The organism is Actinoplanes sp. NPDC048796 (genome assembly GCF_040650035.1).
Classification (GTDB): domain Bacteria; phylum Actinomycetota; class Actinomycetes; order Mycobacteriales; family Micromonosporaceae; genus Actinoplanes.
The window spans coordinates 56,894-113,925 of sequence record NZ_JBEZGO010000011.1 but is presented as its reverse complement, the minus strand read 5'-3'; the positions used below and the strand labels follow the sequence as shown (position 1 = coordinate 113,925).

Genomic DNA, 57,032 nt, shown 5'->3' with positions numbered 1-57,032 from the left:
GAACGCCCTGGCCGGGCTCAACAACGACCTCGGGCGGATCGTGGGTGGCCCGCTCGGCGGCGTGCTGCTCGCCGTCGCCGGGCTCGGCGGTGTCGTCCTGGCCGACGTCGCGACCTACCTGGTCGCCGCCGTGCTGGTCGCCACCCTGCCGCGAGGATCCGTGTCGCGGACGGCCGGGACGCCCGGCCCGGCCCGCGGCGGCCTGCTCGGTGTGCTGGCCGACCCGGCGAGCCGCGCGCCGATCGTGGTGGCGTTCGCCGCCGCCGTCGCCCAGGGCCTGTTCGTCCTGCTGTTCGTCTTCTTCGTGACCGACGTTCTCGGCGGGGCGGCGGCGGACGTCGGCGTCCTGCGCGGTGTGCAGGCCATCGGGGCGATCGCCGCCGGCGTCGTGCTCGGCGTGCTCGGTGCGCGCCTCGACATCTTCCGGCTCACGATCACCGGCAGCGTCGTCTTCGCCCTGCTCACCGCGCTGACATGGAACCTGTCGTTCCTGACGCACACCATCGCGGTCTACGCCGTGCTCTTCGCCGTCGTCGGCGCGCCCGGCGTCCTCATGGGCGCGGGCCTGACCAGCCTGCTGCAACGGGCTTCCCGCGACGACCGCCGGGGCAGCGCCTTCGCGGCGTTCGGCCTGACCCAGGCCACCGGCCAGGCGCTCGGCCTGCTCGCCGGCGGCCTGCTGCAAGGCGCCGTCGGCACGCTGCCGTTGCTCGAGGTCCAGGCCGCCTCGTACGCCGTGGCCGCGACGCTCGCGCTGATCCTGCTCCGCAAGACCGGCCGCCCAGCGGCGAACCCGGCGTCAGCGCGCGGCGGGGTAGCCGGGGATCTGCCGGCGCTGCGTCGCGCTGGCCGCCCAGTGCCCGAGGTCGAGGATTCCCGCCACCACGACCCAGAACCACTCCCAGCCGGTGAGGCCGATGCCCGGCGTGTACAGGACGACGTAGATCAGGGTGGCGAACGGCAGGAAGACGATGCCGAGCAGCGGGAAGATCCACGTGTCGAAGGCCGCGTTGACGAACGCCGGCCGGGCGACCCAGATGATGAACAGGCCGAGCCGGGGAAAGACCCCGGCGAACAGCGCGAACAGACAGCCCATGGTCGTCCTCCTGTCGACAGCCGCACTTGATGGTCGCGGCCGCGCCGCCGGCGGGCCTCACCCGGGCCGGATGAGGACGCCGGGACCGGCGGGCCGCACGCTGTGGTGCGGCGGCCGTCATGCGGGAGGGCTGGGTGATGCGACCACGGCGATACGCGGTTCCGCTGGCTCTGCTTCTCGCGGCCTCGGTCGCGCCGACCCCGGCGGTCGCGTTCGGCACCGTCGACAGTGGTGGTCAGCACCGCGAACACGAGCGCATCACCCGCGCGGCCCTCTCCTGCACGGCTCGGGAACCGGCCTGCTTCGAGCCGGCGACGATGGACTACCTGGCCGGTCACGACCGCGAGTTCGGCGCCGTCGGCGCACCCGACAGCGATGAGATGACCAGCCCGGCCGCGCACTGCGACAACGCCGACTACCTGGCCGGCGGCTATCCACGCAGCCAGGACGTCGCCGTCGCCTCGCTGACGGACTGTGTCGAGCACCTGCGCGCGAGTTTCCAGGAGGGGCTGGACAGCGCGAAGGACCTGGTGGACGACGAGGGTGAAGTGGTCGCCGAGGAGGTCGCGGTCAGCCCGGAATGCGACCCGAGGGAAAGGACGGAGAGCCGCGCCAAGTGCACGACGTTGGAGATGGTCGGGCGGGTGCTGCACGGGGTGCAGGACTTCTACTCGCACAGCAACTGGGCCGACCGCGCCGATCCGGGCCGGCCGATCGGCGACGACAACCCGCCCGGCCTGCACCGGCCCGGCCCGAGCCCGCTGCTCGACCTGCTGGCGGCGACCGCCGCCGAGCCGCCCGGCGACTTCACCACCGGCTGCTACGTCCTGCAGGACCGGGTGCCCGGGGCCGGCGTGTGCCAGTCGCGGGTCACCCACGCCGCGCTCAACAAGGACAAGGGCCTGATCGACCCGGTCAGCGGCCGGGCCACCGAGCCGGGCACGCCCCGCGGCCAGGTGGGTGACAACTTCGCGGCCGCGGTGGCCGGGGCGATCGCCGAGAGCCGCCGCCAGTGGCAGGACTTCCGGACCGCGCTGTCGGCCCGGTACGGCGCCGACCGGTCGGCTCGCATGGTCTGCGCTCTCGTCCACGACGATCCGGTGAACCACTGCCGCGACTCACACCCGTACCTGAAGCTGATCCTCATCCCGGTCCTCGTGCTCGTCACCGGCGCGGTTCTCGCCTGGTTCCTGCGGCGCAGGATGCGGCCGTTCAGGTCTTGAACGCGACTGCCCGTGCGTGTGAGACTGCGCCCCGGTGATAAGTCAGCAGCGTCATGTGGCCCTGCTGGTCGCTCTCTGCCTCGCGGCCGGCATACCGATCTTCTTGCTGTCGGGGACGGTGGCCGCGCCGTACACGCAATTGGGCAGTAGCCTTCTGGCCTGTCTCGGGACCGTTCCCTGTCTGACCGCCGCCCGTAAGGTCGGTGGGAGCGCCCGTCTCGGCTGGCGGCTGCTCGCCGCCGGGAGCCTGAGCTGGGGTCTGGGCAACTTCTACTGGTCGTGGAACGAGCTCGTGGCCCACGCCGAGGTGCTGTTCCCCTCGCTGGCCGACATCGGCTACCTGCTCTTCCCCCTGCTGGCCACGGCCGGGCTGTGGCTGATCGCGGGCTGGACGTCGATCGGGACCCGCCTCACCGTGCTGCTCGACGGGCTGATCGTCGGATGTGCCCTGTTCGTGATCGGCTGGTCGCTGACGGTCCGCGACGTCTGGGAGGCCGGCGCCGACTCGGCGCTCGCGTTCGTCGTGTCGATGGCCTACCCGGTGTGCGACATCGTGCTGGCCACGGTCGCGGTGCTGCTGGCCGCCCGGACCCGCCGGGGCAGCCGCGGCATCGGCCTGCTGCTGCTCCTGGGCCTGGCCGGGATGACCGTCAGCGACGTGCTGTTCGCCCTGGACACCTCGGCCGGCACCTACGCCACCGGGCAGAACTCGGACGCCGGCTGGTTCGTCGCGTTCTCCGCCTGCGGGGCGGCCGGGCTGCTGGCCACGCGGTGGCCGATGACGTTCGACCACACCGGGATGACGGCCCGCTGGCAGACCACCTTGCCGTACGCCCCGTTCGGGCTGGCCGCGCTCGTGGTCGCCGTGCAGACGCTGACCGGGGTCGGGGTCGACGCGCCCGAGGCGGTCCCGCTGATGATCGGGTTCCTGCTGATCCTGCTGCGCCAACTGTCCACCTTGCTGCACAACTCGACGCTCACCCGGACCCTGCGCCATCAGGCCTATCACGATCCGCTGACCGGGCTGGGCAACCGCGCGCTGTTCCTGGAGCGGCTCGAGGGCGCGCTGGGCGCCGGCCGGCCGGTCGCGGTCCTGTACCTCGACCTGGACGACTTCAAGATGATCAACGACTCGCTCGGGCACGACGCCGGCGACGTCGTGCTGCGCGTGGTCGGCGAACGGCTGCGGGCGTGCTTCGGCGAGCCGGACACCATCGCCCGGTTCGGCGGTGACGAGTTCGCCGTCCTCACCGGCCGCGTCCACGACCTGACCGGGCAGGCGCAGTGGCTGCTCGGGCTGCTGCACGAGCCGATCGAGGTGGGCGCCCGCACGGTCCGGCTGGGCGCCAGCGTGGGCCTCGCGGTCTCGGACGGCTCGACCAGTTCGGAAGACCTGCGCAAGAACGTCGACCTGGCCATGTACGCGGCCAAGGCGCAGGGCAAGAACGCGTACGCGATGTTCGCGCCGTCGATGCGGCAGGGCTTCGACCAGGAGGTGCGGTGGCGGGCCGAACTCCGGCAGGCCCTGGCCGAGAACGCCCTGCACATCGCCTTCCAGCCGATCGTCGCGCTGGGCGACCGCCGGGTGGCCGGGGTCGAGGCGCTGGCCCGCTGGCACCATCCCGAGCTCGGCGCGGTGACGCCGGACGTGTTCATCCCGGTGGCCGAGCGGGCCGGCCTGATCGGTGAGCTCGGCCTGCTGGTGCTGCGCCGGGCCTGCGTCGAGTTCGCCTCCTGGCCGGGTTCGCAGACGGCGTACCTGTCGGTCAACGTCTCGCCGTCGCAGATGATCGACGCCTCGTTCCCGTCCAAGGTCGCCGCGACGCTGTACGAGGCCGGCCTGCGACCCGGGCAGCTGGTGCTCGAGGTGACCGAGCAGGCGCTGGCCGACGAGTCCGAGGTGATCGGCACGCTGCGCCGGCTGCGCGAGTTCGGCATCCGGATCGCCATCGACGACTTCGGCACCGGGTACGCCTCGCTGCGCTATCTGCACCGGTTCCCGGCCGACATCGTCAAGATCGACCGCACGTACGTCCAGGACATCGCCCGCGACCCGGCCGCCGTCCACATTCTCGGCACGCTGTGGCAGCTGTTCGGCGCGATCGGGCTCACCGCCGTCGCCGAGGGCATCGAGGACCAGGCGCAGGCGGCGATGCTGGCCGAGCTGGGCTGTCAGGTCGGGCAGGGTTTCCTGTACGGGCGCCCGGGCCCCCTCGGCGCGATCAGCACCGAGCCGGTCACCGCCGGCTGAGAGCGTCGCGCGCGGCGGTCACGATGACGCCGGCCACGGTGTCGGCCTGAGTCATGAACAGGGCGTGGCCGCCCGGCACGTCGGTGATCTCGGCGCCGATGCGCTTGGCCATGCGCTGCAACATGGCCTGGTCGAACGCCTTGTCCTCGGTGGCGATGACCGCCCAGCTCGGCTTGTCGCGCCAGGCGGCGTTCTCCACCGGCGTCGCGAACACCGCCATGTTGACCGGCACCTGCGAGTCACGCAGGACGGCGGCGTCGGCGTCGCTGGTGTCGGCCGCGAAGCCGGCCTTGAACTTGTCGCCGTTGAGGAAGCCGTAGCCGTCCTCGCCGACGTCGATGACGAAGTCGGGTGTCGGCGCGAACCCCTCGTACTGCTGGGCGGTGGTCGTGCAAGGACGAACAATGTGTGCATATGTTGCATGCCGATTCCCGCCGACAGCCCCGCCGTAGACCGGTCGCCTCGGTGCGGACGACCTCGAGCGCATGCGCGAGGCGAACCGCCGGTTCGCCGAGGCGGTGAGCGTGGGCGACATCGGCGCGGCCCTGGACGCCGACGACCAGATCCACCGGATCCCGGTCGCCGTGCTCGGCAATCGGGCCCTGGCCGCCGTGCTCGACCAGTTCGATCCCCTCGTCCGCCGCGCCGAGCGGCTGCGCTTCACCGTGGACGGTCACGCCTCGGTCGAACTGCACACGCGGCTGATCGACCTGATGGCCGCCGGCGACACCGCCGGCGCGGCGTCAGTGGCGTTCGACATCTGGCACACCCTGCCCGAGGACGGCCCGATCAGCGCAGAGTGACGGCGACGCGCAGGCCGCCGTCGTCCAGCGCGGTCGCGGTGATCGCGCCGTCGTGCGCCCGCACGATCGACCGGGCGATGGCCAGGCCGAGACCGCTGCCGCCGCTGTGGTCGATCCGCCCGGTGGCGAGCCGGGTGAAGGGTTCGAACAGCCGGGCCACCTCCTCGGCCGGGACCACCGGGCCGGTGTTCTCCACGGTCAGGGCGGCCCCGCCCACGCCGACCGTGACGGCGACCGTGCCGCCGGGCCGGTTGTACTTGATCGCGTTGTGGACGAGGTTGCGGACGAGCCGTTCCAGAAGCACGGCATCGCCTTCCACCGCGTACGGGGAAACCTCGCTCGTGATTTTGACGTCGGCGTCGGCGGCAGTCCGGGCGTGCGCCTCGACGACAGCGGCGGCGATCCGGTCGAGGCTCTGCGGCGCGCGCGTCTTGAGACCCTGATCGGCCTGGCTGAGCACCAGCAGGCCCTCGATCAACCGCTCGTTGCGGGTGTTGGTCTCCAGCAGCTGCGTCGCCAGCAGGGCCGACTGCTCCGACGTCAGCGGCTCGGCCAGCCCCACCTCGATCAGCGTGCGCTGCAGGGCGAGCGGGGTGCGCAACTCGTGCGAGGCGTTCGCCGCGAAACTGCGCTGCCCCTCGTATCCGGCGGCGATGCCGTCCATCATCGCGTCCAGGGCCCGGCCCAGCCGCTTGATCTCGTCGCGGCCCCGGCCCGGGCGGATCCGGTGGCCGAGGTTCTGCGGGCCCACTTGCGCGATGACGGGCAGCATCCGGCGTACGGGCGCGAGGACCCACCACACCAGCAACGGCACGATCAGCAGCGTCGCGGCCAGGACGATCCCGTACTCCGGAAGGTTCTCGATCGGGATCTTCCGGGTGATCCGGCAGGCCATGCCGTCGACCTCGTCGTAGCAGGGTGCGTAGTACGGCATACGCCAGGGCAGCTGCGGATAGACGAACATGGCCACGAAGACGAAAGTCACCGTGGCGACCACCGCGGCGGCCAACCGCGTACGCAATCCCATCAGGTCAGTCCCACGCGGTAACCGGCCCGCGGCACCGTCTGCACGACCTGCGGCTCGCCGAGCTTGCGGCGCAGCGTGGACACGGTCACCCGGACCACGTTGCTGAACGGGTCGGCGTGCTCGTCCCACACCTGCTCCAGCAGGTCCTCGGTGGTGACGGCCTGTCCCTGCGCCCGCATCAGCGAGTGCAGGACACCGAACTCCTTGTGGGTCAGCGCCAGCGGGCGGCCGTCGCGGCTCGCGGTGCGGGTCGCCACGTCCAGCTCGACGCCGTCACGCTCGAGGACCGGGGGCAGGGCCGGAGCCGTACGCCGGGCCAGCGCCTGCACCCGCGCGACCAGCTCGGCGAAGGCGAACGGCTTGGTCAGGTAGTCGTCGGCACCCATCCCGAGCCCCTCGACCCGGTCGTAGATGCCGCAGGCGGCCGTCAACAGCAGCACCCGGGTGCTCAGCCGCCGCTCGGCGATCCAGCGGCAGACGTCGTCACCGGTAGCGCCCGGCATGTCCCGGTCGAGCACCGCCACGTCGTAGCGGTTGACCTGGATCTTCTCCATCGCCTCCTCGCCGTCGTAGGCGATGTCGACAGCCATGGCCGCCCGCCGCAGGCCCACGGCGATCGTCTCGGCCAGCAACCGTTCGTCGTCCGCCACCAGAACTCGCACGGCGGCCATGCTGCCAGGACCGATATAAGATCGGCATAAACTCACGCCACCAGGAACGTCCCGGCCATGAAGATCACCAGGAACACCGCCTGCAGGGCCGCGCCGACCACCAGCACAGCACGGTCGACGACCTGGTGGGCGCCCATCCGGGCCAGCACCAGGAAGATCGCCACCGCCTCCATCGCGTAACGCGCCGCCGACTGCATCGAGCGGCCGCCGACCTCGGTCGACATCAGCAGGACGAGGGTGACCCCGCCCTGCACGACCAGATAGAGCTGGTCGCGCCGGAACTTGAACGGCCCCTTCAGGCACAGGATCAGCAGCACCACCGCGATCAGGATCGTGCCGGCGTCCAGAACGGCGCCGAGAGTGGCCTTGTCCAGCGGCGCGCCGATCTGCCGGATCGAGATGAGCCACGCCTCCCCCGGGAAGGTGTACCGCCGCCCCCACTCGTCCTGGGCGATGCTGAACTGCACCGGGCTGCCCAGTTCGATCCAGCAGTAGATGCTGTAGCCGACCACGCCCAACGGCACCAGGGCCAACCCGAGAACGTCGGTACGGATACGCCACCTGGTCTGGCGCAGATACTCGACGGCCATCGGAACGAGCAGCAGAACCCCGAACAGCCGGGTGGCCGACGAGAAAGCGCCGAGCGTGCCGGCCAGCCACCAGTGCCCGCGGCGCGCGGCATACAGCGCCCCGACGACCAGCAGCAGGAAAAGCGACTCGTTGTAGCCGATGAACAGGAAGAACCCGGTCGGGAAGACGGCGAGATACCAGGCGGCGCGCTGAGCCACCCGGGGCCCGAACTCGTAGTCGGCCAGGCGGTAGAGCAGAACCAGGGCACCGTACGCGGCGGCGTTGGCCACGAAGAGCGCGGCCGCCGGTCCGCCACCGAACAGGTGGATCAGCATCGGGTACAGCGGGAAGAACGCCGGGAAGCCGGGGCCCAGGTGGTAGCCGCTCTCGGCGATCCGCACGTAGTGGCCGGCGTCCCAGCCGTTCCAGGCGAGAACGACCGACCACAGATCGGGGGTGGGCCCGTTGCCCTTGTAGGCCAGCCAGGCGACGGCACCCACCAGAAGATGCACGACCACCGAGACCGACCACACGGCGAGCGCACCCAACAGCGCCGCCCGCCACGGCCGCCGAACCGGCGCGACCAGCCCCGGCTCGACGAGAATGCCGGGATCGGCCTCTGTCCGCACATCGATGCTCATGGCACACAGGTTGATCGACAACGGATAAAGCCCAGTTAAAGCCCGGGCTCAGCCCGCCAGTTGCCTCTCGATGGCCCGGGTGTCGAGGAGGTACCACATGTGCTCGAAGCGGCCGTCGCGGAAGTGGTAGAAGGCGTACTCGGTGAAACTGACCTCGCGGCCGGTCGGCCTCAGCCCCAACCACTCCGTCACCGGGGTGCCGGTGACGGTGAGCCGAGCCGCGACCCGGTCGCCCTCGACGACCAGATCGTCGAGGCGCCAGACGTAGTCCCGCACCGACTCCACGGCCTGCCGCATGGCGGCCACGTAGTCGTCGCGGGAGACGGATTCGCCGTTGAAGACGACGGTGTCGTGGGCGAACTCGCCCATGCGATCGAACGCGCGCGCGTTGGCCGCCTCCAGGTAGGCGAGGTAGACCTTCCGCAAGTCGGTGGTGGTCATCCGTTTCCCTCAGTCGTAGTACGAGTCCAGAGAGTCCTCGGGCGAGGTCTTGTTGCCCTCCGGGTACGGTATGCCCAGCTCCTGGAAGAAGACGTGGGCCAGCAGTTCGGTGTGGTGGAAGTAGACGAGCGCCGACCGCAGCGAGGCGAAGGTGGCCGGGCGGTTCTCCAGGTTCTCCAGCGCCTGGCGCGGGTAGCGCAGCAGCCGGATGTACTGCTCGGGATACCGTTCGGCCAGTTTGGCCCGGTCATGGTCGACGTTGTTCATGGCGGCAAGCACGCGAGCGGCGAGCTCCTGCGCGTACCGCTCGACGAGGCGTTTCGGGTTCACGGACGGCGTCGTGCCGCCCGAGGTCTCGAGACTCTCGGCGGCATCGTTGACCCCGGTGACCGTGCCGTCACGCTCGATCTGGAAAAGGGCCACGCCGATCTCGTCGGCCGCGGCCAGGGCGGCGCCCGTGTATCCGGACGTCGAATAGAAAAGATGGTGGGGCAGGAGCGGGCGCGTTCCGCGCAATTGCTGTACGGGCGGAGCACCGACCGGCAGCGCCAGCATCTTCACCTGGGCGATCGCGTTCTCAGCGACGACATCGAGGCCACCGTCGCGTCCGCCGCCGGTCTTTTCGGCGTCGAGGAAACCAAGGGTACGCATGTGGGCGCAGGCGATGTCCTCCGCCACGCGCCAGTCGGTGGGCAGATGGGCCACCGGCGCGGACGGTCCGGCGTTTCCCACGCCGGCGATCAGGGCCGCGGCGTCCGGCAGGGGCGGCACGGCGCCGGACTCGGGGAGGCGGCGGATGTGGTCGCCGGCACCCTGCTCGAAAACGGTGGCGTCGACGCCCTGCGGCTCGTCGAGGAAGAGCTTGATGGTGAGCGGGACGCCGTCGGCCGTCTTGAGTTGCGTGGCCCGGCCGATGTGCGGCCAGGGCAGAGCCGGACCGCTGGGCGCGGACATGCCACCGTCCGCCCGGCCCGGCACGACGGTGACACCGGCGCCGTCGCGGTGCAGCAGAATCCAGACCCGCAGGGTCCGCACGGCGACGATCGGGCAGACGTCCGGCCGCTCCCACTTGGCGGCGTCGAGAAGCCTGTCACCGCGCCCGGCCACCGCGTCGAGAATCAGCTCGACATGGTCACCCGGCTCGATGGCGGAGAGCAGCCGCTCCCCCATCGCGGCGTCGATACCGGCGGGTTGCCGCTGCCCGACATAGCGGCGGTAGGCCCAGGCGGTACGCGCGTCACTCCGCAGAAATTCCGCGGCCACCGCAACCGCGGCCGCACCTTCGGCGACCGACGCCCCACCCGTGGGCGGCTCGCTCCTGGACGGCTCAATCCTGGACGGCTCACTCGCCAGCGGCTCAGCCATCGGCAACACGGCCGCGACCATCGGCGGTGGCCCCGCCTGCGCCGGGACAAAAGCCGGCGGTCCCAGAGGTTCCACGACAGCCGAGGGCGTGCGGACCGGTTGTTCCGCGGCTGCCGGCGAGGAACTGGGCGCCGACGACGCGGGCACCGGAGATGCCGGGGCAAAACAGACGGAAGGAGTGGCCGAGGAAGAAGAGGGTGGCACAGGAGGCACCGGGGTGAACGGCGCGGACGCCGCGGGAGTCGGAGTGAACGGCGTGGGTGTCGGAGAAACCGGCGTGGAAGGGGCGGGTGTCAACGGTGCGGCGGGTGCGGAGCGCTTGGCGGGCTTTGGTGGTGGGAGCTTGCCGCGGGCGAAGTCGCGGGCCAGGCCGACACTGATGGCCAGCAGGAGGGTGCCGATGAGGCCGGCGCCGATGATCAGGCCCCAGTGGCCGGCGAAGCTGCCCGCCCACAGGCTGTCGAGTGTCGTGTCGACGGCCGCGAAGGCGCAGAACGTTCCGATGAACGCCGGGAGCAGCGCTACGCCGGGCGGCCCGGGCAGTTTCCCGCCCGAGCCGGAGCGCAGCACGACGCGGCGCCGGTGCCACCAGCGGATCAGCGTGAGGCCGCCGCCGCCGAACACCACCACCTCCAGGCCGTACGAGATGGGGTTGGCTATCTTCCCGATCGTCAGGTGCGACACCATCAGGATCAGGAAGAAGATTCCTGCCACGAGGCGTAGTCCGTTGGCGTCGGTGGTGTTCGGCGATGGCGAGGGTGACGTGGTCAAGGCGGCCTTCCCGGTCGAGCGCTCCCGTGGATCTTGATCATGCGAGGAGTTCTTCCGGTCTCGGGGTATGCCGCTGTGACCTGCGTCTACCGCAGCGGTCCTACGTGGTGAACTGCCACCAGTTCAGGTTCAGCAGGTAGCCGGTGCCGCCGGTGAAGCGCAGGTACAGGTCGTGTGTGCCGGTGGCGCCGCTGACCGGGCAGGTCACCGACGTCCAGGTCTGCCAGCCGCCGGTGCCGGGGGCCGTGCAGGTGCCGGCCAGGGCGCCGGTCGGGCTGTCGAGGCGCAACTCCACCCTTCCGCCGCTCGTGGCCGAGGCGGTTCGGGCGGTGAAGGACCGGGCGCCGTTGCCGAACGCGACGCCCTTCACCTTTAGGTAGTCACCGTTCTCGATGAAGCCGACGTTCATGCCGCCCTCGGAGGCGCGTTCCGTCTCGACGCCGGAGGCCCAGGCCACGGTTTCGGCCTCCTGCCGGATGTACGGGTCGAGGGTGCCGACCTGGGGCACTCCGGCCGTCGTCATGGTGATCGTCGGGATGGTGCCGTCGGCGCGGTAGGCGAACCTCTCGACCGCCACCGAGCGGGTGAAACCGCCGCCGCCGGGCAGCGCGCCGTTGTGATAGAAGAAGTACGACGCGCCGTTGAAGTCGACGACTCCGGCGTGGTTGGTGAAGCTGCTCCCCTGCGTCGGCATGATCGTGCCGCGGTAGGTCCACGGTCCGGTCGGCCCGGGCGCGGTGGAGTAGGCGATGAACTCCGAGCAGCATTTCGCGGCGAAGACCAGGTAGTACAGGCCGTTGCGCTTGTAGACCCACGGGCCTTCCTCGAACAGCGTGGGCCGGGTGGCGTCGCCGGTCCGCGTGCCGAAGCCGGCCGTGGTCAGCGGAATCTTCGTGGGGCTTCCCGCGTACGAGGTCATGTCCGCGTTGAGCTTGACGTACCAGAGGTCGGGGTTGCCCCAGTACAGGTACGCCTGCCCGTCGTCGTCCACGAACACCGTGGGGTCGATCTGGCCGTTGCTGACCAGCGGGCGCCCGATGGCGTCGGTGAACGGGCCGGTGGGGCTGGACGAGACGGCCACGCCGATGCCCATCTGCCCGGTGGCGCGCACGGTCATCGGCACGTACCAGTAGAACTTGCCGTTGCGGTAGATGGTCTGCCCGGCCCACGCGTTGGCGCTGGCCCAGCTGAAACTGGCCAGGTTCAGCGGCGAGCCGTGGTCGGTCCAGTTGACCATGTCGGCGGTCGAGTAGACTCGCCACTCCTTCATCGTGAACCACGTCGAGTTGTCCTCGTCGTGGCCGGTGTAGAGGTAGACGCGGCCGTTGTGCACCAGCGGGGCCGGGTCGGCGGTGTAGATGGTCTGCACGATCGGGTTGTCGGCCCGGGCCGTCCCCGGCACGAGGCCGAGGACGGTCAGCGCCGTCAGGAGCGCGGCGAGCAGGCGGCGTCTCATGCCGGCTCGCAGGTGGTCGTGGGCACGGTGTTGGCGCCGTTGGCGGTGCCGAGGAAGCCGAAGGTGGCCGACGCGCCCGCGGCGAGGGTGCCGTTCCAGGTCTCGTTGGTGACGGTCTGCGCGCTGCCGCTCGACGTGACGCGGCCGCCCCAGCTCTGGGTGATGGTCTGGCCGTCGGCGAAGGTCCAGCGGACCCGCCATCCGGTCAGCGCGGTGGCGCCGGCCGTCACGGCGACCTCGGCCTGGAAGCCGCCCTGCCATTGACCGGTGATGCGATAGGTGGCGGTGCACGCGCCGGGAAGCGGCGGAGCGGGCGTGGTCGGGGTCGGCGTGGTCGGGGTGGGGGTGGCCGGGGAGCTGGGCGTGGTGCTGGTCAACTGCGAGAAGAACCGCCAGACCTCGCCGCCCACCCACGTCAGGGCGCCGCTCGTCGAGGTGCTTCCGTCGACGGGTTCCGGGGTGTGGTCGCCGTCGAACGCGGCCCACCGGACCGGATAGCCGGCGCGACAGCCGGCGTACGTGGTCGTGATGTGGGTCAGGCTGCCCCGGGCCGGTTCCGGCGGATTCTGCGCCGTGCAGCCGTTGTTGCGGACGAAGGTGTCGCGGATGGACCGGCCGAGCGAGATGTTCAGCACGCTGTCGTGGGTGCCGTGGATGCCGAAGTAGGCGACCGGCTGGGTGCCCGGGGAGCAGCCGCTCAGGTTGGCTCCGGACAGGACCGCGACCGCCCGGAAGACGGCCGGCCGGGCGCAGGCGACGGCGTAGCTCATCGAGCCGCCGTAACTCCAGCCCAGCGCGAAGAGCTGGGTGGTGTCGACGCACAGGTCACCCTGGATCAGCGAGACCAGGTTGTCGACCAGGGTGAGGTCGCGGTTACCGGTGTTGGCCCAGCCGTTGTCGATGCCCTGCGGGGCGACCAGGATCGCCGAGTTGTTCGACTGACCCTGCAGACCGTAGTAGCCACCGCCGGCCACGTTGCCCGCGGTTCCGTTCAGCCAGTGAAAGGCGAAGATCAGTTTGTACGGCTTGTTGCGGTCGTAGTTGTCCGGCACACGCAGGATGTACGAGCGGTTCTGGCCGCCGCTGGAGATGGTGCGGGTGCCGCTGGTCAGGGTGGGCGCCTTCCCGCAGCCGGCGGTGACGGCGGCGCCGGCCGGGGCCGCCGTCACGACCGCCAGCGTCGCGGCCGTGGCCAGCAGGGCGGCCAGCACCCCACCGGCGAGTTTTCTCATCGACATCGCGGTTCCTCTTTTCGGGGGACGGCTCTCCGGCCGAGGGGAGCCCGGCCGGAGAGCACGGAGAGGACAGCCGGCTAGCCGGCCGCGCAGGTGGGAGTGGCGGTGGGACCGGTGCCGGTTCCCTGGAAACCGAACTCGGTGGCGCCGCCGGCCGGGACCTGACCGTTGTAGGCGACGTTGCGGAAGCTCACGGCGCCGGCGCTGCCGGTGTTGGTGGCGCTCCAGACGCCGGTGATCGCGCTGCCGGACGGCAGGGACAGGCTGACCGTCCAGCTCGAGATCGCCGCCGCCCCGGCGGTGACCCGCACCGTGGCCACGTAGCCGCCGTTCCAGGAGTTCAGCGACACCGTGGCGGCGCAGGCGCCGGTGGGCGGCGAGGTCGGGGGCGAGGTGGGCGGGGAGGTCGGCGGGGAGGTCGGCGGGTTGGTGGTGCCGCCGGCGTTGAGGGCGTTCAGGACCGAGGTGTACGCCGCCTTCTTGTTGCCGGAGTTGTCGAACAGCAGCGGGTTCTCGCCGGTGCGCCACGAGTCGCTGTCCCGGATGCCCCAGACCGTGATGCCCGTGCACCGGGACACGGCCATGCAGGCGCGGGTGACCCCGGCGTACACATTGGCCTGATTGCCGCCCTGGGCCACGTCGAGCTCGGTGATCTGCACGTCGACGCCGAGGTCGGCGAAACGCTGGAGGTTGGACTGGTAGTCGCCCGGCAGGCCGGTGCCCAGGTGGGACTGGAAGCCGACGCAGTCGATGGGCACGCCGCGGGCCTTGAAGTCGCGGACCATGTTGTAGACGCCGGTGCTCTTCGCGTTGACGCCGTCGGTGTTGTAGTCGTTGTAGCAGAGCTTGGCGGCCGGGTCGGCCGCGCGGGCGGCCCGGAAGGCGGCCTCGATCCAGTCGTTGCCGGTGCGCTGCAGGTTGGAGTCGCGCCGGGCGCCGCTGCCACCGTCGGCGAAGGCCTCGTTCACCACGTCCCAGGCGTAGATCTTGCCCTTGTAGTGGGTGGCGACCTGGGTGACGTGGTTGATGGCGGCGTTGCGCAGCGCCGAGCCGGACAGCGACTGCGCCCACCCCGGCTGCTGCTGGTGCCAGAGCAGGGCGTGGCCGCGAACCTTGGCGCCCATCGCGATGCCCTGGTTGAGGATGCGGTCGCCGTTGGTGTAAGTGAACCGGCCCTGTGACGGTTCGGTGGCGTCCCACTTCATCTCGTTCTCGGGCGTGACCGAGTTGAATTCGGTGGTCAGGATCCGGGTGTACGTGGCGTCGCCGAGCCGGCCGGCCGCGATGGCCGCGCCGTAGTAGCGGCCGCTCTGCGCGGCCGAGGCGCCCAGCGTGGAGGCCGCGTCAGCGGTGCCGATGACGGCGACGCTCGCCGCGAGGACGACGCCCGTAGCCGCGGCTGCGAGCAGCGCCGACCGGCCATGTCGGGGGAGGGACATGAGCACGGATACCTTTCTGTGGGGGATGTTCCGGGGATGGAAAAACGGTACGGGAGCGCTCCCATACATTCAAGTTGGTCTTTGTCAGCCTGATTCATAACAGTTTTTCGCCAACGATTTCTGGCGCATTCTGAAAGGCGCTCACCTCACGAGCGCGACCACCGCTGGTTGGCCGCCGCGGTGCAGGTCCACAGCAGCGTGAGCGTGCCGTTGGCGGTGAGGTTGTGGTCGACGTCGAGGCAGAGCCCGGACTGGTTGCCGCGGATCGTGCCGTCGGCGTTGAAGGTCCACTGCTGGTTGGCGCCGCCGTTGCAGTCCCACAACTGGACCTTGGCCCCGGCCGTGGCCCCGGCCGGGGCGTCCAGGCACTTGCCGAGCGCGCGCAGGGACGAGCCGGACACGGTCCACTGCTGGTTCGCGTTCCGGTTGCAGTCCCAGATGACCGGCTGGGTCCCGTTGGCGGTGTTGCTGTTCGGCACGTCCAGGCAGCGGCCGGAGGACGCGCTGACCAGGGCGGTCGCCGTCGGCACGGGCGGGTTGCCGGTGGTGCCGCCGCTCACCCGGTAGACGGCGGTGCCGTGCGCGGGCACGCTGGCGCTGATCGTGCCGCCGGTGGTCGTCGTGGCGCCGGTCCAGGCGTCGGTGAGGGTGAACGACGATCCGGTCTTGCCGATCGCGGCGGCCGTGGTGGTGATCGTCCGGGTCGAGCCCGACTGGTTGAACAGGGCCACCGCGATGTCGTCGCCGGCCAGCCGCTTGGCCAGCACCCGCTGGTTGGCGTCGCCCGCGACCTGCACCCCCTGGCGGCCGAGGGTGTCCTGGTTGATGGCGATGAGCCGGGGGTTCTTCAGGATCGTCTGGGTCGCGCCGGACATGGACCGGAGGTCGTTGCCGGCGATCAGCGGAGCGGCCATCACCGCCCACATGGCGAAGTGGGAGCGCTGCTCGGTGTCGGTCAGCGTGCCCCGGCCGACCTCCATCATGTCGGGGTCGTTGAAGCCGCCCGGCTCGGCGTAGCCGGCCAGTGGCACGTTGACGTCGATGATGTTCTGCACGCCCATCGGGTAACCGTTCAGCTGGTCGGTCTTCCACACCAGCTGGATGTCCTCGGTGGTGCGCCAGATGTTCGCCACGTCGCCCCAGTCGCGCTGCGGCCCGGTCTTGGAGTGGATGCTGTTGGAGTTGATGCTGTACAGGATCGGCCGGCCGGTGGCGGCCAGCGCGTCGCGCATCCTGGCGAACGTGGTGACCTGCTGGTCGATGGTGCCGGTGGGCGAGCACCAGTCGTACTTCAGATAATCCACGCCCCAGGCGGCGAACTGGCGGGCGTCCTGGGTCTCGTGACCCTGGCTGCCGGTGGCGCCCGGGTAGGAGCCGAAGTACTGCGCGCACGTCTTGTCCAGCGGGGCCTGATAGATGCCGAACTTCAGGCCCTTGCCGTGGATGTAGTCGCCGAGCGCCTTCATGCCGCTGGGGAAGCGGCCCGGATCGGCCTGCAGGTTGCCGCTCGAGTCGCGGTTCGGGTTCATCCAGCAGTCGTCGACCACCACGTACTGGTAGCCGGCGTCGCGCATGCCGGTGCTGACCATGCTGTCGGCCATGCCGCGGATCAGCGACTCGCTGATCGAGCAGCCGAACGTGTTCCAGCTGTTCCAGCCCATCGGCGGGGTGCGGCCCACACCGTTGTCGTGCGCCTGGGCGGCCGACGACGGGACGGCCGCCAGGGCCCCGATCAGCAATCCGGTCACCAGCGCGGCCCGCAGACGTTTCATGGCTGTCGCCCTTCGTGATGAGAACGTTAACAGCAGAGGCTGCCACGCGCTATCTGGCGAAACAAGCGGCAATAAGTGTTATGCGCGTCCTCCCCCTTTAGTCGCCGTTGCGAAGCTGCGTAACGCCGTAGCAACATCGATGAAATCGAATGCCAGGCCCCATGCGCGTACACGATGTTAACGTTCACTTGCCCTGGAGGATCCATGCGGCTCACCCTGCGGTGGCTGATCGCCGCGGCCCTGCTGGCCGGACTCGTGCTGGCCGCACCGGCCGCGTCGGCCGCCACCATCGACACGAACACCTGGTACGTGCTGGTCAACCGCAACAGCGGTAAGGCCCTGGACGTCTACAACCTGGCCACCAACGACGGCGCCCGGATCACCCAGTGGACGCGTAACGACGGCAACCAGCAGCAGTGGCAGTTCACCGACTCCGGCAACGGCTACTACCGCCTCAAATCGCGGCTGTCCGGCAAGGTCCTGGACGTCAGCGGCGGCTCCACCGCGGACGGCGCCGCGGTCGTGCAGTGGACCGACAACAACGCGGCCAACCAGCAGTTCAGCGTCCAGGACATCGACGGGTACATCCAGCTGATCAACCGCAACAGCGGCAAGGCCCTCGAGGTGCAGGGCGCCTCCACCGCCGACGGCGGCAACATCGTCCAGTACGCCGACTGGAACGGTACCAACCAGCAGTGGCAGCTCGTCCCCATCGGCACGACGCCGCCCCCGGCGACCGGCACCTTCACCAACCCGGTGGTCTGGCAGGACTTCGCCGACGGGGACATCATCCGGGTCGGCGACGCGTACTACTACTCCGCCTCGACCATGCACTACTCGCCGGGCGCGCCCATCCTGCGCTCCTACGACCTGGTCAACTGGGAGTACGCGGGTCACTCGGTACCCCGGCTCGACTTCGACTCGGCCGCCTACGACCTGAACGGCTCACGGGCGTACGTCAAAGGGATCTGGGCCTCCGCCTTCAACTACCGGCCGAGCGACTCGACCTATTACTGGCTGGGGTGCACCGAGTTCAACCGCACCTACGTCTACACCTCGGCGACGATCGGCAGCGGCTGGAACAAGCGGGCCCGGATCAACAAGTGCTACTACGACGCCGGCCTGCTGTTCGACGGCGCGACCCCGTACGTCGCCTACGGCAACGGCACCATCAGCGTCGCCCAGCTCTCGGCCGACCTGAGCTCCGAGGTGCGGTCGCAGACCGTCTACCAGACGCCGTCGAGCATCGGCACGCTCGAGGGCTCCCGGATGTACAAGCGGGGCAACTACTACTACATCTGGCTGACCCGCCCGGCCAACGGGCAGTACGTGCTGCGCTCGACCAGCCCGTGGGGTCCGTACGAGCAACGCCAGGTCCTTCTGAACCTGCCCGGCCCGATCTCCGGTGGCGGTGTCCCGCACCAGGGCGGCCTCGTGCAGACCCAGAACGGCGACTGGTGGTACATGGCGTTCACCGACGCCTACCCGGGCGGCCGGATGCCGACGCTGGCCCCGATCAGCTGGAGTGGTGACGGCTGGCCGGTGCTGCAGACCGTCAACGGCCGCTGGGGCGCCACGTACCCGAAGCCGGCCATCAGCACGACCAAGACCGTACAGTCGATGATCGGGCCGGACACGTTCACCGATGCGGCGCTGTCGCACCGCTGGGAGTGGAACCACAACCCCGACACGTCGAAGTTCGCCGTCGGCAACGGGCTGCGCCTGTCCACCGCGACCGTCACGAACGACCTCTACAACGCCCGGAACACGCTGACCCACCGGATCCAGGGCCCCACCTCGACGGCCACGATCCAGCTGAACTACGCGTCGATGGCCGACGGCGACCGGGCCGGGCTGGCCATGCTGCGCGACCAGTCGGCGTGGATCGGCGTCCGCAAGGACAACGGCGTCACCCGGGTCTCGATGACCAACGGCCTGAGCATGTCCACCAGCGGATGGACCACGACCGGCACCGGCACGGAAGCCGCCGGCGCCACCGTCTCCGGCGGCACGATCTGGCTGCGGGCCACCGCGAACATCCAGCCCGGATCCGGCCGTACGGCGACGTTCTCGTACAGCACGAACGGCAGCACCTTCACCCCGCTCGGGCCGGCGTTCGTGATGAACAACGACTGGCAGTTCTTCATGGGCTACCGGTTCGGCCTGTTCAACTACGCCACGAGAGCCCTCGGCGGCGCCGTCACCGTGAACCGGTTCGACCTGACGGCACCGTGAGTCCCCGTTTCCCCACCCCCTAAGGAATCCACGTGAGAAAATCCCGATGGCTGGCCGTGTGCACAGCCGCCATGACCGCGCTCGCCGGTGGCCTGCTGGCCGTGGTGAACGCCGCACCCGCCTCGGCGGCGACGATCGACACCACCGCCTGGTACGTGCTGGTCAACCGCAACAGCGGTAAGGCCCTGGACGTCTACAACCTGGCCACCAACGACGGCGCCCGGATCACCCAGTGGACGCGCAACGACGGCAACCAGCAGCAGTGGCAGTTCGTCGACTCGGGCGGTGGCAACTACCGGCTCAAGTCGCGGCTGTCGGGCAAGGTGCTCGACGTCTACAACTTCTCCACCGCCGACGGCGGCTCGATCGTCCAGTGGACCGACAACAACACCACCAACCAGCAGTTCAGCGTCCAGGACATCGACGGGTACATCCAGCTGATCAACCGCAACAGCGGCAAGGCCCTCGAGGTGCAGGGCGCCTCCACCGCCGACGGCGGCAACATCGTCCAGTACGCCGACTGGAACGGCACCAACCAGCAGTGGCAGCTGGCCCGGGTCGGCGCCTCGAACCCGACCACCCCGCCGCCGACCGGATCGTGCACGCTGCCCTCGTCGTACCGCTGGACCTCGACCGGCGCGCTGGCCCAGCCGCGGTCGGGCTGGGTGTCGCTGAAGGACTTCACCACCGTCCCCTACAACGGACGGCAGCTGGTGTACGCGACCACGCACGACACGGGATCGTCGTGGGGCTCGATGAACTTCGGGCTCTTCACCAACTGGTCCGACATGGGCTCGGCGTCGCAGAACGCGATGTCGTCGGCCACCGTGGCGCCCACGCTGTTCTACTTCGCCCCGAAGAGCATCTGGGTCCTCGCCTACCAGTGGGGTGGCAGCGCCTTCTCGTACCGCACGTCCAGTGACCCCACCAACCCCAACGGCTGGTCGGCGGCGCAGACCCTGTTCACCGGCAGCATCACCGGCTCCGGCACCGGCCCGATCGACCAGACCCTGATCGCCGACGGCCAGAACATGTACCTCTTCTTCGCCGGCGACAACGGCAAGATCTACCGGGCGTCGATGCCGATCGGGAACTTCCCCGGCAACTTCGGCTCCTCGTACACCACGATCATGAGCGACTCGACGAACAACCTGTTCGAGGCCCCGCAGGTCTACAAGGTCCAGGGCCAGAACCAGTACCTCATGATCGTCGAGGCGATCGGCGCGAACGGCCGCTACTTCCGCTCGTTCACCGCCACCAGCCTGAACGGCTCGTGGACGCCGAACGCCGCGACCGAGAGCAACCCGTTCGCGGGCAAGGCCAACAGCGGCGCCACCTGGACCAACGACATCAGCCACGGTGAGCTGGTGCGGGTCAGCGCCGACCAGACGATGACCGTCGACCCGTGCAACCTGCAACTGCTCTACCAGGGCCGCTCCCCCAGCTCGGGCGGCGACTACGGCCTGCTTCCGTACCGGCCGGGCCTGCTGACCCGCCAGCGCTGACCGTTTCCCGTCCCGCCCTGGCCGCCGTCATCCGGTGGCCAGGGCGGGACGCACGAAGAACGAGCTTGCGGTACGGAATTCGGCGGTGTCCTTGAGGTACCCGATGCCGAACACCGAGCCCGTCCACCGCAGGCGGAATTCGCGATAATTGAACGATTGCAGAGCCACCGAGCCCGCGACCGGGCCGGGCAGGGGGCAGTACGTGGCGTCCTCGCGGAAGATCTGGCTGTCGTCGAGCGGGGCGACGTACCCGCGCAGCTCGTAGTGCCGCAGGTAGCGGCCGTCACCGGCGCGGAACGAGAAGCAGCGTGGATCGGCCAGGCCGGTGACGGCGGTGAAGGTGGCGCGGCGGCGGTTCTCGGCGCCGCTACCGCGGTCGACGGCCGCGACGGCCACCGCGTCGGTGTTCACGCCCAGGCTGAGATAGCCGCCGCCGGCCCATTCGAGGGAGAGCGCGCCCAAGGGCACGGCCGTGGGCGGCGCCGACGGGCGCTGGGTGGTACGGCTGGGTGTGGGGGCCGGGGTGCTGAAGCGCGCCGGCGAGGTGGTGGGTGCCGGCGCGGCGATCACCCCCGGGCCGCCCGGTCCGGGCGCGGGATCGTCGGGCCGAACCAGCGGAACGGTGACGGCCACGGCGGCGACACCGGCGACGATTCCGGCGATCACCTTCCCCGCGACCGCCGACGCCCCCGCCGTCCCGGTCACCGACGCCGTCACCGCTCCGGCAGCCGTAGCCCCAGCAGCCGTAGCCCCAGCAGCCGCCGCTCCGGTGGCCGCTGCTCCGGTGGCCGCTGCTCCGGCGCCGGCGCTGATCGGGCCCAGGACGGCGTGCGCCAGGCCGGCCGGTACCACGAGGGCCGGCAGGTTCTCCAGCAACTTGTCGGCCGGCAACAGGCCCTCGGTGGCCGCCGTGCAGGTGCGGCAGCCGCGGACGTGCCGGGCGATGCGCTTGCGCCAGAGCGGGCTCGGCCGCCCGTCCCAGTCGGCCGTCTCCGCGGCCAGGCGGGAGCAGAGCGGCCGCGCCGCGAGCGCCGCCACGACGGCCCGCGCCAGGTCGAGCTGTTCCCGGGTGCGCTGCACGCGGACGCCCGCGTGGGCGACGGTGATCCCGGCCGCCTCGGCGAGCTCGGCCCGGGTCAGCCGGCCGGCGACCTCCTGCCACCACAGCGACAGCAGCCGCTGATCGTCGGGGTCCAGCCATCGCGTCGCCTCGGCGACCTGGCGCCGCTGTCCACTGAGGCGGCTGCGCAGCGCGGTCACCTCTTCGAGCTCCGCCTGCGGGTCCGCCTGCCCGGCGGCCTCCTCGAGCGGCCGGATCCGGCGGCCGGCGGCCAGCCGCTGCTGCCGATGGGTGCCGACCTGACGGACCGCGATCACCGCCAGCCAGGCCCGGAAACTTCCCGGGGTGCGCAGCCCCGGCAGCTCGCGCACGGCCCGCAGCATCGTGTCCTGCACGACGTCGTCGACCTCCGCCGGGTCCTCCATCGCCGCGCTGACGAGGTTGTAGACCAGCGGCAGATGATCGGCGATCAGCCGTTGCAGAGCCCGGCTGTCACCGTTGCGGGCGGCGGTGACGAGCTCGGCCACATTCGCACTCGTCAGATCCATAGCGACGACACCCTATGCCGCTCGGCCCGGGAAAGAAACCGAGCGGAAAGGTGTTATCCGATCTCCTCTTCATTGGTCGCAGCATCCGAAACTTTCGGGCCTCACCATGCCGCCAAGAGCCACTGTCGGCACCGGTCGGCAGAATAATGGCGCATACGCCCAGGTAGAACGTTTCAAGCTGCGAATCAACTTCCGGAAGACTTCCGGAAACTATTGTTTCCGCGGCGTTTCCCATGTCAGCATGACCCGACATCGAGGTTCTTCGTTTCCTGGAAGGAGCCACTGTGACCGCCAGTCCCCCAGTCCCCCACCGGCGCCGATCGCCCCGGATCCGGCTGCTCATCGGCGCCGCCGTCGGTGCCGTCACGGCCGCGGGCGTGGTGATGGTGATGCCGAACGCCAACGCGGCGGAAAGCACCCTGGGCGCCGCGGCCGCGCAGTCCGGCCGGTACTTCGGCACGGCCATCGCGGCGAGCCGCCTCAGCAACTCGACCTACTCCACCATCGCCGGTCGTGAGTTCAACATGATCACGGCTGAGAACGAGATGAAGCCGGACGCGACCGAGCCCCAGCGCGGCCAGTTCAACTTCAGCGCCGGCGACCAGATCTACAACTGGGCCACCCAGCGCGGCCTGAAGGTCCGCGGCCACACCCTGGCCTGGCACGCCCAGCAGCCCAGCTGGTGGGGCGGGCTCAGCGGCAGCGGCCTGCGCCAGGCGATGATCGACCACATCAACGGCGTGATGGCCCACTACAAGGGCAAACTCGCCGCCTGGGACGTCGTCAACGAGGCCTTCAACGAGGACGGCAGCCGCCGCCAGTCCAACCTGCAAGCCACCGGCAACGACTGGATCGAGGCAGCCTTCCGCGCCGCCCGCACCGCCGACCCGTCGGTCAAGCTCTGCTACAACGACTACAACATCGAGAACTGGTCCTACGGCAAGACGCAGGGCGTCTACAACATGATCCGCGACTTCAAGTCCCGCGGCGTGCCCATCGACTGCGTCGGCCTGCAGACCCACTTCACCGGCGGCAGCTCGCTACCGGGCAACTTCCAGACCACCCTGTCGAGCTTCGCGGCGCTGGGCGTGGACGTGGCCCTGACCGAGGTCGACGTCACCAACTCCTCCACGTCGCAGTACGCCGGGCTCACCCAGGCCTGCCTCAACGTCCCCCGCTGCATCGGCATCACCGTCTGGGGCGTCCGCGACAGCGACTCCTGGCGCTCCAACGAGAGCCCGCTGCTGTTCGACAGCAACGGCAACAAGAAGGCCGCGTACACCTCGGTGCTCAACGCGCTCAACTCGGCCGGGCCGACGACCCCGCCCACCACGACGCCGCCCACCACTCCGCCCACCACGACGCCCCCGCCCACCGGGTCCAACCGGATCGTCGGCGCGCAGTCGAACCGATGCCTCGACGTGCCGGGCTCCTCGCAGAACAACGGCACCCGGGTACAGCTCTACGACTGCAACGGCCAGGCCAACCAGACCTGGACGCTCACCTCGAGCAAACAACTGACCGTGTACGGATCCCGCTGCCTCGACGCCGCCGGCTCCGGCAACGGCTCGGCCGTACAGATCTACAGCTGCAACGGCCAGGCCAACCAACAGTGGAACGTCAACTCCAACGGCACCATCACCGGCGTCCAATCCGGACGCTGCCTGGACGTGTGGGGCACCGGCAACGGCCAGCAGGTCCAGATCTACGACTGCAACGGTCAGGCCAACCAGCGGTTCGCGCTGAGCTGACATGACGATTGCCAAGTCCGCTGCCGCCACCTCCGGTGGCGGCAGCGCGGACCACCAAGTGATCCGGAACCCGGTGCTGCCCGGGTTCCACCCCGACCCGTCCATCCTCCGGGTCGGTTCCGACTACTACATCGCCACGTCGACGTTCGAGTGGTACCCGGGCGTCCGGGTGCACCACTCGGCCGACCTCGTCCACTGGGAGCCGCTCGGCGGGGTGCTGACCGAGCGGCGGCTGCTCGACCTCACCGGCGCCGCGGACTCGTGCGGCATCTGGGCGCCCAACCTGACGTACGCCAATGGGCTGTTCCACCTGCTCTACACCGACGTGGCGACGTTCGCCGGCGGGTACTGGGACCCGCAGAACTATCTGGTGACCGCGCCCAGCATCACCGGCCCGTGGTCCGACCCGGTCGTCCTGCACGGCCGGGGGTTCGACGCGTCGCTGTTCCACGACGAGGACGGCACCACCTGGATGCTCTCCATGCGGGCCGACTGGCGGCCCGGCCACAACCGCTTCGCCGGCATCGAGATCCAGCGGTACGACCATCGCGAGCGCCGCCTGACCGGACCGGCCCGGCTGATTTTCACCGGCACCGGCGCCGGGCTGACCGAGGCGCCCCTCGTCTACCGCCGGGACGGCTGGTACTACCTGGTCACCGCCGAGGGCGGCACCAGTTGGACCCACCAGGTCACCGTCGCCCGGTCCCGGCAGCTGTTCGGCGAGTACGAGGTGGACCCGGCCGGTCCCCTGCTGACCTCGGCCGGGCGCCCGGAGCTGACCCTGCAGAAAGCCGGCCACGGCAGCCTCGTGGAGACCCCGTCCGGCGAGTGGTACCTGGCCCACCTCGTCGCGCGGCCCTACACGCCGTACGGCCGCTGCGTCCTGGGCCGCGAGACCGCCCTGACGAAGGTGGAATGGCCGGCCGGCGCTTGGCCCCGCGTCCGCGACGGCGTGCCGGCCGAACGGACCCCGGCCCCCGCCGGCACGGCGGCGACCACGCGGCCGCCCTCCTCCGAACAGTTCGAGGACGACCACTTTGACGCCCCGGCGCTCGGCCCCAACTGGTCGACCCTGCGCCGCCCGGCCACCGCCGACTGGATCGACCTGACGGCCCGGCCCTCACACCTGCGGATCCGGGGCGGCCGCTCCCCGATGGGACGGCACCAGCCGAGCCTGGTCGCCCGCCGGGTGACGGCCCAGCGGTGCACGTTCGAGGCGATCGGCGAATTCGCGCCCGGCAACACCCGCCAGCTGGCCGGTGTCACGGCGTACTACAACTCCCGCAACTGGTATTACCTGCACCTGACCGCCACGGACGACGGCACGCCCGTGCTCGGGGTGCTCCGCTGCGACAGCGGGCGCGTGACGGTCGTGCCGGGCGCTTCGGCCCCGCTCGACGGCGTGCGGCGGGTGGGCCTGCGCCTGCGCCTGGACGGGCCGGCCCTGACCTTCGCCTACACGACGGCCCCGGACACCGGGAACGGCTGGCGCGACCTCGGCCTCTGCTTCGACGCCACCACGCTGTCCGACGAGTACGCCGCCACCATCGTGCCCGGCGAGCCCGAGGCCTGGGGATTCACCGGCGCCATGGTCGGGCTCTGGGTCCAGGACCTGGGCGCCGAGGGCGCGTACGCCGACTTCGACCGCGCTGTGTACCGCACCGAACCCGACACATGAAAGGTGATCGCCTTGGCAGCTAAAAGGATTCTCACTGTGGCGGCCGTGCTCGCCCTGAGCGCCGCCGGCCTGGCCGCCTGCGGAGGTGACGACGACGGCTCGGACTCGGGCGGCGACGTCACGATGCAGTTCTGGCACAACGCCACGACCGGTCCCGGTAAGGCCTTCTGGGACAAGACGGTGGCCGACTTCCAGAACGCCCACCCCAACGTCAAGATCAAGATCCAGTCGGTCCAGAACGAGGACCTGGACGGCAAACTGCAGACCTCACTGAACTCCGGCTCCGCGCCGGACATCTTCCTGCAGCGCGGCGGCGGGAAGATGGCCGCGATGGTCGAGGCGGGCCAGCTCAAGGACATCACCGGCGACATCACCGCCGAGACGAAGCAGGCCGTGGGCGACGCCGCGCTCAAGACCGGGCAGGTCGAGGGCAAGTCGTACGCCATCCCGGTGTCCATTCTTCCCGGCGGTTTCTGGTACAGCAAAGACCTGTTCCAGAAGGCCGGCATCACCGCGCCGCCGACCACGCTGGAGGAGCTGAACACCGTCGCCGGCAAGCTCAAGGCGAACGGGACGCCGATCGCGCTCGGCGGCAAGGACGCCTGGCCGGCCGCGCACTGGTACTACTTCTTCGCCCTGCGCGCCTGCAGCCAGGCCTCGCTCGACGCCGCGGCCAAGGACAAGAACTTCGGCGACCCCTGCTGGACGAAGGCCGGCAAGGACCTCGAGACCTTCGCCGCCAGCAAACCCTTCAACGACGGTTTCCTGACCACCTCGGCCCAGCAGGGCGCGGGCAGCTCGGCCGGCCTGGTGGCCAACCACAAGGCCGGCATGGAACTGATGGGTTCCTGGGACCCGGGGGTCATCGCCTCCCTCACCAAGGACGCCAAGCCCCTGCCCGATCTCGGCTTCTTCCCGTTCCCGGCGGTCTCCGGCGGCCAGGGCGACCCGAGCGCGATCATGGGCGGCGCGGACGGCTACTCCTGCTCGGCGAAGGCGCCGAAGGAGTGTGCCGACTTCCTCAACTACATCCTCACCAAGGACGTCCAGGAGGGCTACTACAAGGCCTTCAACTCGATCCCGGTCAGCAAGCAGGCTCAGGGCGCCGTCACCGAGGACTACCTCAAGGCGGTCCTCGAGGCCTACAACAAGGCGCCGTACGTGTCGCAGTGGCTCGACACGGTGTACGGCCAGAACGTCGGCAACGCCCTGAACATCGGGGTGGTGAACCTGCTCGCCGGCAAGGGCGACGTCGCCGGCATCATCCAGGCCGTCAACGACGCGGCCAAGAAGGGCTGAGCAGCGTGACGGTCACCGAGGTACGGGCCGGTGGTGGCGTGCAGGCGCCGCCGCCGGTCCGGCCCCGCCGGCGCGGTATCGGCTGGGCCCAGCGGCTGGAGATCGTGGCCCTGTCCGGCCCGGCGATCCTGATGTTCACCGGCTTCGTGATCTTCCCGGTCCTGATGGCCGCCTACTACGGCTTCTACCGCTGGAAGGGCTTCGGGCGGCCCACCGACTTCGTCGGCCTCGACAACTACCGGACCATCCTGCAGGACAGCGCGTTCCACGAGGCGCTGTGGCACAACGGGCAGATCGTCGTCCTGTCGCTGGTCCTGCAGGGCCCGATCGCCCTCGGTCTCGCCCTGCTGCTCAACCAGCGGATCCGCGGCCGGTCGGCGATCCGGGTGCTCATCTTCGTCCCGTACGTCATCGCCGAGGTCATCGTCGGCACCGCCTGGGCGCTGCTGCTGCAGACCAACGGCGCGGTGAACGACGTCCTGAAGTCGATCGGCCTGGGCGGGCTGGCCGCGGACTGGCTGGCGAACCCGGGTCTGGCCATCTGGACGCTGATGATGATCCTGACCTGGAAGTACGTCGGGTTCGCGGTGATCCTGTTCCTGGCCGGCATGCAGAACATCCCGGGTGAGCTGGCCGAGGCGGCCGCCGTCGACGGCGCGTCCTACTGGCAGGTCCAGCGGCACATCACGCTGCCCCTGCTCGGCCCGACGATCCGGATCTGGGCGTTCCTGTCGATCATCGGCGCTCTGCAGCTCTTCGATCTCGTCTACATCATCTGGGGCCAGTACGTGGCCTCCACCGCCGGCACCTCGACGATGGCGACCTACATGGTCACCGAGGGCCGCAACGCCGGCAACTACGGCTACGGCAACGCGGTGGCGGTCGTGCTCTTCATCATCTCCATGGTCATCGCGCTGGTGTACCAGCGTTTCGTCCTGCGCCGCGACACCGAGGGCGCGCTCACCGGAGGGCGGTAGCCATGAGCAACCGCAACCTGGCCGTCTACGCCGCGGCGCTCGCGCTGATCGGTCTCATGCTCGGCCCGGTCGTGTACATCATCCTCGGCGGCTTCCGCACCAACTCGCAGATCACCGTCGACCCGGCGGGCCTGCCCGACCCCTGGGAGCTCGGCAACTACACCGGAGTGCTGACCAGCGACACCTTCTGGCGCCAGGTCGGCAACTCGACCATCGTGGCCGTGGTCACCACCGTCGGCGTGGTCACGCTGGGCGTCATGGCCAGCTACGTCCTGGCCCGCTACCGGTTCCGCGGCCGGGGTGCGATGTACGCCCTGTTCGCGGCGGGCCTGATGTTCCCGGCCACCGTGGCCATCACGCCGCTGTACATCCTGGTGAAGAACCTGGGCCTGGTGAACACCCTGCCCGGCGTCATCCTCCCGCAGATCGCCTTCGGCCTGCCCACCACGATCATCATCCTGGTCCCGTTCCTGCGGGCGATACCCCAGGAGATCGAGGAGGCCGCGGCCATCGACCGGTGCGGCCGGCTCGGGTTCTTCTGGCGGATGGTGCTCCCGCTCTCGGTGCCGGGCCTGATCACCACCGGGATCCTGGCCTTCATCGGCAGCTGGAACAGCTACCTGCTGCCGCTGTTCATCCTCAACGACCAGGACACCTTCACCCTGCCGCTGGGCGTGCAGGCGTTCTCCTCGGTGTACTCGGTCGACACCGCGAAGGTGCTCGCCTTCACGTCCCTGTCGATGATTCCGGCCCTGGTGTTCTTCAGCCTCTTCGAACGCCGCATCGTCGGCGGCCTGACCGGCGCCGTCAAGGGCTGACCGGGGTCAGGAGACCCGATCGGTGGCCGCCCGGGCCAGGCCGGTCAGCACCGATCGGCTCGCCTCGTCGATCGGCGCGGCGGCCAGGGCGGCCAGGGACCGCTCCAGCCGATCGGCGATCATGCCCTCGACGGCGCCGAGCGCGCCCGTGTCCACGATGATCCCGCGCAGCGTGTCGAGGCCCGCGTCGTCGAGGGCGGGCGCGCCGAGGAGCGCGTCGGCCTGGGCTCGGCGCGGCCCACCGGCGCGCTCGAGGGCCAGCGCGATCAGGACCGTGCGCTTGCCCTCGCGCAGGTCGTCCCCGGCCGGCTTGCCGGTGCGGGCCGGGTCGCCGAACACGCCCAGGATGTCGTCGCGCAGCTGGAACGCCTCGCCCAGGGGCAGGCCGTACGCGGACAGGCGGCCCAGCAGCTCGTCGCCGGCCCCGGCCAGCCGGGCGCCGAGCAGCAGCGGGTGCTCGACCGTGTACTTCGCGCTCTTGTACCGCACGACCCGGTGGGCCCGTTCCAGGGCGCCCTCCCGCCGGCCGCCGGCGATCGCCTGCTCCAGCAGGTCGAGATATTGGCCGCCCATCACCTGCGTACGCATGCTGTTGAAGACCGTGCGTCCCCGGGCCAGCGTGAGCGGGTTCAGGCCGCTGTCCGTGTAGAGTTCGTCGCTCCAGGCCAGGCACAGGTCGCCGGCGAGGACGGCCGCCGACTCGCCGAAGCGGCCGGCGTCGCCGCGCCAGCCGTGCTCGTGATGCAGGGCGGCGAACCGGCGGTGGATGGCCGGGGCGCCCCGGCGGGTCTCCGAGGCGTCCATGACGTCGTCGTGGATCAGAGCCGCTGCCTGGAAGAACTCGAGCGCCGCGGACGCGCGGACGATGCCCGGCCCGTCGGCGCCGCCGGCGGCCCGCCAGGCCCAGTAACAGAAGGCGGCCCGCAGCCGCTTGCCGCCGTTCAGGAAGCCGGTGAGATAGCGCACGATCGGGGCACAGTCGGCGCTGACGTCGGCCAGGATCGTCGCCTGCGCCGTCAGGAAGTCGTCGACCTCCCGCTGCACGCGCGAGGCCAGGTCCGGCTGCGCGTCTATCTCACTTGTCATGATTCTCGTTATACAAGTAGTTAGAAATTCTCGCTACATGATAGCCGTATGATGTCGGCGTGACCACGCCCCCACAGCCGCTCCGCAGCGCGCTGGCCCGCGCGGTCCGCGAGGTTCTGCAGGCCAACGGTGAGGCGTCACACAGCCTGGCCCGCCGGCTCGGTGTCGGCATCACCGACGCCGTGGCCCTCGACCACCTGCTGAGCAGCCCCGACGGGCTCGGGCCGACCGAGCTCGGGCAGCGCCTCGGCATTCGTTCGGCCTCGGCCACCACCGTCGTCGACCGGCTGGACGCGGCCGGGCACGCGCGCCGGGTCCCCCACCCGTCCGACCGGCGCCGGCAGACCGTGGTCGCGACCGGCCACGCGTACGCCGAAGTCCTCGACGCGCTGACCCCGCTGCTGAACCGGATCGAGGAGGCGGCCGCCCGGCTCACTCCCGAACAGGCGGCCGCCGCGACCGGATTCCTGCACGAGGTCGCCGCGGCTATGCACGACTACGCCGAATCTGATAGTCGTTGATGAATGAGAGCTTTGGTGGTTCGCGGCGGATGGGAAGGGCACCAGCCGGTCGCGGCCACCGAGCTCTTCCTGCCGTTCCTCGCGTCCAGCGGTTTCGAGGTCCGGGTCTGCGACACGACGGCCGTCTACGCTGACGCGCCGGTGATGGCCGAGACCGACCTGATCGTGCAGTGCGTCACCATGTCGTCCATCGAACGCGACGAGGTCGCCGGGCTACGGGCGGCCGTCGCGGCCGGCACCGGGTTCACCGGCTGGCACGGCGGCATCGCCGACTCGTTCCGGGCCTCGTCCGACTACCTGCAACTGGTCGGCGGCCAGTTCGCCACCCATCCGGGCAAGGAGCCCGGCGCCCGCGACGGCGACGAGACCGACAACTTCCTGCCCCACCGCATCGAGCTCACCGCGCTGGGCCGGGAACACCCGATCACGGCCGGGCTCGGCGACTTCGAGCTCACCACCGAGCAGTACTGGGTGCTGCACGACGACCTGAACGACGTGCTCGCCACCACCACCCATCCGGTCCGGCCGTGGCATCCGTGGCGCCGGCCCATCGTCTCCCCGGCCGTCTGGACCCGGCAGTGGGGCGACGGCCGGGTCGTGGTCAGCACGCCCGGCCACAGCCCCGACGTGCTGCGGGACGAGAACGTGCGCACCATCGTCGAGAGGGGAATGCTGTGGGCCGCCCGCACCGCGTCGGCATCGTAGGCACCGGGTACATCTCCGGGGCGTACCTGTCGACACTGGCCGGGCATCCGGCCGTACGGATCGCCGCGGTCGCCGACCTCGACACCGCGCGGGCCGCGTCGGTCGCCGACGGCCTCGACGGATGCCGGGCCCTGGAGGTCGGGCAACTGCTGCGGGACGAGCACGTCGACACGGTCCTCAACCTCACGACGCCCGCCGCGCACGCCTCGGTCGCGCTGGGTGCCATCGGTCACCGCAAGCAGGTGTACGGCGAGAAGCCGCTCGCCGCCGATCTGCCGGCCGCCCGCTCGGTGCTCGACCGTGCGGCCGCCGCCGGCGTGGCGGTGGGCTGTGCCCCCGACACGGTGCTCGGCACGGGAGTGCAGACCGCGCGGGCCGCCGTGGACGCCGGGATGATCGGCCGCCCGCTGTCGGCGGTGGCCGTGATGGCGACGCCCGGCCACGAGCGCTGGCACCCGAACCCCGACTTCTACTACCGGCCCGGCGGCGGCCCGCTGCTCGACATGGGCCCCTACTACCTCTCGGCCCTGGTCCACCTGCTCGGCCCGATCGTGGCGGTGACCGGCGCCGCGTCCCGGCTGCGCGACACCCGGGTGATCGGCTCGGGCCCACGCGCCGGCGAGCGGATCGAGGTGGCGGTCGACACCCACGTGACCGGCGTCCTGCACCACGCCGGCGGCGCCCTGTCGACCATCACCACGAGCTTCGACGCGGTCCGGACCACGGCCGCACCCATCGAGGTCCACGGCGAGACCGGCTCCCTGGCCGTCCCCGACCCCAACCACTTCGACGGGGAGGTCCGCCTCTTCGAGCTGGGCGCCGGCGACTGGCGCACGCTCAGCCCGTCGGCCGGTTACGCCGGCGCGGCCCGAGGCATCGGCCTGCTCGACATGCTCACCACCGGCTTGCCCCGAGCCGGCGGCGACCTCGCCCTGCACATCCTCGACGCGATGACATCCCTGCTCGACTCCGCCGAGCGGGGCCGTCGCGTCGACCTCACCACCACCGCCCAGCGCCCCGAACCCGTGCCACTGACCGCACCGGAGACGTGGCGGGCCTGAGCCGCCCTATCGGGACGTCGCCCGGCCCACAGTGATCTTGCCGTACACGTCCTTCGCGGCGATCCGGCCATCGCGCACTCGATAGACGTCGAGCCCGCGCAGAACCGTGCCGTCGTCGGCCGGGGGCCACCGCCACTCGCAGACCACTCGATCCCCGGCCGCCCAGACCGGCCCGAGGACCGGCCCCTCGCCGGGACCGAGCTGCTCAGCGAACACCTTGCTGACTTCGTCCCGGCCGTGAACGGCGCCGGCCGGCCCGTCCCAGGCGTTCGGGCAGTACATCACGTCGTCGGCGAGCAGCGCTGACACCGCCGCCAGGTCGCCGAGCTCCCAAGCGGCGTTGAAGCGCTCGATCAGTCCCCGTGCATCCACCATGTCGAGCACGATAGATGGGTCACCGGGCAAGGCCGCACATCGGCGGGCCGGCTTGGCGGCGTCGAACCACGACGTCAGGCCGGGGCGGCCACGATGAGGCCGGAGGGCGGTGGCAGCTCGCGCAGGCCGGCGAACTGCCAACCCGTGGCGCTGAGCCAGTCGGCGACCTCGTCCACCTGGTACAGGTCGCCGCGCCGACGGGTGCGGTGCCATGTCGGTGCGCCACCAGTCGACCAGCAGCAGGCGCCCGCCGGGGCCGACAGCCGCGCGTGCCCGGCGGAACAGCTCGGCGATCCGCTCGGGCGGAAACAGGTGCCCCACGTTGGCGACCAGGACGGCGTCATGCCCGCCGGGCAGCGGCGCGGCGAAGATGTCCTGCCCCACGGCGGTGAGGCGGCCGCCGACGCCACCTCGGGCAGATCGACCAGGGTGGCGCTGAGATCGGGGTACGTGGTGAGGATCGGCTTGACGAACGTGCCGTAGCCGCCGCCCCCGTCGAGCAGCCGCCGGCGCGGGCCGAAGTCGTAGCCGCGGGCCAGGTCGGCGGCGGTCTCGGCGGTGACCAGCGCGACGGCCGCCGTCGCGCACCAGCAAGCCCGCGTCGGCCAGCAGGTCGGCCATCGCGCGGGCGCTGCGCTCGGGAACGGAGCATCGCTCGGCCAGTTCGGCCGGGCCGCGGCGCCATCGGCCTGCTCGGTGGTCGCGTCACCTCCGTTGCCGAGGCTCGGCGATCTAGCGTTCGATGTGGCCGAAGAAGAGGCTGGCCGGGGAGTCGAGCTCGGGTGACGTGAAGAAATCCCGGATGGCGCCGATGAATTCGCCGCGGCTGATCCGGCCGTCGTCGTCGGTGTCCAACTCGAGGAAGACGTTCAGCGCCTCGAGGTCCGACACCCCCCACGCCTCCAGGAACACCTTGTACTCCGGCTTGCTGATGGCGTCGTCCGCGTCGGTGTCCATCACGTCGAAGATCGCCTGCGGGACCACCTCGGCCATGGCGAACTGGCTCCGGTCGGCACCCGCGGCGCGGTTCGCGGCCACGAACTGCTCCTGGGACAGCCGGTCGACGCCGTTCACGTGCCGCAGCAGCTCCGACCAGTACGTCTGGTAGGCGGCCCGCAGCGCGTGCGCCCGGCGGTCCTCCGCCGGGATGCCGTATCCGTTCAGGTAGCGGCCGGTCAGGCGCTCATAGTCGCTCCAGTCGACGAATCCGTCCCCGTCAGTGTCGCTCGCCTTGAACAGATGCCCCAGCTTCACGGCGAGCGGATCAGCGCCATCGGTCATGTTGCCCGGCCTCCACATGATTGGTTTGCTCCATTATGTTGGAGTGACTGATGTAGCTGTGTGGCCCCTCACCATCCGGGATCGGCGGCCGGAGGACCTCGACCGGTGCGTGGACGTTCTGCGTCAGGTGCGACTGGCCAACGGCTATCCGGCGAAGTGGCCCTCGGATCCGAGAGCCTGGCTGGACCGGGGAGAGTTCGACCAGTCGTGGGTGGCCGAGAGCATGCCTGGTCTCATCGTCGGGCACGTGGCCGTCCAGAACGGCCGGGAGGTCACGCGGTTGTTCGTGGCGCCCGCGGCCCGGCGCCTGGGTGTCGCCGGCGCCATGCTCGACCACGTGAGCATCTGGGCCGGCGGCCGGCTCATCCTCAACGTCGTGGACAAGCCGGACTCGGCCGCGGTCGCGTTCTACGAGGGCACGGGGTGGCGGTACACCCGTACGACGACTGCTGATTGGACTGGTCCGCGCGGGGAGGCGGTGCGGTTGCGGCACTACGTCCGATAGACCGCGCGCAAGGCTTAGGGCTCGGTGGCTGGGCGCCGGCGCGCAGAGGTGCGAGGGACGTGCGCCGAGTTTCAGCGCGCGACTACCGGGAATCGATGATCGCGAGTGGAAGGGGGTGATGTCCAATGGAGAGGGATGGCCCAGGGCCGTACAGCAAACGAACGATGCGGATGCTGGCCGTAACGGGGCCGATCCTCGGCATCCTCGTGTTGGGCTGGGGAATCAGGGACGCTGTCGCGGGTGATCCGGATGCGCCTTTGATGCTCGGCATCGGGGTGGCGTGCGTGGCCGTTTTCGCGGTAGGCATCCCGTTGGCCCGGCGCCGCGGGCGCATGTAGCTGCCACGGTTGCGGAGCGGTTCAAGGCTGAGGTACAGCCTGCTGTACCCGAGATCGGGTAGCTGGCCGGATCGATGTCGGGGCCCGCGGAAAATAGCGTTTCCGCTATGACAACTTCCGCTACGTCAAAGACGAAGAACCGCCGCCGGCTGGCGGTTGCGCTGACCGCCGCCGCCGTTCTGGCCGGCAGTGTGGGAGTCGCGCACGCCGAGCCGGGCGCCGGCCCGGCCCTCGCCGCCGCCGCGCAGCCGGTGGGCTGGGCCGGGATCGTTCGTGAGCAGGTGCGCATCGACTTCGGTAAGGGCTGGGTCACCCAGGCCGAGCTCACCTATCCGCGGGGCGCCCGCGGCCGGCTGCCGCTGGTCGTCATGCTGCACGGCAGCGGGCACAACGACATGAACCAGACGCTGCCGGAGGGCAAGGGCGCGACCTTCGTACCGCTGGCCCAGGCCGCGTCCCGGGAGGGTTTCGCCACGCTGCGGTTCAACAAGCGGGGCGTGACCGGGGTCGGCCCGGTCGAGAGCACCGATCCGGCCCAGCTCAACCCGAAGAACCCGTACGCCCAGATCCAGCGGGACGCCGCGTCGGCGATCCGCTTCGGCGCCGCGTCGCCGAAGGTCGACCCGTCGCGGATCTTCCTGCTCGGGCACAGCGAGGGCACCAATGTGGCCGCCAACCTGGCCGCCGACCCGAAGGCGTACGGCATTCCCAAGCCGGCCGGCGTGATCGCGATGGGCGTCGTCGGGCAGGACATCAAGGAACTGCTGACCCTGCAGCTGTTCGGCCGGATGTTGCTGCAGCTGCACGACGAGTTCGACGTCGACGCCGACGGCAGCCTGACCGCCACCGAGGCGGCCGACGGCCTGATCGGCCAGCCCACCGAGGTCGCCGCCCAGATCCGGCCGGTCCTGCTCGACGGCCGTAAGGTGCGGGCGAGCACCGACACCAACGGCGACGGGCGGATCGCCATCGACGCCGAGGCCGGCGCCGTGCTGCGTAAGGCCACCGGCATCGACAACTACCCGGACGTGCCGGGCCTGGAAGGGCTGCGGGACTACGTCGAGGACATCGCCCGCTTCCCGACGGTGACCGAGGCCCTGCCCCGGTTCACCGGGCCGACGCTGCTGCTCAACGGCGAGAACGACCTGCAGACCCCGGCCCGGGTGGCCCGGACGGCCGACGCCGCGGTGGCCGCGGCCGGCAACAAGGACCACAAGATCATCGTCTACCCGGGCATGGCGCACACCATGAACATCACCCCGAAGTTCGTCCCCGAGTTCGGCGACCCGGACCGCCAGGTCGTCACCGACATCCGCGCCTGGCTCCGGTCCCACCGCTGAGGCGGTGACCGGCGTCACCGCCCGCCCGGGAGTACCGGCGGTCGCCGGCCGGTTGCACAGGGAGCCGGTGTGGCCAGTGTCCCAGGGCCTCACCTCATAGCCTTCGCGGAATACCGTTCGGCCGGAGCCGCGTCGCGCCACTCGCCTTCAGGCGACCTCCACACCGGCTCAGCTCGGCGAAAGCCCGGCGCCCACCAGGCGCCGGGCTTTTCCGTGCGCGGTCACCGCTGCCGGGGAACGAGCTTTCCCATCAGCTCGCCGAAGGTCGCCAGCTCCGCCGCGTCCAGCACACCGAAGGACTCCTCCAGGACGCTCTCCAGGATCACGCCGGCCTGGACCCGGAGCTCGTCGCCCTTGCCGGTGAGCCGATGCCGGGCCGCGCGGCCGGGGCCGGGCACCCGCTCGATCAGGCCACGGTCGACCATGCGGGCGGCCAGGGCGCCGAACGACTGGTCGGTCTGGAAGGTCAGCTGCGCCAGGTCGTGCAGCGAGGCCCCGGGGTTCTCGTGCAGGTGGCGCAGCGCGTCCCACTGCACGAGCGTGACGCCGAGCGGGGCCAGGCGCTCGTCGGCGGTGCGGTGGTGCCGCGCCTGCAGGCGCTTGACGGACAACCCGAGCTCAGCCAGTTCCATGGCGGCCACCATACCAGGTTGCTTATATAAGCATGCTTAGTTAATGTCGATCGTATGGAGACGATCAGCTACACCTCGATCGGGGACGGGCGCCCGTTCCTGCTTCTGCACGGCGGCGGCGGGCCGCAGACAGTGGCCGGCTTCGCCGAGTTGCTGGCGGAGAAGCCGGCCCGGGTGATCACCCCGGTGCATCCGGGCTTCGGCGGGACGCCCCGCCCGGATGATCTGACCCGGCCCGGGCAGCTCGCGGCCGCGTACGACAAGCTCCTGACCGATCTTGACCTCGACGGCGTCACCGTCGTCGGCAACTCGCTCGGCGGCTGGATCGCGGCCGAGATGGCCCTGCTGAACAGTCCCCGGATCGCCGCGGTGATCCTCATCGACGCGGTCGGGATCGAGGTGCCCGGCCAGCCGATCGCCGACTTCTTCGCGCTCAGCTTCGCCGAGATCGCCCAGCACAGTTACCACGAGCCGGCGAAGTTCCGGATCGATCCGGCCGCGTTCACGCCGGAGCAGCAGGCGGCGATGGCCGGCAACCGGGCCGCCCTGGCCGTGTACTCCGGGAACGGCCGGATGTTCGACCCGGCACTGCGGGAGCGCCTGGCCGGTGTCACCACGCCGGTCCGGGTGATCTGGGGCGAGGCCGACCGCATCGCCGGCCCCGACTACGGGCGCGCCCTGGCCCAGGCCATCCCCGGCGCCGCGTTCGTGCTGCTCGACCGGACCGGTCACCTGCCACAGATCGAGACTCCGGAACGTCTGCTGGCCGAGGTCTGGGCCGCCCTGCCGCCGGCGCGGGGAAAAGCGGCGGCGCGGGGAAAAGCGGCGGCGCGGGGAAAAGCGGCGGCGCGGGGAAAAGCGGTGGCGCGGGGATGAGTGTCGTGCGACGGTGGTGGCCCGACCACGAACAGGAGTGACCATGCGAGCAGCTTCCACGCTCCGGACCCTGACCCGTCCTACCGTGGAGATCTGCTTTGGCCTTGGTGAACCTCGGGATCGTCGCCCATGTTGACGCCGGCAAGACCAGCCTGACCGAGCGCCTGCTCTTCGAGGCGGGCGCGGTCGACCGGCCCGGCAGTGTCGACGCCGGCACCACCCGCACCGACTCGATGGAGCTGGAGCGACGGCGCGGCATCACCATCCGGTCCGCCGTCACCTCGATCCGGCTCGGCGACCTCACCGTCAACCTGCTCGACACGCCCGGCCACCCCGACTTCATCGCCGAGGTCGAGCGGTCGCTGGCCGTGCTCGACGCCGCCGTCCTGGTCGTGTCGAGTGTCGAGGGCGTGCAACCGCAGACCGTCGCCATCTGGCGGGCCCTGCGCCGCATCGGCGTGCCGACGATGTTCTTCCTCAACAAGGTGGACCGCACCGGCGCCGACGTCGAACGCGTGGTGACCCAGTTGCGGGAGCGGCTGGCGGCGCGCCCGCTCGTGCTGACCACGGTCGACGGAACCGGCGGCCGCGACGCCCGGGTGCGGGCCGTCGACCTCGGCGCCGAGCCCGTCGTGGAGGCGGTCGCCGACGTCGACGACGCCCTGGCCGCTCGGTGGCTCACCGGCAAGCCGGTCGGCGTGCGGCACGTACGCCGGGCGGTCCGGCTGGCCGTGCGCGGGAACCGGCTCTTCCCGGTGGCGTGCGGCTCGGCCATCACCGGGGCCGGCGTCCCCCAGCTGCGGCGCTTGCTGGCCGAGCTGATCCCCCGCGGCGCTCAGGGCGACGGCCCGCTGGCCGGCACGGTGTTCGCCGTCGACCGCGACGACCACGGCCGGCGGGCCTGGCTGCGGTTGTGGTCGGGACAGTTGCGCGTACGGGACCGGGTGCAGTTGGCCGGGGACCGGCCGCGGCGGGTCACCCAGATCGCCGTCAGCGAGCCCGGCGGCGTGCACGTGCGGCCGTCGGCGTCGGCCGGGCAGATCGCGGCGGTACGGGGGTTGCCGGCCCGGATCGGCCAGCACGTCGGCGACCCGCCGCGCCGGCACCTCTACCGCTTTCCCCCGGCGACCCGGCAGGCGCTGGTCGAGGCGGTGGATCCGGCCCAGCGGCTGGCCCTGTTCGCCGGTCTGGCCGAGCTCGCCGACGAGGACCCGCTGGTCGACCTGCGGCTCGACGAGCACGAGGCGCAGGCGGTGATCCGCCTGCACGGCGAGGTTCAGAAGGAGGTCATCGCCGCCCTGCTGGCGGACCGGTACGGCGTCCGGGCCCGCTTCTCGGGCACGCTGACCGCCTGCATCGAGCGCGTGACGGGCACCGGCGACGGCGAGGACCGGATCAAGGAGCGCGGCAACCCGTACCTGGCCGGCGTCGGCCTGCGTATCGAGGCGGCCCCGGCCGGGCACGGCGTCGAGGTTCGCCCCGGCGTCGAGCCGGGCCGCCTGCCGCCGGCTTTCGTCGCGGCGACCGAGGAGGGGGTGCGCGCCGCCCTGCGCCAGGGCCGGCACGGGTGGCCGGTCACCGACTGCGTGGTCACCATGACGTCCTCGCAGTACTGGCCGCGGCAGAGCCGGCCGCATCAGAAGTTCGACAAGTCGATCTCGAGCGTGGCCGCCGACTTCCGCAATCTGGCCCCGGTCGTGGTGGCCGCGGCCCTGCGCCGGGCCGGCACCCGGGTCTGCCAGCCGATCGAGCGCTTCGACGTGAACCTGCCCCACGAGACGTTCGACGCGGTCGCGGCGCTGCTGGGCCGGCTCGGCGCGGTCATCGACGACACCACCACGGCCGGCGGATATCTGGAGGTGAGCGGCACCCTCCCGTCGTCCCGCGTTCCCGAGGTGGTCGCCGCCCTGCCCGACCTGACGGGCGGCGAGGCCGTCCTGACCACACACTTCGACCATTACGCGCCGGTCGCCGGCGACCACCCGCCCGCGCTGCGCCGGCGCGGCCCCGACCCGGCCGACCGGGAGGAGTGGTTCCGCGCCGTCCCCCGCTGACCGGCTCATACCCGGGCCCGGCCTGCCGATGGGATGCTCATGCCGCTGCACCTCGACGATCACGGGGCCGACTACTGGGCGCGCCAGATCCGGGTGGGCTCGGTCATCGCCATGCTCGCCACGCTTCTCGGCGCGGCCCAGGTGATGTACGTCTGGGAGGGTGACCGGCGCTGGTGGGCGCTGCCGCTGGTGGTGGCGGGCGTCGGCCAGGGAGTCCTGGCGGGAATGCCGTGGGGGCGGTGGGTGCGGCGCCCGCGCGTACGCTCGGCCCTGGTCCTGTGGTGGGTGGTCGAGCTGCCCGTCCTGGCCGCGCTGGCCTACTTCGACCCGTACGGCGTCGTCTTCTATCTGCCGTACGCCATGTTGATCGTCATTCTCGCCACCGCGCTCTTCTCGGCGCCCGTCGTGGCCGGCCTGGGCACCCTGGCCATGGCGGGTTTCCTGGCGCTGCTCGGCGGCCATCCCGGCACGAGCGCGGTGCTGGTCATCGGCCTGGTGGCGGTGATGGCCTGCGTGGTGCTGATCAGCACGATCATCGCGCACAACCGCCGGCGGCTGGACGAACGGCGGCGGGCGGCCGAACGGCGTACCGGCGCCCTGCTGCAGAACTCGCCCGAGGTGGTCGTCGCCATCGGGCCGGACGGTGCCGTCCGCTACGCCACGCCGTCGCTCCAGACCGTGCTCGGGTACGCGCCGCCGGAGGTCACCAGCACGCTGCTGGCCGCCCTGGTCCACCCCGACGACCTCCCCCGGCTGCGCAGCTGGATGGCGGCGCTGCGGGCCTCGGCGCCGGGCGCGACCGCCGAGATCGAGACGCGGCTGCGCCGGGCCGACGGGTCGTGGGCCGTGCTGGACGCCATCGGCACGAACTGCCTGCGCGACCCCGACCTGGAGGCCGTCGTGCTGAGCGTGCGCGACGTCGGCGCCCGCAAGGCCCTCGAGGAGCAGCTGAGCCGGCAGGCGTTCACCGACTCGCTGACCGGCCTGTCCAACCGGGCGCTGTTCCGCGACCGCCTCCAGCACGCCACCTCGCGCCGGGAAGCCGAGGTGACGGTCCTGCTCATCGACCTGGACGACTTCAAGGACGTCAACGACAACCTCGGGCACAGCGCCGGCGACGAGCTGCTGACCACGCTGGCGGCCCGGCTGCGCGAGAACGTCCGCCCCGGCGACACCCTGGCCCGTCTCGGCGGCGACGAGTTCGCCGTGCTCATCGAGGACCTTGACGGCCGGGACGCCGGCGCGCTGGCCGAGCGGCTGCTGCACGAGCTGCGCCAGCCGGTGCCGGTGGCCGGCCGCGACCTGCGCTGCACCGCCAGCATCGGCGTGGCCGACGGTCACGGGCTCACCGGCGACGAGTTGCTGCGCAACGCGGACCTGGCCATGTACGCGGCCAAACGGCACAGCCGCAACGCGTACGCCCTGTTCGACGAGGCCATGTACGCCAGCGTGGTCAACGAGGCCCAGCTGCGCCAGGAGATGGAGCAGGCCCTGGCCACCGACCAGTTCCTCGTCCTCTACCAGCCCGTCGTCGACATGCCCACGCAGCGGCTGACCGGTGTCGAGGCGCTGGTCCGCTGGCAGCACCCCGTGCACGGCCTGCTCGGCCCGCAGCATTTCATCGACAACGCCGAGGAGAGCGGACTGATCGTCCCGCTGGGCCGGTGGGTGCTGCGCGAGTCCTGCCACCAACTGGCCGGCTGGGGCCGCCCCGGCCTGCGGATGAACGTCAACCTGTCGGCCCGCCAGTTCCAGTACGCGGGCCTGGTCGACGACGTCCGCGCGGCCATCGCCGACTCCGGCATCGACCCCGCCTGCCTCACCCTGGAGCTCACCGAGTCGATGCTCCTGCAGGACATCGACACTGCCTCGGAGACCTTGCAGGCTCTGCGGCGGCTCGGCGTCCGGCTGGCCATCGACGATTTCGGTACGGGGTACTCCTCGCTCAACTACCTCAAGCGGCTCCCGGTCGACATCCTCAAGATCGACCGGGCCTTCGTCAGCCAGGTCGCCACCGACCCCGAGGACAAAGCCCTGGTCGACGCCGTGGTCAGCCTGGGGCAGGCGTTGCAGCTGAGCACGGTGGCCGAGGGCATCGAGACCGACGACCAGTGGGCCACCCTGCAGAGTCTCGGCTGCGACTACGGACAGGGCTTCCTGTTCGGCCGCCCGTCGGATCCGGCGGCCATCGAACGCCTGCTCGCCGCCGAACCGGCCGCGCGGGCCGGCGCCGCCTGAGCGCCGCCCGTCACGACCGGGTCCATCGCTGGTTGCTGCCGCCGTTGCAGGACCACAGGACGACGGCCGTGCCGTTGGCCGTGCCCTGCCCGGTGACGTCCAGGCAGAGTCCGGACTGGACGCCGGTGATGGTGCCGTCGGCGTTGATCCGCCACTGCTGGTTGCCGCCGCCGTTGCACGTGAGGATCTGCACCCGGGTGCCGGCGGACGAGCTCGGAGCGTCCAGGCACTTGGTCCCGTACACGGTCAATTGATTGCTCGAAGTGGCCGTCCATCGCTGGTTGGCGCCGCCGTTGCAGTCCCAGATCTGCACGGCCGCCCCGTCGGCCTGACTCTGCCCGTTGACGTCGAGGCAGCGGTTCGAGCCGGCGCCGCGGATCTCGCCGGTGGGGCTCGTGCCGCCGCCGAGCGGGGTGATGGTCAGGTTGTCGAACTGGGCCGTCACGCCCTGCCCGGTGGCGTAGCCGACCTGGCCCGCCACCCAGGCCGAGTCCGAGGCGCTGCCGACCGTGACGCCGTCGATGGCCGCGGTCACCGTGGCGCCGTTGAGGGTCAGGGCCAGCTTGTGCCAGCGGCCGGTGCCCAGCGCCGTCGTCGTGCCGCTGGCCAGGGTCCGCTGGTTGCCGCTGGTGTTGTTGCTGCGCAGCGACCACTGCCCGTTGTCGGCCACCCGCAGGTAGTACGCGTTGAGGTTCTGCGGGCCGTCGTGGTTGTAGTTGCCGGCCCGGCCGACGAGCTGGACGTAGCCGGACTTCTCGAGCAGGACGTCGGAGGAGACGGTGTAGTTGCGCCAGTTGACGTCGCCCAGCAGCGTGAACGGCTCGGCGTGGCCGGAGGTCCAGAAGATCGGCGCCTGCTCGGACATCTGCCGTACGCACTGGCCGGTGCGGCCGGCGGCGCACGGGGTCACCTCGAAGGAGCCCTGGTGGTCCGACAGGTATTTCGCCTGCCGCCCGCTCGCGTAGCTGTCGAAGTCGTCGGCGTACGGCAGGGCGAGAGCGCCCTGGGCCGGGCTGACCGCGGTGCCCTTGCCCTGCCCGGTGGTGGTGGTGAGGCTGTAGACGTGGCCGGGCTGCACGGTCAGCGAGAACGACCCGTTGGACGGGGTGATGTCGGCGCGCCGGACGAAATGGTCGGCCGGGTTGCTCGACCTGACGTCGGTGGACCACACGTGCACGGTCCCGGCCGACAGGCCGCCGGTGACGGAGAACTGGAGGTCCTGGGCCGAGCCGGCGTCGATCGTCTCGATGACGGTGCTGTAGTCGCTGCCGTTCGGCGCCTTCAGGGAGACGTAGCTGCCGTTGTTGCGGTTGCCGCCGAGGTAGCCGGTGGAGCTGTCCAGGTAGCGCCACCCGGGTGCGGTGAACTGGGTGGTGTGGCCCATCACCCAGGTGTTCTTGCCGATCGAGTAGTAGCCGGACCAGGGTTGCGGCGCCACCGCCACCCCCGTCGTCGCCCACGGGACGTTCGGGGTGATCGCCGCGATGACCGGCCAGTTCAGGTACGCGGTCATCTTCCCGTCGATGTAGTCCCGGTTGATCCCCCGGGCCAGCGCCGGCGCGCCCCCGTTGTAGTCGTCCGAGCCGTTCTCGCTGGCCCACAGCGTCTTTCCCGAGTTCACCGCGGTGGTCGTGCTCGGGCAGTTCGTCTGCGCGCTGCGGTAGCCGCAGACGTAGTGGCTGCCGAACACCGACACGGCGTTCGCGAACGCCGGGTCCCGCTGCGCGTCGTCGGCCGAGCCCCAGCCGAAGTCGTCCGAGGCCACAATCTTCACGCCGGCGTACCCGCGGGAGTTCAGCGCCGCGCGCAGGTTCTTGTACCAGGCCAGGTCGCGGCCGCGCTCGTTCCAGCCGCCGAGGTAGTCGATCGTCAGCCCGTGCGAGGTGGCGCAGCCGAGCCAGGCGATCAGGTAGTCGATCGAGTCGTTCGACCAGAAGTTGCCGTTGCCGATCCAGCCCGGGGCGCCCCACGACAGCCCGACGAGCTTGATGTTCGGGTTGCGGGCCTTGGCCTGGGCCATCATCCACCACTCGTACCCGCGGTCGCAGTTGACCGCGCCCCGGGTGTGCTCGTGACTGGGCTCGGCCCCGGAGGTCGAGTTGGTGTCCCCGCCGATCTCGACCTTCATGATCTGCATCGCCGCGCCGTAGCCGGGCTTGAACAGGTAGTCGAGGATCTGCGTGCGCTGCGGCTCGGGATAGTCGAACAACAGCCGGCTGTTGCCGCCCCCGCCGCTGATCGCCCCGACCCCGTCGAACACCCGCCCGCCGGAGGAGCCGTTGATGGTGATGGCCGTCGCGGCCTGCGCCGGGGACGGGCCGATCACCAGCGCGCCGGTGATCATCAGCAGCAACAGCGTGGCCACACGAATCAGAGCAGTCATGCCCTGAAGTTAACGTTCACAACGATGGCGGTCAATGAAACCTGGTCGTAACAATTTTTCCCGAGATCGATTCGCCAGATCGTGCGAATCGGCCCCGTTGAATTGATAGATGTGAATGTTAACATCCGAAACCATGCGTAAACGACAAGGCTGGCTCCACGCCGCTCTCGCCCTGGGTCTCTGCCTCACCGGCGCTCTCGCCCCGGCCGGCGCCGCGCACGCGGCCGAGAGCAACGGCGGGGTCCGCGTCATGCCCCTGGGCGACTCGATCACCGAGGGCACCCAGGTCCCCGGCGGCTACCGCATCGGCCTCTGGCAGCGGCTGGCCGGCGCCGGCTACCGCGTCGACTTCGTCGGCTCGCAGGTCAACGGGCCCGCCAACCTCGGCGACCACGACCACGAAGGCCACCCGGGCTGGCGGATCGACCAGATCGACGCCAACATCACCCGCTGGCTGCAAGCCACGACCCCCCGCACCGTGCTGCTGCACATCGGCACCAACGACGTTCTCCAGAACTACAACGTCGCGTCCGCGCCGAGCCGGCTCTCCACCCTGATCGACCACATCACCGCGGCCGCGCCCGCCGCCGACGTCTTCGTGGCCACGATCATCCCGCTGGCCTCGGCCGGCCAGGAGGCGGCCGGCCGCACCTTCAACGCCGCCCTCCCCGGCATCGTGCAGAGCAAAGTGGCCGCCGGCAAACGCGTCCACCTGGTCGACATGCACGCCGCCCTGACGACCGCCGACCTCATCGACGGCGTCCACCCCACGGCCGGCGGGTACGACAAGATGGCCGCGACCTGGTACGCCGCGCTGCGCTCGGTGCCCGGCGCCATCGGCGACCCCGGCACCCCGTCCGGCCCGGCACTGGTCAGCGCCGCCTCCGGCCGCTGCCTGGACGTGCCGAACGGCAGCACCACCAACGGCACCCAGCCGATCATCTGGGATTGCAGCGGCGCCGCCAACCAGCAGTGGACCGCGTCCGGGTCGACCCTGCGCTCGGTCGGCAAATGCCTCGACTCGCCGACCAACGCCACCGCCGGGGCCAAGGCGCAGCTCTGGGACTGCACCGGCGGCGTCAATCAGCAGTGGACGACGGGCAGCGACGGCACCATCCGCAACAACCAGTCCGGGCTCTGCCTCGACGTCCGGAGCAACCAGACCGCCAACGGCACGCCGGTCGTGCTGTGGACCTGCACCGGCGCGGCCAACCAGCGCTGGACCCGGCGCTGACGGGTCAGCTCTGCAGCTCCACGAACCGCAGGCCCCGCGCCTGCAGGGCGGGGATGACGACACTGAGGGCCTTGTACGTCTGGGACCGGTCGCCGCCGCCGTCATGACACAGCAGGATCTGGCCCGGGCGGGCGGCCATCAGGCGATGCTCGATCGTGGGGACGCCCGGACGGGACCAGTCGCGCGGGTCGACCGTCCAGTCCAGCGGAAGCAGTCCGGCCTGGGCGACCGAACGCAGAAGCTGCGGCGACCAGTCACCGCCGGGCGAGCGGAACAGCTTGGGAGTGTTGCCGGTCGTGTTCTGGATCTTCGCCTGCGCCTTGCGGATCTCCTTGCGCACGAGCGCGTCGGGCCGCCCGGCCAGTTTGGTGGGATGACTCCAGGTGTGATTGGCCAGCTGGTGCCCGGCCCGGGTGACGGTCTTCGCGACGGACTCGTGGCCGAGCACCTGGTTGCCGATCATGCAGAACACGGCCGGGACGTGAAATTTGGCGAGCAGCCCCAGGATCTTCGGCGTCCACACCGGGTGCGGGCCGTCGTCGATGGTCAGCGCGATGGCGTCGGCCGGGAAGGCGGCGGCGCCGGTCGCCTGCCGGTACTCGGCGAGCGTCGAGATCGCCCGATGCTGCACGGGCGCCGGCGGCGTGGTGGCGGTCGTGGCCTCGGGCGTCCGCGGCCTGGTCGTGGCGGGCGAGACGGCGGTGACGGGGTTCTTCTCACCATCGGATCCACCGGCGGCGGCAACGGCGACGGCGCCACCGACGACAGCGACCCCGGTCACGCCGGAGAGCCCGAGAAGAAATTGCCGCCGGGTCAGAGCCCTCCGGGCAGGTGCGGCCGTACGCCCATCGGCCGCACCGGGGAGCATCACGGTCGCTTCCCCGCCCGCCGCTCCCATCGGCGTCGCGGCATCGCGCACCGCCCGAGCCGACATCGCAACCGTCGGCTCAGCCCCGGCACCCCTCGCCACCGTCACGTCATCCGGACCGGCCCCGGCGGCCATCGCCACAGTCGCCTCATCCGGAACAACCGCGGCGGGCATCGCCACGGTCGCCTCATCCGGACTGGTCCCGGCGGCCATCGCGACCGTCGCCTCATCCCGAACAACGGCGGCGGGCATCGCCACGGTCGCCTCATCCGGGACAACTGCGGCGCGCATCGCGACCGTCGCCTCATCCGGACTGGTCCCGGCGGCCATCGCGACCGTCGCCTCGTCCGGACTCGCGGCATCCGGCAGCGCGGCGGTTGATTCGCGCGCCTTTTCCGTTTCGTCCGTGGGCGGAGGTGGGGTAATCGCGACGGTAGGCTCGCCGGCCGGGCCGATATTGGCGGTGGGCTCGTCGGCCGTGATGGGCTCGTCCGCAGGGGTGGTCACCGCGGTCGGCTCGCCCTCCGACGTGATCGCCGCGGTCGGCTCGCCCTCCGACGTGATCGCCGCGGTCGGCTCGCCGTCCGACGTGATCGTGGTCGTCGGCTCCTCGGCCGGAGTGATCGTCGCGGTGGGCTCGTCGGCCGAGGTGATCCTGGTCGTCGGCTCCTCGGCCGGGGTGACCGTCGCGGTGGGCTCGTCCGCTGGGGGGATCGCGGTGGTGGGCTCGTCGGCCCGGGTGCCGGTGGGGTCGGATGGGGTGCCGGCGGGATCGGCCGGGGTGGGTTCGGCGGGCATCGGGCACCTCCGCTTCGTCGACGCTGTCCACGTGCCGGGCGGGTGCCGGGGCTACGTAGATCATCTTCAGCGGGCGACGGTAGCACTCGGTGCCCAGCACCCGGGCCGCCGCGGTACGGGGGCCGGGCGTCGACGCGCCCACCGCTTTCCGATGTAATCACGGGCATGCCGCACGCGTCGCCACTGACTGATCTGATCGGCCGGTACCTGCCACCGGCCACCGAGGCGTGCCCGGTCTTCGCCGAGAACTCGCACTTCGAGCCGATCATCGACGGCGTCGCCTACTTCACCGAGCTGGACGGCCACATGCGCGCCCTCGGCCCCGGCGACGCCGTCTACATCGCCAGCTACCAGGCCGATCCCCACCTCGACCTCACCGGGCGGGTCGCCGGCGAGACCGGCTACCGGCCGTTCACCGACGTTCTCGCCGAAAAGGCCGCGACCGGCACCGACGTACGGATCGTGCTCAGCGCCGCCGAGTTCTCCGGCGGCGTGCCCTGGCTGCCGGTCGGGCCGTTCCGGGCCAACACCATCGCGGCCCGGGTCATCCGGGCCTGGAAGCCGTCGTCCCACGATGTCCTGACGCCGCTGGAGGACCGGGTCCTGCTCGACTGGTCCGGGCCGCTGATCGGCTCCAACCACCAGAAGCTCGTCGTGTTCCGCCACGGTGGCGTCCTCACCGCGTACGTCGGCGGCCTTGACCTTTATCCCAACCGCTTCGACCACAACCCGCACCATCGGCTGAAGCTCGGCCACCGCCGGTGGGGATGGCACGACGCCGCCGCCCGCCTGCGCGGCCCGGCCGCCGTCCGGGTGTGGGAGACGTTCCGGTTCCGCTGGCAGAACACGGCCGACCTGCCACCCCGGTACATCACCAAGAACCTGCCGGCCGAGTATTTCCACCTGCCCGGCGGCGGTCTCACCTGGATCAACCCGGTGAAACCACCGCGTGACCTGCCTCCGGTGCCGGACCAGCCGGAGCATCCGGCCGACGGGACCGCGGTGCAGGTGGTGCGCTCCTACCGGCCGTGGTCGCTGTACCGCCACCGCGGCCTGCGCCGGATGCGCCGGGCCAACGTCGTCCGGGCCGGCATCCAGGAGATCTACCACTCGATGATCACCGCGATCGGGGCCGCCGAGCGCTACATCTATCTGGAGGACCAGTACTTCCACGAGTCACCGGGCGGCGACCCTCGGTTTCAGCTGTACGGGCAGTTGCGCGCGGCGGCCGAGCGCGGCGTCAAGATCATCCTGGTCGGTTCGGGCCGCCGCGACCCGGCCGACGGCGGCGACAGCACGGTACGCCCCGTGATCACCCGCGATCTGCGGTGGCGGGTCCTGGCCAAGCTGCCGGTGGAGTGCCGGCGCAACGTGGTCATGTACCGGGTCGACAACCTGACCGTCCACACGAAGCTGATGCTCGTCGACGACGTGTTCGCCAGCATCGGCTCGGCGAACTTCTTCAGCCGCTCGATGGTCGGCACCGACAGCGAGATCACGTCCACCTTCGTCACCACCGGCCCGCTGGTCCGCGACCTGCGCACCCGGTTGTGGGCCGAGCACCTGCGCACACCCCTCGACGACCGGCTGACGCCGGCCCTGGCCGACCTGGACACCGCCCTGGGCATCTGGCGCCGCGAGTGGCTGCCGGCCGGCCACCCACCGGACACGTGGCGCCGCCCGGGTCTGCCGGCCGGCTTCGCCCCGGCCGAGCGCGCGCTGACCCCGGCCCGCTGGTCGGCCGCCATCTGGCGCCGGGAAAAAGCGCGCCGGGATAAAGCGCGCTGGGAGAAAGCACGCCGGGAGAGGCGATCTCAGCCATAGATCACGGTCAGGGTCAGCGGGGCGAGCGCGCCTTCGGTGTTGCCGATGACCATCAGCATCAGGAGCACGCAGCCGGCGGCCGACAGGACGCCGGCGCCCACCAGCAGCCGGCGTCCGGCGGACCGGCGCAGGAGTGACCGCCACAGGAGCACGGTGAGCGTCACCAAGCCCACGAGCAGGACCGCACAGATGACGGCCTTGGGCCGCTGCCAGGCGAGCCGCTCGTCGATCGCCCGCTGGAGCGCCGGTGAGAGCTCGGCCCGCCCGGCCTCGAGCCACCGCCGGCCGACCGGCGAGAAGGCCGTTCCGGACAGCGTCCGCCGGGGGTCGACGACGCTGGTCACGTTGGCCCAGACGGCCACGGCCATGACCAGGCTGAGGACCAGGCTCGTCACCCCGAAGCCGAGGTAGGCCCGCCGTTCGAAGGTGTGGCGGCGGGCCCGCCGGAACCGTACCCACGAGAACACGCAGAACAGCAGCAGGAGAACGGTGAAAAGGCCGCCGACGACGAGGAACACGATGTGGTAGTTCCGGTCGTCGGCCAGGACACGGTCGTACGCGGGACTGGTCTCGAAGGACATGGATCCGACCGTAGGAAGCACCGGGCGCCGAATCCTCGGACCTCGTGATGGTCTTCCTCCCGGGCTCTACGACCAAAGGATGAGGCGAAGCTCGGCACGGGGTCGGACGCGGCCGGGCCGCCCGGTACCTAGGCTGGGCGCATGAGGCAGGTGGCGGCCGGCGTGGCGCCGGCGGTGGTCGTGGCGGCCGTGACGGTGCCCCAGCTCTCGTATCACGCCACGCACGCCGACCCGCGCCTCGGCGCGTACGTCCTGTTCAGTGTTCTGCTCGTGGTTCCCCTCGTCTGGCGTCGGCGGTTCCCGCTCGGGACGTTCGCCTTCGCCGCGACCGTGGCGCTGGCCCAGTGGGTGGCCGACGTGCGCGTGGCGGCCGATCTGGTCCTGCTGATCTACCTCTACACGGTGGCGAGCCGCTGCCGGGCGCGGGTGGCGATCGCCGCCGCCGGCGTGGTCGGGGTGGGCGCCTTGCTGGCGGCCGTCCGCTGGCCGGAGACCGGGTCGTGGGCCGGGACCGGGTCCTGGACCGAGACGTTCCTGCTGCTGTCCGGCCCGGTGGTCACCGTGCTGTTGCTGGGTGTGAACGCGCGGCAGCGGCGCGACGCGCTGCGCGCCGCCGTCGAGCAGGCCGCCGTGGCCGAGCGCACGCGTATCGCCGCGGAGATGCACGACGTGATCGCCCACAGCCTGGCCGTCATGGTGACCCTGTCCGAGGGCGCCGCCCGCAAGCAGGCCAAGGATCCGCAGCGGGCCGGTGACGCCATGCGCCAGGTGGCGGAGACCGGCCGCCAGGCGCTGACCGAGACCCGCCGGCTGCTCGGCATAGTGCACGGCGAGCGCGAGGAGGAAGGCAATCGGCGGCCCCAGCCCGGCCTGGCCCAGCTCGGCGACCTGTTCGAGCGCGTGCGGTCGACCGGCCTGACCGTCGAGTCGGCCGTCACCGCCGTTCCGTCCGGCATGCCGCCGGGAGCCGAGCTGACGGTCTACCGCATCGTGCAGGAGGCCCTGACCAATACGCTCAAGCACGCCACAGCGGCCCGCCGGGTCAGCGTCGCCGTCACTCCCGGGCCTGGGTCGGTAACCGTCGACGTGCACGACGACGGGACGCCGGCCCCGGGCCGTACGGACGCCGGCCACGGACTCGCCGGCATGCGGGAAAGGGCCACGGTCTACGCCGGTACGGTCACCGCGGGCCCCGATCCGCGCGGCGGCTGGCGCGTGCACGCCGACCTGGCCCTCCCGGCCGAGGCTCCGGGATGACGATCCGCCTGCTGCTGGTCGACGACCAGGCCCTCATCCGGGCCGGGTTCCGGATGATCCTCGAGGAGACCGACGGCATCGAGGTGGCCGGTGAGGCGCCGGACGGGGCCGAGGCGGTGCGGTTGACCGCCGAGGTACGCCCGGACGTGATCCTGATGGACGTCCGGATGCCCGGCGTCGACGGGATCGAGGCCACTCGCCGGATCATGGCCCGGGACCCGGCGGCCAGGGTGCTCATCCTGACCACTTTCGACCTGGACGAGTACGCCTTCGCGGCGTTGCGCGCCGGCGCGAGCGGCTTCGTCCTCAAGGACGTGCCGGTCGACGAGCTGACCCGGGCCGTCCGGGCGGTGGCCGCCGGCAACGCGGTCGTCTCCCCGCGGATCACCCGGAGCCTGATCACCGCCTACACCTCTCACCGGCCCGTGCCGGCCGGCCGCGCTCGGGCGGTCCTCGACCAGCTGACCCCTCGCGAACGCGAGGTGCTCCGGGCGGTGGCGGCCGGCCTGTCCAACACCGAGATCGCCGGCCGGCTGGTGGTTTCCGAGGCGACGGTCAAGACGCACGTGGGCAGCGTTCTGTCCAAGTTGAACCTGCGTAACCGCGTCCAGGCCGTCATCCTCGCCTACGACATCGGCCTCGTGGGGTAGGCGGGGTTGTTTCTATGGTTTACGCTCCTGGCGTCGCGGCGATACGGACCCGTCCTCACGTAGAGGTCGCCGCTCCGATCAACTCAGGAGGGTGCAATGGCGGACCTGCCACCGAAGCAGCCCGGTCCACCGGACCAGGCCGAAGACGTTCCCGCGCCGGCGCCCCAGCTGCTGGTCATGCCGCCGACCGACGCCATCCCGTCGATCGTCTGGCCCGGCGCCGACGGGGAGACGGCCTGGGCCATCCCGGTCCAGATCCCGTCGGGCACCCGGGGATTCGCGGTGTTCCTCCCAATGGTCCAGGTCGAGACCGCGCCCTCACAGCCGGCCGCCCCCAAGCCGGTCACCCAGCCCACGCCCACACAGGCCGCGCCGCAGCCGACGCCCGCAAAACACACGCCCGCACCGCAGGCGGCGCCCGTGCAAGCAGCGCCCGTGCAGGCGGCGCCCGTGCAGCCCGTGGCGGCGCCAGCCGGCGCGGCTCAGGAGCCCCGGGTGGTTCCGCCGCCGAACCCGCAGGCGGTGCTCGCCCAGCGCCCGCAACCCCAGCCCTACCCGCAGCCGTTGCGCCCGTTCGGCACCTACGAGAGGCAGCCGAGCGCCTGGTCGACCTTCCGCAAGAAGCACTGGCCCGGCCCCAAGCAGGCCCGCGGCAAGGCCGTACCGGCCGGTGTCCTCGCCGGCGCCGTCGGCTTCCTGGCCTTCCTGCCGCTGAACCGGGTCGGCATCGGCTGGTTCCTCGGCTGGCTGGCGCTCACGCTGGGCGTCGGCTTCGCGGTCCGCCAGGCCAAGGATCTGTCCCGCCAGGAGCGGCTGATCCGTTCCGGCTGGGCCGCGGCCGCGCTCGCCCTGCTGCTCGTCCCGGCCTTCCGCAACGCGTGGTGGCTGGTCACGTTCAGCGTGCTGGGCGCGATCGGCTGCACCGCGCTGGCCATCGTCGGCGGCCGGCAGGTCCGGTCGATCCTGTTCAGCCTGGTCGCCGCCCCGTACGCCGCGCTCGCCGGCATCCCCTGGGTCCGCCGGCATCTGACCGCCGGCCGCAACCCGGGGATCACCCGGCGGATCTTCTTCTCGGTCGCCCTCACCGTCGTCGTGCTGCTCGTCTTCGGCGCGCTGCTCTCGTCGGCTGACGTCGCGTTCTCGCAGCTGCTGGACGACGCCGTGCCCGACTTCAACGTCGGCGCGATCTTCAAGTGGATCTTCCTGGCCGCGGCCGGCGGCCTGCTCGCCGTGTCCGGGATCTACACGCTCACCGCTCCCCCGGCGACCTCCAGCCTGGACACCGGCGGCCGGGGCCGGTTCGGCCTGATCGAGTGGGCCCCGGCCGGCGCCGCGCTGGTGCTGCTCTTCGCCGGTTTCGTGGCAGTGCAGTTCACCGTGCTGTTCGGCGGGAGCCGGCACGTGCTGAAGACGGCCGGGCTCAGCTATTCGCAGTACGCCCGCAGCGGCTTCTGGCAGCTGGTCGCGGTCACCCTGCTGTCGCTGGCCCTGATCGCGGCCCTGGCCCGCTGGTCGAAACGGGACACCCGGGCGGAACGGCTGCTGTTGCGCGTACTGCTGGGCCTGCTCTGTGCCCTGAGTGTCGTCATCGTGGCCTCGGCACTGTCGCGCATGTGGGAGTACCAGCGCGTCTACAGCTTCACCGGCGAGCGGATCTTCGTGATGGCGTCCGAGATGCTGCTCGGCGTCATCTTCGTGATGATCGCCGTGGCCGGTGTCAAGTGGCAGGGCCGCTGGATCCCGGCCTCCACCGTCGGCCTGGCCGTCCTGATGCTGCTCGGCCTGGCCGCCCTGGACCCCGAGGGCTATGTGGCCAGCCGTAACGCGGCCCGCTACGAGGGCTCGGGCAAGATCGACGCCTGGTACCTGCGTGCTCTCTCGGCCGACGCGACTCCCGCTCTGACCAAATTGCCCGACCCGGTACGCCGGTGCACGCTGAGCTGGATCGCCGAGGATCTGAAGGAGCCCGATCCCTGGTACGCCTGGAACCTCGGCCGCCAGCGGGCCCGCGAAGCCCTCGACAAGCTGGGCCCGGCCGCCATCGGAAGCCAGAAGGACTGCAAGGCGGCCGACCAGTTCGACCTGCCCAAGACGCGCCGCTGAAGGAGGTGCTCCGGCTTTCGGGCCGGAGCACCGGAATAACTCCGTGTGGCGTACGTTGTATTGCCCTATGAGCCTGAGCCATCAGCTGAACCGCCTGATCGAAGCCGGTCTGACCGACGTCACCGGCGTAAGCCCGGCCGAACTCGCCGCCCACGTCGCCGAGCTGCCCGACGAACCCCACGGCGTGCTGGCCGTGCACCCCACGCTGGCCACCGCCCGGCAACTGGCGCCGCTGCTGCGCCACCGCGACAAGCCCGGCTTCGTCGTCGAGGACCTGACCGACCTGGAGGAGTTCGTTCCCCTGGACGGCCTCGACGTGCCCGCCGGGCCGCTCTACGTCATCCACGATCCCGACCGCGGCGACGACATGCGCAACTGGAGCCCGAACGAGGCGCTACCGGCGATCCTCCAGCGGGGACGGACGCCGCTGACCGTCAACGAGGGCATCAGCTGGCTGCTGCAGGAGCCGAAGGTGCTCGAGCCCAACCACTGCTTCATGACCATCGGCTCCCGTAAACCGAAGGGCGGCGCCCTCGACGCCCGAACCCCCGCCATCTGGATCAGCAACGGGACCGGCCGCGACGGCGCCACCCACCGCCGGGCCCCGAAGGTCGGCTGGTGCTGGGCCGGCAACCGGCACACGTGGCTCGGTTTCGCGTCCGCTGGTCAGCGGAAGCCGAACACCGGGGGCAGGATCAGCACGACGGTCCAGAACCACACGGCGTACACCGGCAAGTAGAGGGTCTGCCATCGTTCGATGGCGGCGAATCCGCCGCGCCGGCGGACGAATCTCAGCAGCAGCCACGCCGACCAGGCGAGGTTCACCAGCAGCACGATGTTCTGGCCGATCGCCGTCACGTTGTTGGGGGTGGTGCCGTACTCGGCGATCCGGCCGGCCATCGTGTAGAGCACCAGAGCGTCGATGAGCAGGGCGCTGAGCACGAGGGCGAGCTGCATCACGTCGAACGGCCCGCGCGGGGCCAGCGGGTCACGGGCCGACTGGGAGTACAGCAGCAGGCCGAGGACCACCGCCAGCAGCAGGTCGAACATGACCAGCGCGCTGCGGTCGACGTCGATGCCGCGGCCGTTCCAGCCGATGACCACGAGGTAGCCCAGCAGGGCGGCGGTGAACAGCGGGGTGAACAGCCGGGTGAGCACCGGCGCGATGTTCTCGATGACGCCCTGTTTGACCTCGACCAGCCATCCGCCGACGACGACCGCGGCCACCATGCCGCACGGCACCACCCAGTCCTCGATGAGGGGGTCGGCCTGGACGCCGATCGCCTCGAAGATGCCGTACAGGAAGGCGATGAGGACCCCCCCGCCGAGCATCATCAGGACGACGTAGACGAACCATTCGCCGGTGAAGCGGATGAAGTCCATCCGCCGGCGTGTCGAGCGCGGGTCGTCGGAGACGTAGGCCAGGCCCAGCACCAGCCACAGCGCGGCCGGCAGATGTGTCATGATCAGGCCGACCGTTTGGGAGTCGCCCTCGGGCGGGTAGACGTTGGCCACGACCGCGCCCAGCGCGAACAGGGCCACCAGCACCCCGTACACCCAAGGGGCGGGCCGGCGCCGCCAGAGCAGGAAGCCGGCCAGCCACGGGAAGGCGAACAGGCTCAGGTTGGCGCCGTAGAAGACGCCGAAGTCGGTGAACGAGCGCCCGAACAGCGCCGGCACCTTGATCGAGACGATGGCGCCGGCCACGCAGATCAGCATCGCGTACAGGTCGCGCCGCTTGGCCGGGTCGCCGGAGCGGCCGGACTCGCCGGTGAACATCAGCTGCTTCCACAGCCGTTCGGAATGCTCGCGGGCGAACTCCCGGGACAGGTCGTCGAGCCCGCCCATCCGCTTGACCGCGACCAGGAACGCCTCGTCGCGGCTCAGCCCGAGCGTGACCAGCTCGTCGACCGAGTCGCGGAGGTGGTCCTCGAGCTCGTCGGCGTCGGACTCCACCAGCTCGGGCCGTCGGCGCACGTACTGCCGCCACTGCACGAACTGGTCCTCCAGCTCGTCCTTGCCGTTCGTGACCGTCACGCGGTGCCCTCCAGAGAAATGAACAGTGGCCAGACCTGCTTGAGCGTGCCGACCACCGCCTGCCATTGACGTTGTTGCTCGGCCAGTTCGGCCCGGCCCTGCGGGGTGATCCGGTAGTACTTGCGGCGGCGCTCCCCGGCGACCGCCTGCCAGCTCGCCTCGACGTGGCCGAGGCGCTCGAGCCGGTGCAGCAGGGGATAGAGGAAACCCTCGGTCCAGTCCAGCTCACCGCCGGACAGGTCGTTGATACGCCGCAGGATGGCGTACCCGTAGCTCTCGCCTTCGGCGAGAATGCCCAGCACGATGGGTGTCGCCGAGGCGGCCACGAGGTCCTTCGTCACACGCACGGGCACCTCCCTGATACCTAGAAGTACGAGGCATAGTAGTTCTAGGCGTCAAGGAACGGAATACTTTTCCGCCGGCGGGTGCAACCGCGGCGGGCCTGCCGAGCGAACTGACAGGTGAACCCTTATCGGAGGAAGGAGGTCGATGAGCTCCGACGACGAGCTCGCCGAGCGGTTACGCGACGGCGACGAGACGGCATTACGTACGGCGTACGACAGACATGGCTCAGCCGTGCTGTACCTGGCGCAACGGCTGCTGGGCAACCGGGCCGACGCCGAGGACGTCACCCAGCTGACGTTCGTGGCGGCCTGGACCGGCCGGGACAGCTTCGATCCCCAACGCGGGAGCCTGCTGGGCTGGCTGCTCGGCATCGCCCGGCGCAAGGCGGTCGACCGGCTGCGGTCGGCGGCGCGCGAACAGCGTACGGCCGAAGTGGTCCAGGCTCAGCAACCGCCGCCGCCGGATCCCGAGCACACACCGGAGCAGACTGTCGACCGGCTCGTGGTCGCCGACGAACTGTCCCGGTTGCCGGCCGAACAGCGGCGCACACTGGAACTGGCGTTCTTCGACGATCTCACTCATCCACAGATAGCGGCGGTCACCGGACTGCCGCTCGGTACGGTCAAGAGCCATATCCGCCGGGGAATGGCCAACCTGCGACGTCGTTGGGAGGTGGACGGTGCAACATTTGGATCCCGATCGGCTGGTCCTACTCGCGCTCTCTGAAGAACTCGAGGAACTGAACGAAGCCGACCACCTGACGCAGTGCGACGTCTGCCGGCACGAGATGCAGGCTCTGCGCCACGTGGCCGAGCTCGGCTCCGGCGGGCAGGAGCTGCGCGATCTGCCCCCGCCGCCGGAACACGTCTGGCAGGCCATCGAGGCCGGCATCGCCCAGGCGCCGGAACCCGCCCGCCCGGCGGCCCCGGTGGTCGACATCCGGACGGCGCGGGGACGGCCCCGCCGGGCCCGGCCCCGGTGGCTGACGCCGGTGCTGGCCGCGGCCGCCGCGGCGGTCCTCGCGGTGGCCGGTGTGATCGCCGTGGACCGGCTGGCCGGCCAGGCCCCGGACGATCAGGTGATCGCGCGGGCCACACTGGAGCCGTTGAAGACCGTGCCGCCGAACGCCGGCGGTGACGTGCAGGTGCTCTCCGACGGGCAACTGCGCATCGACGTGAGCAACCTGCCGCTGACCACCGGCTTCCACGAGGTGTGGCTGCTCGACCCGGACAGCCCGGGGAAGATGGTGGCCATCGGCAACCTCTCCGACAAGCCGGACGCGCTGCTGCCCGTGCCACCGGGCACCGA

The 57,032-nt window shown here is 70.9% G+C and carries 47 protein-coding genes and 1 pseudogene (2 of these 48 running past the window's edge); 27 read left to right on the top strand and 21 right to left on the bottom strand.

Annotated features, from left to right (window positions below; translation table 11 throughout):
• The 3 genes from AB0C26_RS34785 to AB0C26_RS34775 all read left to right on the top strand — a co-directional run.
• Positions 1–1,126 carry the 3' portion of an MFS transporter gene (locus AB0C26_RS34785; protein WP_360256327.1) on the top strand. 410 nt of this gene lie to the left of the window's left edge, so only the last 1,126 of its 1,536 coding nucleotides appear in the window; its start codon lies off the left edge, out of view; it ends in the stop codon at positions 1,124–1,126.
• A gap of 107 nt (positions 1,127–1,233) precedes the next feature.
• Positions 1,234–2,319: a CinY protein gene (locus AB0C26_RS34780; RefSeq protein WP_360256325.1), complete on the top strand. Its 1,086-nt coding sequence runs from the start codon at positions 1,234–1,236 to the stop codon at positions 2,317–2,319.
• A gap of 34 nt (positions 2,320–2,353) precedes the next feature.
• Positions 2,354–4,570 (top strand): EAL domain-containing protein, encoded by a 2,217-nt coding sequence (locus AB0C26_RS34775; RefSeq protein ID WP_360256323.1) that lies wholly within the window; start codon positions 2,354–2,356, stop codon positions 4,568–4,570.
• Here the strand turns inward: AB0C26_RS34775 and AB0C26_RS34770 are convergent.
• Positions 4,557–5,057, bottom strand: coding sequence for an alpha/beta fold hydrolase (locus tag AB0C26_RS34770; RefSeq protein ID WP_360256320.1), 501 nt, complete (start codon positions 5,055–5,057; stop codon positions 4,557–4,559). The genes AB0C26_RS34775 and AB0C26_RS34770 overlap by 14 nt on opposite strands.
• Between AB0C26_RS34770 and AB0C26_RS34765 the strand changes: the two genes are divergently transcribed.
• Positions 5,056–5,373, top strand: a complete 318-nt coding sequence (locus tag AB0C26_RS34765; protein WP_360256318.1) for an FCD domain-containing protein — start codon at positions 5,056–5,058, stop codon at positions 5,371–5,373. The genes AB0C26_RS34770 and AB0C26_RS34765 overlap by 2 nt on opposite strands.
• On the opposite strand, the gene AB0C26_RS34760 is transcribed toward AB0C26_RS34765, so the two are convergent.
• The 9 genes from AB0C26_RS34760 to AB0C26_RS34720 form a co-directional block, all read right to left on the bottom strand.
• A complete protein-coding gene (locus AB0C26_RS34760) occupies positions 5,360–6,400 on the bottom strand; it encodes an ATP-binding protein (protein ID WP_360256316.1) in 1,041 nt (346 codons plus the stop codon). The genes AB0C26_RS34765 and AB0C26_RS34760 overlap by 14 nt on opposite strands.
• A complete protein-coding gene (locus AB0C26_RS34755; protein WP_360256314.1) occupies positions 6,400–7,062 on the bottom strand; it encodes a response regulator transcription factor in 663 nt (220 codons plus the stop codon). Before AB0C26_RS34755 ends, AB0C26_RS34760 begins: the two co-directional genes overlap by 1 nt.
• Before the next feature lie 41 nt (positions 7,063–7,103).
• Positions 7,104–8,282, bottom strand: a complete 1,179-nt coding sequence (locus tag AB0C26_RS34750) for a mannosyltransferase family protein (RefSeq protein WP_360256312.1) — start codon at positions 8,280–8,282, stop codon at positions 7,104–7,106.
• A gap of 48 nt (positions 8,283–8,330) precedes the next feature.
• Complete coding sequence (locus tag AB0C26_RS34745) at positions 8,331–8,723, bottom strand: ester cyclase (protein ID WP_360256309.1); 393 nt, start codon at positions 8,721–8,723, stop codon at positions 8,331–8,333.
• 9 nt (positions 8,724–8,732) lie between these two features.
• Positions 8,733–10,802, bottom strand: coding sequence for a restriction endonuclease (locus AB0C26_RS34740; protein WP_360256307.1), 2,070 nt, complete (start codon positions 10,800–10,802; stop codon positions 8,733–8,735).
• A gap of 157 nt (positions 10,803–10,959) precedes the next feature.
• Positions 10,960–12,315: a glycoside hydrolase family 43 protein gene (locus tag AB0C26_RS34735; protein ID WP_360256305.1), complete on the bottom strand. Its 1,356-nt coding sequence runs from the start codon at positions 12,313–12,315 to the stop codon at positions 10,960–10,962.
• Positions 12,312–13,553, bottom strand: a complete 1,242-nt coding sequence (locus AB0C26_RS34730; RefSeq protein ID WP_360256303.1) for a cellulose binding domain-containing protein — start codon at positions 13,551–13,553, stop codon at positions 12,312–12,314. Before AB0C26_RS34730 ends, AB0C26_RS34735 begins: the two co-directional genes overlap by 4 nt.
• 74 nt (positions 13,554–13,627) lie before the next feature.
• The gene (locus AB0C26_RS34725) at positions 13,628–14,989 is read right to left on the bottom strand and encodes an endo-1,4-beta-xylanase (protein WP_360256301.1); all 1,362 of its coding nucleotides are present in this window, start codon (positions 14,987–14,989) and stop codon (positions 13,628–13,630) included.
• Between the two features lie 146 nt (positions 14,990–15,135).
• On the bottom strand, positions 15,136–16,761 hold the full coding sequence (locus AB0C26_RS34720; RefSeq protein ID WP_360256299.1) for a ricin-type beta-trefoil lectin domain protein: 1,626 nt from the start codon (positions 16,759–16,761) through the stop codon (positions 15,136–15,138).
• A gap of 204 nt (positions 16,762–16,965) precedes the next feature.
• On the opposite strand from AB0C26_RS34720, the gene AB0C26_RS34715 reads away from it, so the two are divergent.
• Positions 16,966–18,996, top strand: coding sequence for an RICIN domain-containing protein (locus AB0C26_RS34715; RefSeq protein ID WP_360256297.1), 2,031 nt, complete (start codon positions 16,966–16,968; stop codon positions 18,994–18,996).
• Positions 18,997–19,067: 71 nt separating this feature from the next.
• Complete coding sequence (locus AB0C26_RS34710; RefSeq protein ID WP_360256618.1) at positions 19,068–20,501, top strand: non-reducing end alpha-L-arabinofuranosidase family hydrolase; 1,434 nt, start codon at positions 19,068–19,070, stop codon at positions 20,499–20,501.
• 27 nt (positions 20,502–20,528) lie between these two features.
• Here the strand turns inward: AB0C26_RS34710 and AB0C26_RS34705 are convergent, their stop codons facing one another.
• On the bottom strand, positions 20,529–22,109 hold the full coding sequence (locus tag AB0C26_RS34705; RefSeq protein WP_360256295.1) for a sigma-70 family RNA polymerase sigma factor: 1,581 nt from the start codon (positions 22,107–22,109) through the stop codon (positions 20,529–20,531).
• Between the two features lie 284 nt (positions 22,110–22,393).
• Between AB0C26_RS34705 and AB0C26_RS34700 the strand changes: the two genes are divergently transcribed.
• From AB0C26_RS34700 to AB0C26_RS34680, 5 genes are read left to right on the top strand one after another with little or no spacing between them, the layout of a single operon-like run.
• The gene (locus tag AB0C26_RS34700) at positions 22,394–23,860 is read left to right on the top strand and encodes an endo-1,4-beta-xylanase (protein WP_360256293.1); all 1,467 of its coding nucleotides are present in this window, start codon (positions 22,394–22,396) and stop codon (positions 23,858–23,860) included.
• Position 23,861: 1 nt separating this feature from the next.
• Complete coding sequence (locus AB0C26_RS34695; RefSeq protein WP_360256290.1) at positions 23,862–25,538, top strand: glycoside hydrolase family 43 protein; 1,677 nt, start codon at positions 23,862–23,864, stop codon at positions 25,536–25,538.
• A gap of 12 nt (positions 25,539–25,550) precedes the next feature.
• Positions 25,551–26,837 (top strand): extracellular solute-binding protein, encoded by a 1,287-nt coding sequence (locus tag AB0C26_RS34690; protein WP_360256287.1) that lies wholly within the window; start codon positions 25,551–25,553, stop codon positions 26,835–26,837.
• A gap of 5 nt (positions 26,838–26,842) precedes the next feature.
• Positions 26,843–27,814 carry a sugar ABC transporter permease gene (locus AB0C26_RS34685; protein ID WP_360256285.1) on the top strand — a complete coding sequence of 324 codons (972 nt, stop codon included), beginning with the start codon at positions 26,843–26,845 and terminating at the stop codon, positions 27,812–27,814.
• Between the two features lie 2 nt (positions 27,815–27,816).
• Positions 27,817–28,632: a carbohydrate ABC transporter permease gene (locus AB0C26_RS34680; protein WP_360256283.1), complete on the top strand. Its 816-nt coding sequence runs from the start codon at positions 27,817–27,819 to the stop codon at positions 28,630–28,632.
• A 6-nt stretch (positions 28,633–28,638) separates the two neighbouring features.
• On the opposite strand, the gene AB0C26_RS34675 is transcribed toward AB0C26_RS34680, so the two are convergent.
• Positions 28,639–29,718 carry a polyprenyl synthetase family protein gene (locus AB0C26_RS34675; RefSeq protein WP_360256281.1) on the bottom strand — a complete coding sequence of 360 codons (1,080 nt, stop codon included), beginning with the start codon at positions 29,716–29,718 and terminating at the stop codon, positions 28,639–28,641.
• A 59-nt stretch (positions 29,719–29,777) separates the two neighbouring features.
• On the opposite strand from AB0C26_RS34675, the gene AB0C26_RS34670 reads away from it, so the two are divergent.
• The 3 genes from AB0C26_RS34670 to AB0C26_RS34660 are packed head-to-tail and all read left to right on the top strand — an operon-like array spanning position 29,778 to position 32,005.
• Positions 29,778–30,239: a MarR family transcriptional regulator gene (locus AB0C26_RS34670; protein ID WP_360256279.1), complete on the top strand. Its 462-nt coding sequence runs from the start codon at positions 29,778–29,780 to the stop codon at positions 30,237–30,239.
• Positions 30,240–30,242: 3 nt separating this feature from the next.
• Entirely contained in the window at positions 30,243–30,944 is a 702-nt protein-coding gene (locus AB0C26_RS34665; protein ID WP_360256277.1) for a ThuA domain-containing protein, read from the top strand.
• Complete coding sequence (locus AB0C26_RS34660; protein WP_360256275.1) at positions 30,914–32,005, top strand: Gfo/Idh/MocA family oxidoreductase; 1,092 nt, start codon at positions 30,914–30,916, stop codon at positions 32,003–32,005. The genes AB0C26_RS34665 and AB0C26_RS34660 overlap by 31 nt, the downstream gene beginning before the upstream one ends.
• 6 nt (positions 32,006–32,011) lie before the next feature.
• Here AB0C26_RS34660 and AB0C26_RS34655 read toward each other — a convergent pair whose 3' ends face one another.
• The 3 genes and pseudogenes from AB0C26_RS34655 to AB0C26_RS34645 form a co-directional block, all read right to left on the bottom strand.
• Positions 32,012–32,380: a nuclear transport factor 2 family protein gene (locus AB0C26_RS34655; protein WP_360256273.1), complete on the bottom strand. Its 369-nt coding sequence runs from the start codon at positions 32,378–32,380 to the stop codon at positions 32,012–32,014.
• A gap of 404 nt (positions 32,381–32,784) precedes the next feature.
• Positions 32,785–32,919 (bottom strand): annotated as a pseudogene (locus AB0C26_RS34650) (methyltransferase); the annotation flags it as partial.
• Between the two features lie 193 nt (positions 32,920–33,112).
• The gene (locus AB0C26_RS34645) at positions 33,113–33,661 is read right to left on the bottom strand and encodes an EF-hand domain-containing protein (RefSeq protein ID WP_360256270.1); all 549 of its coding nucleotides are present in this window, start codon (positions 33,659–33,661) and stop codon (positions 33,113–33,115) included.
• 43 nt (positions 33,662–33,704) lie between these two features.
• On the opposite strand from AB0C26_RS34645, the gene AB0C26_RS34640 reads away from it, so the two are divergent.
• Both AB0C26_RS34640 and AB0C26_RS34635 read left to right on the top strand, forming a co-directional pair.
• The gene (locus AB0C26_RS34640; protein WP_360256268.1) at positions 33,705–34,166 is read left to right on the top strand and encodes a GNAT family N-acetyltransferase; all 462 of its coding nucleotides are present in this window, start codon (positions 33,705–33,707) and stop codon (positions 34,164–34,166) included.
• A gap of 445 nt (positions 34,167–34,611) precedes the next feature.
• On the top strand, positions 34,612–35,844 hold the full coding sequence (locus tag AB0C26_RS34635) for an alpha/beta fold hydrolase (protein ID WP_360256266.1): 1,233 nt from the start codon (positions 34,612–34,614) through the stop codon (positions 35,842–35,844).
• 221 nt (positions 35,845–36,065) lie between these two features.
• Here the strand turns inward: AB0C26_RS34635 and AB0C26_RS34630 are convergent, their stop codons facing one another.
• Positions 36,066–36,476 (bottom strand): MarR family transcriptional regulator, encoded by a 411-nt coding sequence (locus AB0C26_RS34630; RefSeq protein WP_360256264.1) that lies wholly within the window; start codon positions 36,474–36,476, stop codon positions 36,066–36,068.
• A 54-nt stretch (positions 36,477–36,530) separates the two neighbouring features.
• On the opposite strand from AB0C26_RS34630, the gene AB0C26_RS34625 reads away from it, so the two are divergent.
• From AB0C26_RS34625 to AB0C26_RS34615, 3 genes are all read left to right on the top strand, one after another.
• Entirely contained in the window at positions 36,531–37,352 is an 822-nt protein-coding gene (locus AB0C26_RS34625) for an alpha/beta hydrolase (protein ID WP_360256262.1), read from the top strand.
• A 107-nt stretch (positions 37,353–37,459) separates the two neighbouring features.
• Positions 37,460–39,406 (top strand): translation factor GTPase family protein, encoded by a 1,947-nt coding sequence (locus AB0C26_RS34620; RefSeq protein ID WP_360256260.1) that lies wholly within the window; start codon positions 37,460–37,462, stop codon positions 39,404–39,406.
• Between the two features lie 39 nt (positions 39,407–39,445).
• A complete protein-coding gene (locus AB0C26_RS34615; protein WP_360256258.1) occupies positions 39,446–41,644 on the top strand; it encodes an EAL domain-containing protein in 2,199 nt (732 codons plus the stop codon).
• A gap of 10 nt (positions 41,645–41,654) precedes the next feature.
• On the opposite strand, the gene AB0C26_RS34610 is transcribed toward AB0C26_RS34615, so the two are convergent.
• Entirely contained in the window at positions 41,655–44,027 is a 2,373-nt protein-coding gene (locus tag AB0C26_RS34610; RefSeq protein ID WP_360256256.1) for a ricin-type beta-trefoil lectin domain protein, read from the bottom strand.
• 133 nt (positions 44,028–44,160) lie between these two features.
• Between AB0C26_RS34610 and AB0C26_RS34605 the strand changes: the two genes are divergently transcribed.
• Positions 44,161–45,261, top strand: coding sequence for a ricin-type beta-trefoil lectin domain protein (locus AB0C26_RS34605; protein WP_360256254.1), 1,101 nt, complete (start codon positions 44,161–44,163; stop codon positions 45,259–45,261).
• A gap of 4 nt (positions 45,262–45,265) precedes the next feature.
• Here AB0C26_RS34605 and AB0C26_RS34600 read toward each other — a convergent pair whose 3' ends face one another.
• Positions 45,266–46,927 carry a polysaccharide deacetylase family protein gene (locus AB0C26_RS34600; RefSeq protein ID WP_360256251.1) on the bottom strand — a complete coding sequence of 554 codons (1,662 nt, stop codon included), beginning with the start codon at positions 46,925–46,927 and terminating at the stop codon, positions 45,266–45,268.
• Positions 46,928–47,092: 165 nt separating this feature from the next.
• Here AB0C26_RS34600 and AB0C26_RS34595 point away from each other — a divergent pair, with 165 nt between their 5' ends.
• Positions 47,093–48,751: a phospholipase D-like domain-containing protein gene (locus AB0C26_RS34595; protein ID WP_360256249.1), complete on the top strand. Its 1,659-nt coding sequence runs from the start codon at positions 47,093–47,095 to the stop codon at positions 48,749–48,751.
• Here AB0C26_RS34595 and AB0C26_RS34590 read toward each other — a convergent pair.
• Positions 48,742–49,332, bottom strand: a complete 591-nt coding sequence (locus tag AB0C26_RS34590) for a hypothetical protein (protein WP_360256247.1) — start codon at positions 49,330–49,332, stop codon at positions 48,742–48,744. The two genes, AB0C26_RS34595 and AB0C26_RS34590, sit on opposite strands and share 10 nt — an antisense overlap.
• 141 nt (positions 49,333–49,473) lie before the next feature.
• On the opposite strand from AB0C26_RS34590, the gene AB0C26_RS34585 reads away from it, so the two are divergent.
• The 4 genes from AB0C26_RS34585 to AB0C26_RS34570 all read left to right on the top strand — a co-directional run bounded on the left by AB0C26_RS34585 (position 49,474) and on the right by AB0C26_RS34570 (position 54,081).
• Positions 49,474–50,589 (top strand): histidine kinase, encoded by a 1,116-nt coding sequence (locus AB0C26_RS34585; protein ID WP_360256245.1) that lies wholly within the window; start codon positions 49,474–49,476, stop codon positions 50,587–50,589.
• Complete coding sequence (locus tag AB0C26_RS34580) at positions 50,586–51,239, top strand: response regulator transcription factor (protein ID WP_360256243.1); 654 nt, start codon at positions 50,586–50,588, stop codon at positions 51,237–51,239. Before AB0C26_RS34585 ends, AB0C26_RS34580 begins: the two co-directional genes overlap by 4 nt.
• Positions 51,240–51,335: 96 nt before the next feature.
• Positions 51,336–53,342: a DUF4153 domain-containing protein gene (locus AB0C26_RS34575; protein ID WP_360256240.1), complete on the top strand. Its 2,007-nt coding sequence runs from the start codon at positions 51,336–51,338 to the stop codon at positions 53,340–53,342.
• Positions 53,343–53,409: 67 nt separating this feature from the next.
• Positions 53,410–54,081: a DUF5701 family protein gene (locus tag AB0C26_RS34570; protein WP_360256238.1), complete on the top strand. Its 672-nt coding sequence runs from the start codon at positions 53,410–53,412 to the stop codon at positions 54,079–54,081.
• Here the strand turns inward: AB0C26_RS34570 and AB0C26_RS34565 are convergent.
• Both AB0C26_RS34565 and AB0C26_RS34560 read right to left on the bottom strand, forming a co-directional pair.
• The gene (locus AB0C26_RS34565) at positions 54,009–55,379 is read right to left on the bottom strand and encodes a permease prefix domain 1-containing protein (RefSeq protein WP_360256235.1); all 1,371 of its coding nucleotides are present in this window, start codon (positions 55,377–55,379) and stop codon (positions 54,009–54,011) included. The two genes, AB0C26_RS34570 and AB0C26_RS34565, sit on opposite strands and share 73 nt — an antisense overlap.
• Positions 55,376–55,726, bottom strand: a complete 351-nt coding sequence (locus AB0C26_RS34560; RefSeq protein ID WP_360256232.1) for a helix-turn-helix transcriptional regulator — start codon at positions 55,724–55,726, stop codon at positions 55,376–55,378. Before AB0C26_RS34560 ends, AB0C26_RS34565 begins: the two co-directional genes overlap by 4 nt.
• Before the next feature lie 142 nt (positions 55,727–55,868).
• On the opposite strand from AB0C26_RS34560, the gene AB0C26_RS34555 reads away from it, so the two are divergent.
• A complete protein-coding gene (locus tag AB0C26_RS34555) occupies positions 55,869–56,450 on the top strand; it encodes a sigma-70 family RNA polymerase sigma factor (RefSeq protein ID WP_360256230.1) in 582 nt (193 codons plus the stop codon).
• Positions 56,404–57,032 carry the 5' portion of an anti-sigma factor gene (locus AB0C26_RS34550; protein WP_360256228.1) on the top strand. It continues 100 nt past the right edge of the window, so 629 of the gene's 729 nt are visible here — the first part of the coding sequence; its start codon is at positions 56,404–56,406; the stop codon falls past the right edge of the window. The genes AB0C26_RS34555 and AB0C26_RS34550 overlap by 47 nt, the downstream gene beginning before the upstream one ends.

What these genes read in the sequence shown, in the direction of transcription:
- AB0C26_RS34615 (WP_360256258.1), top strand. Translation starts at nt 39,446, where the DNA reads ATGCCGCTGCACCTCGACGATCACGGGGCCGACTACTGGGCGCGCCAG.
- AB0C26_RS34600 (WP_360256251.1), bottom strand. Translation starts at nt 46,927, where the DNA reads ATGCCCGCCGAACCCACCCCGGCCGATCCCGCCGGCACCCCATCCGAC.
- AB0C26_RS34725 (WP_360256301.1), bottom strand. Translation starts at nt 14,989, where the DNA reads ATGTCCCTCCCCCGACATGGCCGGTCGGCGCTGCTCGCAGCCGCGGCT.
- AB0C26_RS34555 (WP_360256230.1), top strand. Translation starts at nt 55,869, where the DNA reads ATGAGCTCCGACGACGAGCTCGCCGAGCGGTTACGCGACGGCGACGAG.
- AB0C26_RS34715 (WP_360256297.1), top strand. Translation starts at nt 16,966, where the DNA reads ATGCGGCTCACCCTGCGGTGGCTGATCGCCGCGGCCCTGCTGGCCGGA.
- AB0C26_RS34695 (WP_360256290.1), top strand. Translation starts at nt 23,862, where the DNA reads ATGACGATTGCCAAGTCCGCTGCCGCCACCTCCGGTGGCGGCAGCGCG.
- AB0C26_RS34750 (WP_360256312.1), bottom strand. Translation starts at nt 8,282, where the DNA reads ATGAGCATCGATGTGCGGACAGAGGCCGATCCCGGCATTCTCGTCGAG.
- AB0C26_RS34625 (WP_360256262.1), top strand. Translation starts at nt 36,531, where the DNA reads ATGGAGACGATCAGCTACACCTCGATCGGGGACGGGCGCCCGTTCCTG.
- AB0C26_RS34570 (WP_360256238.1), top strand. Translation starts at nt 53,410, where the DNA reads ATGAGCCTGAGCCATCAGCTGAACCGCCTGATCGAAGCCGGTCTGACC.
- AB0C26_RS34635 (WP_360256266.1), top strand. Translation starts at nt 34,612, where the DNA reads ATGACAACTTCCGCTACGTCAAAGACGAAGAACCGCCGCCGGCTGGCG.
- AB0C26_RS34605 (WP_360256254.1), top strand. Translation starts at nt 44,161, where the DNA reads ATGCGTAAACGACAAGGCTGGCTCCACGCCGCTCTCGCCCTGGGTCTC.
- AB0C26_RS34580 (WP_360256243.1), top strand. Translation starts at nt 50,586, where the DNA reads ATGACGATCCGCCTGCTGCTGGTCGACGACCAGGCCCTCATCCGGGCC.
- AB0C26_RS34765 (WP_360256318.1), top strand. Translation starts at nt 5,056, where the DNA reads ATGCGCGAGGCGAACCGCCGGTTCGCCGAGGCGGTGAGCGTGGGCGAC.
- AB0C26_RS34710 (WP_360256618.1), top strand. Translation starts at nt 19,068, where the DNA reads ATGACCGCGCTCGCCGGTGGCCTGCTGGCCGTGGTGAACGCCGCACCC.
- AB0C26_RS34680 (WP_360256283.1), top strand. Translation starts at nt 27,817, where the DNA reads ATGAGCAACCGCAACCTGGCCGTCTACGCCGCGGCGCTCGCGCTGATC.
- AB0C26_RS34655 (WP_360256273.1), bottom strand. Translation starts at nt 32,380, where the DNA reads ATGGTGGATGCACGGGGACTGATCGAGCGCTTCAACGCCGCTTGGGAG.
- AB0C26_RS34585 (WP_360256245.1), top strand. Translation starts at nt 49,474, where the DNA reads ATGAGGCAGGTGGCGGCCGGCGTGGCGCCGGCGGTGGTCGTGGCGGCC.
- AB0C26_RS34730 (WP_360256303.1), bottom strand. Translation starts at nt 13,553, where the DNA reads ATGTCGATGAGAAAACTCGCCGGTGGGGTGCTGGCCGCCCTGCTGGCC.
- AB0C26_RS34630 (WP_360256264.1), bottom strand. Translation starts at nt 36,476, where the DNA reads ATGGAACTGGCTGAGCTCGGGTTGTCCGTCAAGCGCCTGCAGGCGCGG.
- AB0C26_RS34735 (WP_360256305.1), bottom strand. Translation starts at nt 12,315, where the DNA reads ATGAGACGCCGCCTGCTCGCCGCGCTCCTGACGGCGCTGACCGTCCTC.
- AB0C26_RS34595 (WP_360256249.1), top strand. Translation starts at nt 47,093, where the DNA reads ATGCCGCACGCGTCGCCACTGACTGATCTGATCGGCCGGTACCTGCCA.
- AB0C26_RS34780 (WP_360256325.1), top strand. Translation starts at nt 1,234, where the DNA reads ATGCGACCACGGCGATACGCGGTTCCGCTGGCTCTGCTTCTCGCGGCC.
- AB0C26_RS34645 (WP_360256270.1), bottom strand. Translation starts at nt 33,661, where the DNA reads ATGACCGATGGCGCTGATCCGCTCGCCGTGAAGCTGGGGCATCTGTTC.
- AB0C26_RS34675 (WP_360256281.1), bottom strand. Translation starts at nt 29,718, where the DNA reads ATGACAAGTGAGATAGACGCGCAGCCGGACCTGGCCTCGCGCGTGCAG.
- AB0C26_RS34610 (WP_360256256.1), bottom strand. Translation starts at nt 44,027, where the DNA reads ATGACTGCTCTGATTCGTGTGGCCACGCTGTTGCTGCTGATGATCACC.
- AB0C26_RS34720 (WP_360256299.1), bottom strand. Translation starts at nt 16,761, where the DNA reads ATGAAACGTCTGCGGGCCGCGCTGGTGACCGGATTGCTGATCGGGGCC.
- AB0C26_RS34770 (WP_360256320.1), bottom strand. Translation starts at nt 5,057, where the DNA reads ATGCGCTCGAGGTCGTCCGCACCGAGGCGACCGGTCTACGGCGGGGCT.
- AB0C26_RS34575 (WP_360256240.1), top strand. Translation starts at nt 51,336, where the DNA reads ATGGCGGACCTGCCACCGAAGCAGCCCGGTCCACCGGACCAGGCCGAA.
- AB0C26_RS34665 (WP_360256277.1), top strand. Translation starts at nt 30,243, where the DNA reads ATGAGAGCTTTGGTGGTTCGCGGCGGATGGGAAGGGCACCAGCCGGTC.
- AB0C26_RS34705 (WP_360256295.1), bottom strand. Translation starts at nt 22,109, where the DNA reads ATGGATCTGACGAGTGCGAATGTGGCCGAGCTCGTCACCGCCGCCCGC.
- AB0C26_RS34760 (WP_360256316.1), bottom strand. Translation starts at nt 6,400, where the DNA reads ATGGGATTGCGTACGCGGTTGGCCGCCGCGGTGGTCGCCACGGTGACT.
- AB0C26_RS34590 (WP_360256247.1), bottom strand. Translation starts at nt 49,332, where the DNA reads ATGTCCTTCGAGACCAGTCCCGCGTACGACCGTGTCCTGGCCGACGAC.
- AB0C26_RS34745 (WP_360256309.1), bottom strand. Translation starts at nt 8,723, where the DNA reads ATGACCACCACCGACTTGCGGAAGGTCTACCTCGCCTACCTGGAGGCG.